Origin of the sequence: Streptomyces sp. NPDC052496, from assembly GCF_040679095.1 — a bacterium.
Classification (GTDB): Bacteria; Actinomycetota; Actinomycetes; order Streptomycetales; family Streptomycetaceae; genus Streptomyces.
Genome location: NZ_JBFAUH010000043.1, coordinates 1 through 47,023, shown reverse-complemented (window position 1 = coordinate 47,023; position 47,023 = coordinate 1). Strand labels below are relative to the sequence as shown.

The 47,023-nt window shown below is 74.0% G+C and carries 48 protein-coding genes and 1 riboswitch; of the genes, 19 read left to right on the top strand and 29 right to left on the bottom strand.

Going from position 1 to position 47,023, the window contains the following annotated elements:
* Positions 1-494 (bottom strand): aminotransferase class III-fold pyridoxal phosphate-dependent enzyme (locus AB0L45_RS36745; protein WP_365847998.1); only part of this gene is annotated, 494 nt, incomplete at its 3' end.
* Positions 495-559: 65 nt separating this feature from the next.
* Positions 560-1,126 (bottom strand): diaminobutyrate acetyltransferase, encoded by a 567-nt coding sequence (gene ectA / locus AB0L45_RS36740; protein WP_365847996.1) that lies wholly within the window; start codon positions 1,124-1,126, stop codon positions 560-562.
* A gap of 440 nt (positions 1,127-1,566) precedes the next feature.
* On the opposite strand from ectA, the gene AB0L45_RS36735 reads away from it, so the two are divergent.
* Positions 1,567-2,658, top strand: coding sequence for an amidohydrolase family protein (locus AB0L45_RS36735; protein WP_365847994.1), 1,092 nt, complete (start codon positions 1,567-1,569; stop codon positions 2,656-2,658).
* Positions 2,659-2,781: 123 nt separating this feature from the next.
* Here AB0L45_RS36735 and AB0L45_RS36730 read toward each other — a convergent pair whose 3' ends face one another.
* The 3 genes from AB0L45_RS36730 to AB0L45_RS36720 form a co-directional block, all read right to left on the bottom strand.
* On the bottom strand, positions 2,782-3,762 hold the full coding sequence (locus tag AB0L45_RS36730; protein ID WP_365847992.1) for a bile acid:sodium symporter family protein: 981 nt from the start codon (positions 3,760-3,762) through the stop codon (positions 2,782-2,784).
* Between the two features lie 82 nt (positions 3,763-3,844).
* On the bottom strand, positions 3,845-4,948 hold the full coding sequence (cobC, locus tag AB0L45_RS36725) for an Rv2231c family pyridoxal phosphate-dependent protein CobC (RefSeq protein WP_365847990.1): 1,104 nt from the start codon (positions 4,946-4,948) through the stop codon (positions 3,845-3,847).
* Entirely contained in the window at positions 4,945-5,418 is a 474-nt protein-coding gene (locus AB0L45_RS36720; protein WP_365847988.1) for a cobalamin biosynthesis protein, read from the bottom strand. The genes cobC and AB0L45_RS36720 overlap by 4 nt, the downstream gene beginning before the upstream one ends.
* Positions 5,419-5,510: 92 nt before the next feature.
* Between AB0L45_RS36720 and AB0L45_RS36715 the strand changes: the two genes are divergently transcribed.
* On the top strand, positions 5,511-6,236 hold the full coding sequence (locus AB0L45_RS36715) for a ZIP family metal transporter (protein WP_365847986.1): 726 nt from the start codon (positions 5,511-5,513) through the stop codon (positions 6,234-6,236).
* Between the two features lie 38 nt (positions 6,237-6,274).
* On the opposite strand, the gene AB0L45_RS36710 is transcribed toward AB0L45_RS36715, so the two are convergent.
* The 9 genes from AB0L45_RS36710 to AB0L45_RS36670 all read right to left on the bottom strand — a co-directional run bounded on the left by AB0L45_RS36710 (position 6,275) and on the right by AB0L45_RS36670 (position 16,860).
* Positions 6,275-6,919 carry a VOC family protein gene (locus AB0L45_RS36710; protein WP_365847984.1) on the bottom strand — a complete coding sequence of 215 codons (645 nt, stop codon included), beginning with the start codon at positions 6,917-6,919 and terminating at the stop codon, positions 6,275-6,277.
* On the bottom strand, positions 6,912-8,309 hold the full coding sequence (locus AB0L45_RS36705; protein ID WP_365847982.1) for a cobyrinate a,c-diamide synthase: 1,398 nt from the start codon (positions 8,307-8,309) through the stop codon (positions 6,912-6,914). Before AB0L45_RS36705 ends, AB0L45_RS36710 begins: the two co-directional genes overlap by 8 nt.
* Before the next feature lie 55 nt (positions 8,310-8,364).
* Positions 8,365-8,964: a cob(I)yrinic acid a,c-diamide adenosyltransferase gene (gene cobO / locus AB0L45_RS36700; RefSeq protein WP_365847980.1), complete on the bottom strand. Its 600-nt coding sequence runs from the start codon at positions 8,962-8,964 to the stop codon at positions 8,365-8,367.
* Positions 8,964-11,105 (bottom strand): putative cobaltochelatase, encoded by a 2,142-nt coding sequence (locus tag AB0L45_RS36695; RefSeq protein ID WP_365847978.1) that lies wholly within the window; start codon positions 11,103-11,105, stop codon positions 8,964-8,966. The genes cobO and AB0L45_RS36695 overlap by 1 nt, the downstream gene beginning before the upstream one ends.
* A complete protein-coding gene (locus AB0L45_RS36690) occupies positions 11,105-12,721 on the bottom strand; it encodes a cobyric acid synthase (RefSeq protein ID WP_365847976.1) in 1,617 nt (538 codons plus the stop codon). The genes AB0L45_RS36695 and AB0L45_RS36690 overlap by 1 nt, the downstream gene beginning before the upstream one ends.
* 31 nt (positions 12,722-12,752) lie before the next feature.
* A complete protein-coding gene (locus tag AB0L45_RS36685) occupies positions 12,753-13,733 on the bottom strand; it encodes a cobalamin biosynthesis protein (RefSeq protein WP_365847974.1) in 981 nt (326 codons plus the stop codon).
* Between the two features lie 130 nt (positions 13,734-13,863).
* A riboswitch (cobalamin riboswitch) is annotated at positions 13,864-14,014 on the bottom strand.
* A 219-nt stretch (positions 14,015-14,233) separates the two neighbouring features.
* Positions 14,234-14,470 (bottom strand): hypothetical protein, encoded by a 237-nt coding sequence (locus AB0L45_RS36680; RefSeq protein ID WP_365847972.1) that lies wholly within the window; start codon positions 14,468-14,470, stop codon positions 14,234-14,236.
* A 37-nt stretch (positions 14,471-14,507) separates the two neighbouring features.
* Positions 14,508-15,827 carry an inorganic phosphate transporter gene (locus tag AB0L45_RS36675; protein ID WP_365847970.1) on the bottom strand — a complete coding sequence of 440 codons (1,320 nt, stop codon included), beginning with the start codon at positions 15,825-15,827 and terminating at the stop codon, positions 14,508-14,510.
* 235 nt (positions 15,828-16,062) lie between these two features.
* On the bottom strand, positions 16,063-16,860 hold the full coding sequence (locus AB0L45_RS36670; protein WP_365847968.1) for a lysozyme: 798 nt from the start codon (positions 16,858-16,860) through the stop codon (positions 16,063-16,065).
* A gap of 252 nt (positions 16,861-17,112) precedes the next feature.
* Here AB0L45_RS36670 and AB0L45_RS36665 point away from each other — a divergent pair, with 252 nt between their 5' ends.
* From AB0L45_RS36665 to AB0L45_RS36655, 3 genes are all read left to right on the top strand, one after another.
* On the top strand, positions 17,113-17,766 hold the full coding sequence (locus AB0L45_RS36665) for a class II aldolase/adducin family protein (protein WP_365847966.1): 654 nt from the start codon (positions 17,113-17,115) through the stop codon (positions 17,764-17,766).
* A gap of 158 nt (positions 17,767-17,924) precedes the next feature.
* A complete protein-coding gene (locus AB0L45_RS36660) occupies positions 17,925-19,049 on the top strand; it encodes a prolyl oligopeptidase family serine peptidase (RefSeq protein ID WP_365847964.1) in 1,125 nt (374 codons plus the stop codon).
* Positions 19,050-19,369: 320 nt separating this feature from the next.
* Positions 19,370-20,848: a hypothetical protein gene (locus AB0L45_RS36655; protein WP_365847962.1), complete on the top strand. Its 1,479-nt coding sequence runs from the start codon at positions 19,370-19,372 to the stop codon at positions 20,846-20,848.
* Between the two features lie 62 nt (positions 20,849-20,910).
* On the opposite strand, the gene AB0L45_RS36650 is transcribed toward AB0L45_RS36655, so the two are convergent.
* Positions 20,911-21,327 carry a VOC family protein gene (locus AB0L45_RS36650; protein WP_365848002.1) on the bottom strand — a complete coding sequence of 139 codons (417 nt, stop codon included), beginning with the start codon at positions 21,325-21,327 and terminating at the stop codon, positions 20,911-20,913.
* Between the two features lie 357 nt (positions 21,328-21,684).
* Between AB0L45_RS36650 and AB0L45_RS36645 the strand changes: the two genes are divergently transcribed.
* From AB0L45_RS36645 to AB0L45_RS36635, 3 genes are all read left to right on the top strand, one after another.
* Complete coding sequence (locus AB0L45_RS36645; RefSeq protein WP_365847960.1) at positions 21,685-23,283, top strand: ABC-F family ATP-binding cassette domain-containing protein; 1,599 nt, start codon at positions 21,685-21,687, stop codon at positions 23,281-23,283.
* 368 nt (positions 23,284-23,651) lie between these two features.
* The gene (locus AB0L45_RS36640; protein WP_030021347.1) at positions 23,652-23,873 is read left to right on the top strand and encodes a helix-turn-helix domain-containing protein; all 222 of its coding nucleotides are present in this window, start codon (positions 23,652-23,654) and stop codon (positions 23,871-23,873) included.
* A 117-nt stretch (positions 23,874-23,990) separates the two neighbouring features.
* Positions 23,991-24,770, top strand: a complete 780-nt coding sequence (locus AB0L45_RS36635; RefSeq protein ID WP_365847958.1) for an enoyl-CoA hydratase/isomerase family protein — start codon at positions 23,991-23,993, stop codon at positions 24,768-24,770.
* Between the two features lie 21 nt (positions 24,771-24,791).
* Here the strand turns inward: AB0L45_RS36635 and AB0L45_RS36630 are convergent, their stop codons facing one another.
* The gene (locus AB0L45_RS36630; RefSeq protein WP_365847956.1) at positions 24,792-25,589 is read right to left on the bottom strand and encodes a hypothetical protein; all 798 of its coding nucleotides are present in this window, start codon (positions 25,587-25,589) and stop codon (positions 24,792-24,794) included.
* A 192-nt stretch (positions 25,590-25,781) separates the two neighbouring features.
* On the opposite strand from AB0L45_RS36630, the gene AB0L45_RS36625 reads away from it, so the two are divergent.
* The 5 genes from AB0L45_RS36625 (at position 25,782) to amaP (ending at position 28,314) form a co-directional block, all read left to right on the top strand.
* On the top strand, positions 25,782-26,264 hold the full coding sequence (locus AB0L45_RS36625) for an Asp23/Gls24 family envelope stress response protein (RefSeq protein ID WP_365847954.1): 483 nt from the start codon (positions 25,782-25,784) through the stop codon (positions 26,262-26,264).
* A gap of 93 nt (positions 26,265-26,357) precedes the next feature.
* The gene (locus AB0L45_RS36620; RefSeq protein ID WP_030021351.1) at positions 26,358-26,555 is read left to right on the top strand and encodes a hypothetical protein; all 198 of its coding nucleotides are present in this window, start codon (positions 26,358-26,360) and stop codon (positions 26,553-26,555) included.
* A gap of 6 nt (positions 26,556-26,561) precedes the next feature.
* Entirely contained in the window at positions 26,562-26,966 is a 405-nt protein-coding gene (locus tag AB0L45_RS36615) for a hypothetical protein (RefSeq protein ID WP_365847952.1), read from the top strand.
* A complete protein-coding gene (locus AB0L45_RS36610; protein WP_365847951.1) occupies positions 26,963-27,700 on the top strand; it encodes a DUF6286 domain-containing protein in 738 nt (245 codons plus the stop codon). The genes AB0L45_RS36615 and AB0L45_RS36610 overlap by 4 nt, the downstream gene beginning before the upstream one ends.
* Before the next feature lie 8 nt (positions 27,701-27,708).
* On the top strand, positions 27,709-28,314 hold the full coding sequence (amaP, locus tag AB0L45_RS36605; RefSeq protein ID WP_365847949.1) for an alkaline shock response membrane anchor protein AmaP: 606 nt from the start codon (positions 27,709-27,711) through the stop codon (positions 28,312-28,314).
* 75 nt (positions 28,315-28,389) lie between these two features.
* Here the strand turns inward: amaP and AB0L45_RS36600 are convergent, their stop codons facing one another.
* The 6 genes from AB0L45_RS36600 to AB0L45_RS36575 all read right to left on the bottom strand — a co-directional run bounded on the left by AB0L45_RS36600 (position 28,390) and on the right by AB0L45_RS36575 (position 33,609).
* Positions 28,390-28,602: a hypothetical protein gene (locus AB0L45_RS36600; protein WP_365847947.1), complete on the bottom strand. Its 213-nt coding sequence runs from the start codon at positions 28,600-28,602 to the stop codon at positions 28,390-28,392.
* 91 nt (positions 28,603-28,693) lie between these two features.
* Positions 28,694-29,449, bottom strand: coding sequence for an SDR family oxidoreductase (locus AB0L45_RS36595; protein ID WP_365847945.1), 756 nt, complete (start codon positions 29,447-29,449; stop codon positions 28,694-28,696).
* Positions 29,450-29,454: 5 nt separating this feature from the next.
* The gene (locus tag AB0L45_RS36590) at positions 29,455-31,239 is read right to left on the bottom strand and encodes a glycoside hydrolase family 15 protein (protein WP_365847943.1); all 1,785 of its coding nucleotides are present in this window, start codon (positions 31,237-31,239) and stop codon (positions 29,455-29,457) included.
* A 29-nt stretch (positions 31,240-31,268) separates the two neighbouring features.
* Positions 31,269-32,246, bottom strand: coding sequence for an SURF1 family protein (locus tag AB0L45_RS36585; RefSeq protein WP_365847941.1), 978 nt, complete (start codon positions 32,244-32,246; stop codon positions 31,269-31,271).
* Positions 32,247-32,295: 49 nt separating this feature from the next.
* The gene (locus AB0L45_RS36580; protein WP_365847939.1) at positions 32,296-32,529 is read right to left on the bottom strand and encodes a hypothetical protein; all 234 of its coding nucleotides are present in this window, start codon (positions 32,527-32,529) and stop codon (positions 32,296-32,298) included.
* Between the two features lie 63 nt (positions 32,530-32,592).
* Positions 32,593-33,609, bottom strand: a complete 1,017-nt coding sequence (locus AB0L45_RS36575; RefSeq protein WP_365848000.1) for a DEDDh family exonuclease — start codon at positions 33,607-33,609, stop codon at positions 32,593-32,595.
* A 360-nt stretch (positions 33,610-33,969) separates the two neighbouring features.
* Between AB0L45_RS36575 and AB0L45_RS36570 the strand changes: the two genes are divergently transcribed.
* From AB0L45_RS36570 to AB0L45_RS36555, 4 genes are all read left to right on the top strand, one after another.
* Positions 33,970-34,902 (top strand): sterol desaturase family protein, encoded by a 933-nt coding sequence (locus AB0L45_RS36570; protein WP_365847938.1) that lies wholly within the window; start codon positions 33,970-33,972, stop codon positions 34,900-34,902.
* Positions 34,899-35,606, top strand: coding sequence for a lysoplasmalogenase (locus tag AB0L45_RS36565; RefSeq protein WP_365847936.1), 708 nt, complete (start codon positions 34,899-34,901; stop codon positions 35,604-35,606). The genes AB0L45_RS36570 and AB0L45_RS36565 overlap by 4 nt, the downstream gene beginning before the upstream one ends.
* A gap of 46 nt (positions 35,607-35,652) precedes the next feature.
* Positions 35,653-37,221 (top strand): TIGR03086 family metal-binding protein, encoded by a 1,569-nt coding sequence (locus AB0L45_RS36560; RefSeq protein WP_365847934.1) that lies wholly within the window; start codon positions 35,653-35,655, stop codon positions 37,219-37,221.
* A gap of 142 nt (positions 37,222-37,363) precedes the next feature.
* Positions 37,364-38,314, top strand: coding sequence for a hypothetical protein (locus AB0L45_RS36555; protein ID WP_365847932.1), 951 nt, complete (start codon positions 37,364-37,366; stop codon positions 38,312-38,314).
* Here AB0L45_RS36555 and AB0L45_RS36550 read toward each other — a convergent pair.
* From AB0L45_RS36550 to AB0L45_RS36520, 7 genes are all read right to left on the bottom strand, one after another.
* Positions 38,298-39,020 (bottom strand): S26 family signal peptidase, encoded by a 723-nt coding sequence (locus tag AB0L45_RS36550; protein ID WP_365847930.1) that lies wholly within the window; start codon positions 39,018-39,020, stop codon positions 38,298-38,300. The genes AB0L45_RS36555 and AB0L45_RS36550 overlap by 17 nt on opposite strands.
* Positions 39,017-40,987: an ABC transporter ATP-binding protein gene (locus tag AB0L45_RS36545; protein ID WP_365847928.1), complete on the bottom strand. Its 1,971-nt coding sequence runs from the start codon at positions 40,985-40,987 to the stop codon at positions 39,017-39,019. Before AB0L45_RS36545 ends, AB0L45_RS36550 begins: the two co-directional genes overlap by 4 nt.
* On the bottom strand, positions 40,984-41,535 hold the full coding sequence (locus AB0L45_RS36540; protein ID WP_365847926.1) for a hypothetical protein: 552 nt from the start codon (positions 41,533-41,535) through the stop codon (positions 40,984-40,986). The genes AB0L45_RS36545 and AB0L45_RS36540 overlap by 4 nt, the downstream gene beginning before the upstream one ends.
* A gap of 80 nt (positions 41,536-41,615) precedes the next feature.
* Positions 41,616-42,152 carry a MauE/DoxX family redox-associated membrane protein gene (locus tag AB0L45_RS36535; protein WP_365847924.1) on the bottom strand — a complete coding sequence of 179 codons (537 nt, stop codon included), beginning with the start codon at positions 42,150-42,152 and terminating at the stop codon, positions 41,616-41,618.
* Between the two features lie 86 nt (positions 42,153-42,238).
* The gene (locus tag AB0L45_RS36530) at positions 42,239-42,424 is read right to left on the bottom strand and encodes a hypothetical protein (protein ID WP_365847922.1); all 186 of its coding nucleotides are present in this window, start codon (positions 42,422-42,424) and stop codon (positions 42,239-42,241) included.
* Between the two features lie 352 nt (positions 42,425-42,776).
* The gene (locus AB0L45_RS36525; RefSeq protein WP_365847920.1) at positions 42,777-44,297 is read right to left on the bottom strand and encodes a S8 family serine peptidase; all 1,521 of its coding nucleotides are present in this window, start codon (positions 44,295-44,297) and stop codon (positions 42,777-42,779) included.
* A gap of 280 nt (positions 44,298-44,577) precedes the next feature.
* Complete coding sequence (locus tag AB0L45_RS36520) at positions 44,578-44,763, bottom strand: hypothetical protein (RefSeq protein WP_365847918.1); 186 nt, start codon at positions 44,761-44,763, stop codon at positions 44,578-44,580.
* 181 nt (positions 44,764-44,944) lie between these two features.
* Between AB0L45_RS36520 and AB0L45_RS36515 the strand changes: the two genes are divergently transcribed.
* A complete protein-coding gene (locus tag AB0L45_RS36515) occupies positions 44,945-45,292 on the top strand; it encodes a DUF485 domain-containing protein (protein WP_365847916.1) in 348 nt (115 codons plus the stop codon).
* A partial coding sequence (locus AB0L45_RS36510) for a cation acetate symporter (protein ID WP_365847914.1) occupies positions 45,289-47,023 on the top strand: 1,735 nt, incomplete at its 3' end. The genes AB0L45_RS36515 and AB0L45_RS36510, both read left to right, overlap by 4 nt.

Here is a 47,023-nt window from a genome sequence, read left to right as displayed (position 1 = left end):
ATGCCGGCACCGGCGCGCTTGAAGGCGTTGCCGGTCACCGCCAGGGCGCCCAGCGACATGCCGTGGAAGGCGTTGGTGAAGGAGACGATCGACTCGCGGCCCTTGACCTTACGGGCCAGCTTGAGCGCGGCCTCCACGGCGTTGGCGCCCGTCGGGCCGGGGAACATGACCTTGTAGGGCAGGTCACGCGGGCGCAGGATGACGTTCTGGAAGGTCTCCAGGAACGCGCGCTTGGCCGTGGTGGACATGTCCAGGCCGTGGGTGACGCCGTCGCGCTCGATGTAGTCGATCAGGGCGCGTTTGAGTACGGGGTTGTTGTGCCCGTAGTTCAGCGACCCGGCACCGGCGAAGAAGTCGAGGTAGGTGTGCCCGTCCTCGTCGTACATGTGGCTGCCCTGCGCGCGGTCGAAGATCGTGGGCCAACCGCGGCAGTAGCTGCGTACCTCGGACTCCACGGTCTCGAAGACGCTCAGGTCGGGCTGGGTGATGGTCACAGCATGCTCCTGGGAGATGAGTGGCGTGAGCGGGGAGAAGTCTGCGGGGGCTGCGAAGGGGTCGGTCAGGGCCGGTGCCCGGCAGGGGGACCGAGCGGCCCGATGCGGTGGAGCACCTCCGGGGTGTGCCCCTGCTCGGGGAAGAGCCCGGCGTCGAGGAGGACCTCGCGCGTCAGGGGCGCGCCGTGGCGCTCGGCGAACGACGCGAACAGCCGGTTGGACGCCGCGTTGTCCGGGGTGATCGTGGTCTCGATGCGACGTACGCCCAGTTCCGTCGCGGCGCGGGCGACCAGGCCGTCCAGCAGGGCGGCGGCCAGTCCGCGGCCGCGGTGCGCCTCGTCGACGGCGACCTGCCAGACGAAGAGCGTGTCCGGGGACTCGGGGCGGAGGTAGCCGGTGATGAAGGCGGCCGGCTCGCCCGCGCCGTCGCGGGCGACGGCGGAGGTGGCGGCGAAGTCGCGACACCACAGCAGGTAGCTGTAGGAGGAGTTGAGGTCCAGCGTCCGGGAGTCGCGGGCGATGCGCCAGATCGCGGCTCCGTCCTCCACGCGCGGTGTGTCGAGCTTGAAACCCTCCGGCAATTCTCTGATATCGCTTCGGGCACCTGCATGGTCTGCTTGTGCGGCGGTCATGCGAATTCAATTTACCCAGGGAAAAAGGAAAATGCATCGGGGGGAGGGGTTACGTGGGGACGGGGTCTTGTGTTATCGCGCGGGGGCGCACGAGCGCGCGAAACGACTGCACGATGTACGGGTTTGCCCGGAAAATTCGGGGCGAAGTGGGCAGGGTGTGGGGTCGGTCACAGCTCCGTAACGTCCTGGTGACCCCACGGAATTACCTGCTCCGGCGCTAGCGAAATCTTGGCGTTTGAGCTGCGAAAAAGCGGGCAGAAGAATACGGGAAGCTGCGCACTGGAGAATTGGAAATTCGCCGGTAAAAGGTGTACCGCAAGAAAAGCCCGGGCGTCCACGGTGTTTCTGTGGAGCGGCTCGCCGTATGAGGCTGCGGTGCCCCGCGATCCGGCGCCCGGGCCCCGTGCCGCCCACCGCACCCCGCGTCATACAGTGCGGCCATGAGCGAGAGCGTGGTGCTGCACATCAAGGGCAGGGTCCTGGCCGGGCCGGACGACGTGCGCGACGAACTCTGGGTCGTCGACGGCCGGGTGACCTACGAGCGGCCGGCGTCCGCACGGGAGGTGACGACCGTTCAGGGCTGGGCGCTGCCGGGCCTGGTCGACGCCCACTGTCACGTCGGACTCGACGCCCACGGGCCGGTCGACGAGGCCACCAGCGAGAAGCAGGCGCTGACCGAGCGCGAGGCGGGCACCCTGCTGCTCAGGGACGCGGGCTCACCGTCCGACACCCGCTGGATCGACGACCGCGAGGACCTGCCGCGGATCATCCGGGCCGGCCGCCACATCGCCCGTACCCGCCGCTACATCCGCAACTACGCCCACGAGATCGAGCCGGAGGACCTGGTCGCGTACGTCGCGCGGGAGGCCCGGCGCGGTGACGGCTGGGTCAAACTGGTCGGCGACTGGATCGACCGCGAGACCGGCGACCTGGGCGCCTGCTGGCCGCGCGGCGCCGTCGAGGCGGCCATCGCCGAGGCGCACCGGCTGGGGGCGCGGGTGACCGCCCACTGCTTCGCCGAGGAGAGCCTCGCGCCACTGGTCGAGGCGGGCATCGACTGCGTCGAACACGCCACCGGTCTCACGGAGGAGACCATTCCGCTGTTCGCCGAGCGGGGCGTCGCGATCGTCCCCACCCTTGTCAACATCGCCACCTTCCCGACGCTGGCCGCCGGTGGTGAGAAGAAGTTCCCCGCCTGGGCGAGCCACATGCGCCGCCTGCACGAGCGCCGCTACGACACCGTACGCGCGGCGTACGACGCCGGGGTGCCCATCTTCGCCGGCACCGACGCGGGCGGCTCCCTCGCCCACGGCCTGATCGCGCAGGAGGTCGCCGAACTCACCAAGGCGGGCATCCCCGCGGTGGACGCGCTCGCGGCGACGACGTGGGGCGCGCGGAAGTGGCTGGGACGGCCGGGCCTGGAGGAGGGCGCCCCGGCGGACCTGGTCGTCTACGAGGCGGATCCGCGCGCGGACGTACGGGTGCTGGGGGCACCGCGGAGGGTGGTGCTGCGGGGGCGGGTGGTCGGTTAGGCGGGGCCCGGTTGCGGGCTGGTTTCCCGGTCTGCGGCGGCGCGGGCCCGGCCCTTACTTCGTCCTACGGTTCCGGACCCTCCCGTACGTGTCAGCCCGACACGTAAGCGGGTGGCGGCGTCGTCAGTGTCCGCGGCGTGCGTCGCGGGCCATCCAGGCGGCCACCACCGCGCCCGAGATGTTGTGCCATACGGAGAAGACGGCCGCGGGGAGCGCCGCTGCGGGGCTGAAGTGGGCGGTGGCCAGGGACGCGGCGAGGCCGGAGTTCTGCATGCCAACCTCGAAGGCCATGGCCCGGCCGGCCGGCTTGCCCAGGCGGGCCAGGCGGCCGGCTCCGTAGCCGAGGGCCAGGCCCAGGCCGTTGTGCAGGACGACGGCGAGGACGACCAGGGCCGCGGCGTCCTTGATGCGGGCGGCGCTGCCGGAGACGACGACCAGCACGATCGCCGCGATCGTCACGGCGGACAGCCACGGCAGCGCGCGCAGCGCCCGGTCCACCCAGCGGCCCGCGACGAGCCGGACCACCAGGCCGCCGAGTACCGGCAGCAGCACCGTCTTGAGGATGTCGGTCACCATCGCCCCGGCTTCCACGTCCAGGAACTGGCCGGCGAGCAGCAGGGTCAGTGGGGGAGTGATGAGGGGCGCGAGGACGGTGGAGACCGTCGCGACCGAGACGGACAGGGCGACGTCGCCGCGGGCCAGGTACGTCACGACGTTGGAGGCGGTGCCGCTGGGGGCGCAGCCGACCAGGATGACACCGGCCGCGAGCTGGGGCGGCAGGTGGAGGGCGGTGGCGATCAGCCAGCCCAGGCCGGGCATGATCACGTAATGGGCGGCCAGGCCCAGGCCCACCGCCCAGGGGCGCTTGGCGACCGCCGCGAAGTCCGGCGGTGTCAGGGTCAGGCCCATCGAGAACATCACGACGCCGAGCAGCCACGGGACGGCGGGCGCCCAGCCGGTGAACGGTGCGGGCCACAGCAGCCCGACGGCGCCCGCCGCGATCACCAGGAGGGGGAAGACGGTGACGGCCCGCCGCGCCGCCCGGTCGGAGGCGGGCAGGTCACCGGCGGGTGCGGGGCGCTGGCTCAGCTGTTCGGTCGGCACGGCGGCACCTTAACGCCGGGCTGCGTGTAGGTGGCAAGGGGTTTCGGATGGTGGACGGGGCGAGGCGGGGCCGGGACGGGCGTCAGCCGGTCAGGGCTTTGTCCAGGGCCTCCGCGAAGCGGTCCGTCGTGGACCGGTCCCGTACCGCCAGCCGCAGCCACTCCGGGCCCAGCCCCGGGAACGTGTCGCCGCGCCGCACCGCGAAGCCGAGTGCCCGCAGCCGGGTGCGGACGGCCGCCGCGTCCGGCAGCCGGACGAGGACGAACGGGCCCTCGGCGGGGGCCGTCGCGTGCACGCGCGTGCCGTCGGGGCCGCGTACCTCCGCCAGCCGGGCCAGCAGGTGGTCCCGGTCCGCCGCGATCTGCCGGGCCGCGTCCGCCGCCTCCGCCAGCGCCGCCGGCTCGCAGCACGCCTCGGCCGCGGCGAGGGCCGGTGCCGAGACCGGCCACAGGGGCTGGGCCTGCTCCAGGGCGGCGATGGTCTCCGGGGCGGCGAGTACGTAGCCGATGCGCAGGCCCGCCAGGCCCCAGGTCTTGGTCAGGCTGCGCAGCACGACGAGTCCGGGTACGTCCGTACGCGACGCCAGCGACGCATGCTCGCCGGGGACCGCGTCCATGAACGCCTCGTCCACGACCAGGGTGCGGCCGGGCCGCGCCAGCCGGGCGATCTCCTCGGCGGGGTGCAGGACGGAGGTGGGGTTGGTGGGGTTGCCGACGACGACGAGGTCCGCCTCGTCGGGGACCGCACCGGCGGTCAGACGGAAGCCGTCGCGTTCGGTGAGCAGCACGCGTTCCACGGCGTGCCCGGCGTCGCGCAGCGCCGCCTCGGGCTCGGTGAACTGCGGATGCACGACCAGCGGCCGGCGGGCCCGTAGCGCACGGGCGATCAGCACGAACGCCTCCGCCGCGCCCGCCGTCAGCAGCACCCGCTCCGGCGGGAGCCCGTGCCGCGCCGCCACCGCCCGGCGTGCCGGGCCGCCGTCGGGGTACGCGGCGAGGCCGTCCAGGGAGGCCGCGATGCGTGCCTTGAGCCAGACCGGTGGCGTACCGGCGCGCACGTTGACGGCGAGGTCGGTCAGCCCGGCGTCCGCGCCGCGCACTTCGGCGTCCCCGTGGTGGCGCAGGTCCGGCTCGTACGGGTGGGGGCCGGGTATGCCGCCGGGGGCGGCGGACGGCGGGGTGGTCACGACGTCTCCTTGGTGCAGAGGGGGGATGAGGCGCCGGCGCGGGCCACGGCGCAGGTGGCCCGGGCTCCGGGCGCGGACGTGTGTTTGCCGACGAGGAGCCGGGCCGCGACGGTACCGGGGCCCGCGTACGGGCCGGGCGCCCCGCCCGTGGCGAGGCCCGCCGCCCCCGCCAGCGCGGCGGCCTCCGCGACGCTCGGCGTGCCGGTGGCGGCCAGCGCCGCCGCCGACGGGTGCGGTACGGGCACGGTGGCCAGCACGGCGGCCGGGTACACCAGCAGCGGCACGCCGAGCCGCCCGGCCGCCTCGGCCAGCCCCGGCTCCGCCGCCTTCGTGTCCACGGTCGCCAGCGCGGTGACCGCGTCCGGTGCCAGGCCCGCGGCCGTGAGACAGTCCATGACCAGTGCCAGCACCTCCGCGGCGGGGACGCCCCGGCGGGCACCGACGCCGGCCACGACGGGTGCCGCGCTCACCGGGCCCGTCCCGCGTCCTGGACATGCGGGATGCCCGGGCGGTCAGTAAGCAGGAGTGAGGGGTGCCGGAACCCCGGGGAAGGGGTGAGACCGTGCCGGTGGTCATCGCGCTGGGCGCGTTCCTGATGACCCTGGCCGGCGGCTGGGTCGCCCATCGGGTCACCGACCGCCGGCACCTGGTCCTGGGGCTGGCCGGCGGCCTGATGCTGGGCGTGGTCGGACTGGACCTGCTGCCGGAGGCGCTGGAGGCGGCGGGCGCCGAGGTGTACGGCGTCCCGGCCGCGCTGCTCTGCTTCGTGCTGGGGTTCCTGACCGCGCACGCGGTGGAACGGCTGCTGGCGGTCCGCAAGGCGGCGCACGGCATGGACCCGGACGAACGCGTGCCGCAGGTCGGTCTGACGGCCGCCGCCGCGATGGTGGTGCACAGCTTCATGGACGGCTTCGCGATCGGCCTGGCCTACCAGGTGGGCCGGGAGATGGCGGTGGCCGTGGCGCTGGCCGTCATCGCCCACGACTTCGCGGACGGCTTCAACACGTACACGATCACCAGCCTGTACGGGAACGCCCGCAACCGGGCGCTGACCATGCTCGGCGCGGACGCGCTCGCCCCGCTGGCCGGCGCCGCCGCCACCCTGCTGTTCACCCTTCCGGAGCAATGGCTCGGGATTTACCTGGGCTTCTTCGGCGGCGTGCTGCTCTACCTGGCGACCTCCGACATCCTCCCGGAGGCACACCACGACCACCCCGCGCTGTCCACCCTGCTGTGCACGGTGGCGGGCGTGGCCTTCATCTGGCTGGTGGTCGGCCTGGCGGGCTGAACCGGTGCGCCGGACGGGCGCGGCACCGGGTACGGCGGTCACGGCGCGCCGGTCCCCACACCCACGGAGACCGGCCCGTTGCGTCCCTCCAGTACGGCGGTCAGCCCCGGCTCGTCGCCCGCCTCGACGGTGAGCGTGGCGCCCAGGGCGGCCAGTTCGGCGCGGATCGTCGACGGGTCGGGGTGGGTGCCGGCGAGCGAGCGCAGCCGGACGGCCGGCAGCCCCGGCACCGTGGCGGGGTGCGGCGTGTCGCCCCAGTCCAGCAGGAACGGCACCAGCCCGCCGCCGGTGCGCGGCGGCGTCAGCGTCCAGGAGAGCGTGCCGCCGTCGGGTGTGTGCCGGGACATCGCCACCGGCTCGCCCGGGTCGTAACCGAGCGCGCGGGCGCGGGCGACGTGCTGGGCGATGTCGTGCACCCGTACCGCCCAGTGGGCCAGCCGCGGGCCGCGCAGCGCGTCGATGCCGAACCAGCGCGGCGCCTCGGGCGCCGGCTGCCCGGGGTCCGGCCCGATGATCTCCAGGTAGGCGCCGTCGCCCAGGCCCAGCAGGGCGTTGCGGGTGCCGCGGCCCGGGTGACCGCCGCCCGGCACCGGCCGGACGCCGGTCAGCGCGGCGACCTCGGCGGCGGTGCCCTCCAGGTCGGGAGTGGCGAGGACCAGGTGGTCCAGTACGGCGTCAGCCACGGCGGGCCTCCAGTGGCGGGCGGTCGGCGGCGCGGGCGGCCAGGCGGCGGGCCAGCGACGGTTCGGCCGCCCAGTGGACGTGCAGGTACGAGGCGTGCACCCCGTCCTGCACATGGCCCTCCACCCGGCGCACGGGATGGGTCATGCCCCAGGCGGGGGACGCGCCCGCGCCCGGTTCCAGCACCGTACGGTGGAACTCGTGGCCGCGCACCCGCGTACCCGCCACGGCAAGGGCGTTGTCGGTCAGCGCCACCGCCTCCCGGTAGCCCAGCGTCAGCCGCTCCGACATCCGCGCGTCGGCGGGCAGCACCCCGCACATCGGCTGGCCGTCGAGGGACCGGGACAGGTACAGCAGCCCGGCGCACTCGGCGACGACCGGCGCGCCCGAGGCCGCCAGGTCCACCACGGCGCGGCGCAGCGGCTCGTTGGCCGACAGTTCGGCCGCGTACATCTCGGGGAAGCCGCCGCCGATCACCAGCGCCTGCGTCCCGGCGGGCAGCCGCTCGTCGCGCAGCGGGTCGAAGACGGCCACCTCGGCCCCGGCGGCCCGCAGGAGTTCGGGGTGCTCGGCGTACGAGAAGGTGAACGCGGCGCCGCCCGCGACGGCCACCACGGGCCGGCCGGCGACGGCGGCAGCACCCCCGGCCCCCTGCGCGACGGCGAGCGCCGGATCCCAGGCCGTGCCGGACAGCTCCGGCGCGCTGTGCGCCAGCGCCAGCAGCGCCTTGAGGTCGCAGCCCTCCCGTACCTGGGCGGCCTGCGCCCGTACGGACTCCACCGCCTCGGCCTGCCGTTCGGCGACCGGGACCAGACCCAGGTGCCGGGACGGCGTCCGCACCTGCGGCGCCCGGCGCAGCGCGCCCAGCACCGGCACGCCCGCCTCGTCCAGCGCCGCGCGCAGCAGCTCCTCGTGCCGGTCCGAGCCGACCTTGTTCAGGATCACCCCGGCCAGCCGTACCTCCGGATCCCAGGACGCGAAGCCGTGCACCAGCGCCGCCACCGACCTCGACTGCGCCGAGGCGTCCACGACCAGCACGACCGGCGCCCGCAGCAGCTTGGCGACCTGCGCGGTGGAGGCGAGCTCGCCGAGCCCGGAGGCACCGTCGTACAGCCCCATCACGCCCTCGACCACCGCCAGGTCGGCACCGGCCGACCCGTGCAGGAACAGCGGTGCCACCTGGTCCGGGCCGCACAGGTACGCGTCCAGGTTGCGGCCCGGCCGGCCCGTCGCCAGGGCGTGGTAGCCCGGGTCGATGTAGTCGGGGCCCACCTTGTGCGCGGAGACCGTGAGCCCGGCCTCGGTGAAGGCCGCCATCAGGCCGGTGGCGACGGTCGTCTTGCCGCTGCCCGAGGCGGGCGCGGCGATGACGAGCCGGGGGATCGTGCTCACGGTCGGGTTGCTCCTGGTCCTGCTGCTCTCGTTGCCGTCGTGCGCGGTGGCGGTGTCACCACTCGATGCCCCGCTGGCCCTTCTGGCCCGCGTCCATCGGGTGCTTGACCTTGGTCATCTCGGTGACCAGGTCCGCGAAGTCGCACAGCTCCCGCGGCGCGTTGCGGCCCGTGATGACGACGTGCTGGGTGCCGGGCCGGTCGCGCAGGACGGAGACGACCTCGGCGGGGTCCACCCAGCCCCAGTGCATGGGGTAGGCGAACTCGTCCAGTACGTACAGCTTGTACGTCTCGGCGGCCAGGTCCCGCTTGACCTGCTCCCAGCCCTCGCGGGCCGCTTCCTCGTTGCTGAACTGCGAGTCGCGCTGCACCCAGGACCAGCCCTCGCCCATCTTGTGCCAGGCGACCGTGCCGCCTTCGCCGGTGCCGCCGAGTACCCGCAGCGCGCGCTCCTCACCCACCTTCCACTTCGCCGACTTCACGAACTGGAACACCCCGACCGGCCAGCCCTGGTTCCAGGCCCGCAGCGCCAGCCCGAAGGCGGCGGTGGACTTGCCCTTGCCGGGGCCGGTGTGGACGAGGACCAGCGGGCGGTTGCGGCGCTGGCGTGTGGTCAGTCCGTCGTCGGGGACGACGGACGGCTGTCCCTGTGGCATTACGCGGCCCTCCGGGTGGTGTGGTGGTTGCCCTGTCCGCGGACGTCGCGGACGAGCGCGGAGACACTGTCCGCGCGCAGTTCGTCGAGGGTGACGACGGTGCCCTGGAGGTCCCGGGCCAGCTCGCCCGCCAGCCCCAGCCGTACCGGCCCGGCCTCGCAGTCCACGACCACCGAGGCGACGCCCTCGGCGCCCAGCAGCCGGGCGGCGCGGGACGTGCGCACCAGCGGCTCGGGGCCGCCGGTGGACCGGCCGTCGGTGACGACCACCAGCAGCGGCCGGCGCGAGGCGTCCCGCAGCCGCTCCACGCGCAGCACCTCGTGGGCCTTGAGCAGGCCCGCGGACAGCGGTGTGCGGCCGCCGGTGGGCAGCGACTCCAGCCGCGCGGCGCCCGCCTCGACCGACGAGGTGGGCGGCAGCGCCAGTTCGGCCGCCGAGCCGCGGAAGGTGATCATGCCGATCTTGTCGCGCCGCTGGTACGCGTCGAGCAGCAGCGACAGCACCGCGCCCTTGACCGCGCTCATCCGCTTGCGCGCCGCCATCGAACCGGACGCGTCCACGACGAAGAGCACCAGATTGCCCTCCCGGCCCTCACGCACCGCCTCGCGCAGGTCGTCCCGGCGGACGACGAGCCCCGGACCGCTGCGTCCGCGCGCCACCTGGTGCGGCGCGGCGGCCTGCACGGTCGCGGCCAGGTGCAGCTTGGTCAGGGTGCCCTGCGGGCGGCGGGCGCCGGTGGTGCGGCCGTGTGCCGTACGGGCCCGCGAGCGGCGGCCGTCCGCACCCTCGCCGAGCCCCGGGACGTCGAGGCGCCGGGTACGGAACGGGTCGCCGGCCGCGACGGCGGCCTTTTCGCCGCCTCCGCCCGGGGTGTCCTCCTGCGGGCCGTCGGACTCCGGGCCGGCGGCCCGCGCCTTCGGGTCGGCGGGGGCCGGTTCCGGATCCGGGGCCTGCGACTGCTCGGGCAGCTGCGGCTGGTCGTGCGGCGCCTGCGCGTCCTGGCCCTGCGGGCCGTCCGCGCCGCCGTCACCGTCGCCGTCCTGCGGCGGCTGTCCGCCGCCCGGCCCGTCGGGGCCGTCGTCGGGGCCGCCGTCCGGGTCCGGGTCGGGCTCCGAGTCGTCGTCGTCCGCGGCGAACTCCTCCAGCACCTGGTCGAGTTTGTCCTCGTCCAGGCCGGGCGCGTCGAAGGGATTGCGACGGCGCCGGTGGGGGAGCGCCAGGAGGGCGGCCTGCCGTACGTCCTCCTCGCGGACCTCCGTACGGCCCGCCCACGCGGCCAGCGCGCCGGCAGTACGCGCCATCACGATGTCCGCGCGCATCCCGTCGACCTCGAACGCGGCACACACCGCGGCGATCTGCCGCAGCACCGCGTCCCCGAGGACCACCTCAGGCAGCAGTGCCCGCGCGGCGGCGATCCGCTCCCGCAGCTCGCCCTCCTCGGCGGCCCAGCGCGCTGCGAAGCCCGCCGGGTCGGCGTCGTAGGCCAGACGGCGCCGGACGACCTCGACCCGCTGGTCCGGCTCGCGGGACGCGGCGACCTCGACGGTCAGTCCGAAGCGGTCCAGCAACTGCGGCCGCAGCTCGCCCTCTTCAGGGTTCATGGTGCCGACGAGCAGGAAGCGCGCGGCGTGCCGTACGGAGACGCCTTCGCGCTCGACGTACGAGGCGCCCATGGCGGCGGCGTCCAGCAGCAGGTCCACGAGGTGGTCGTGGAGCAGGTTGACCTCGTCCACGTACAGGATGCCGCGGTGCGCGTCCGCCAGCAGGCCGGGCTCGAAAGCCTTCACGCCTTCCGACAGCGCGCGCTCGATGTCCAGCGCGCCGACCAGGCGGTCCTCGGAGGCGCCGACGGGCAGCTCGACCATGCGGGCCGGGCGCTCCTCCGCGCCGGCCGCCTCGTGCGGGCCGTCCGGGCACGCCGGGTCCGGCGCGGCGGGGTCGCAGGAGAAGCGGCAGCCGGTCACGACCGGGACGTCCGGCATCAGCGCCGTCAGGCCCCGCACGATCGTCGACTTCGCGGTGCCCTTCTCGCCGCGGACGAGCACCCCGCCGATGGCCGGCGAGATGGCGTTGAGCAGCAGGCTCAGCCGCATGTCGGACATGCCGACGACCGCGGTGAACGGGTAAGGGACCGATGCCATTAAGGAGTACCCCCTTCGAGGGACGTGCGGTGTGCGGGCGCGGCGGAGGCCGCGCCGGGTGCGGCCGGGGTGCGGGGCGGCGGTATCGGTGGCGCCCCCGGCGGTACGAACGGCAGCCCGGCCGGCACCCCGTCCTCGATCAGCCGCAGCAGCGCCTCCGTGTCCGCGTGCTCCTCGATCAGGTCGCCGAGCCTGTCGAGCTGCTCCTCGCGCAGCGCGGCGAAACTGGTGTCCGGCGCGGGGACGAACGCCCGGCCCGCGTCGGCGGCCACCCGCCGCAGGAACGCCCGCCGGAAGCCGTCGCTCTCCAGGGAGCCGTGCCAGTGGGTGCCCCAGACCGATCCGGACCGGCAGCCGTCCAGGAAGGGCTGCCCGCCGAGGACCTCGGCCACGCCGTGGTGGATCTCGTACCCCTCGACCGGCTGACCCAGCTCCTCGCCGGACGGCCGGGCCAGGGTCTTGTCCGCCGCGAACCGTACGCGTACGGGCAGCAGGCCCAGCCCGTCCACCGTCCCGGCCTTCGACTCGACCTCGTCCTCGATCCGCTCGCCCAGCATCTGGAAACCGCCGCAGATGCCGAGCACCGGGCGGCCCTCCGCCGCCCGCCGCCGGACCGCGTCCGCGATGCCGCGCTCGCGCAGCCACTGGAGCGCGCGGACGGTGCCGCGGGTGCCGGGCAGGACGACGAGGTCGGCGTCGGCCAGTTCCTCGGGGCGGTCCACGAACCGGACCACGACGCCCGGTTCGGCGGCCAGCGCGTCCACGTCCGTGAAGTTCGACATCAGCGGTACGGCGGCCACCGCGACCCGCAGCACGTCGGCACCGTGCGGCGGCGCCACGACGCTCTCGCGCACCGCGCCGCGCAGCGACACCCGCAGGCCGTCCTCCTCGTCGATGCCCAGACCGTGCGCGAACGGCAGCACCCCGAGGGTGGGCCGCCCGGTCAGCTCCTTCAGCATCTCCAGGCCCGGTTCCAGCAGCGTCACATCGCCCCGGAACTTGTTGACCAGATAGCCCGCGACCAGCGCCTGGTCCTCCGGGGACAGCAGCGCCGTGGTGCCGAAGAACGAGGCGAACACCCCGCCCCGGTCGATGTCGCCGACCACCACGGCCGGGATACGGGCGGCGCGCGCGATGCCCATGTTCACGATGTCGGTACGCCGCAGGTTGATCTCCGCCGGGCTGCCGGCACCCTCGCAGATCACCGCGTCGTGCGTACGGCGCAGCTCCTGGAGGCAGTCCGTGACCGTACCGAGCAGCTGCTCCTGGCGCCCCGCGTGGTAGCCGCGCGCGCTCAGCTCGCCCACCGGCTTGCCCATCAGCACGACCTGGCTGCTGCGGTCACTGCCCGGCTTCAGCAGCACCGGGTTCATCAGCGCGCTCGGCTCGACGCGCGCCGCCGCTGCCTGCATGGCCTGTGCCCGCCCGATCTCCGCGCCCTCGCGCGTCACGAACGAGTTCAGCGACATGTTCTGTGCCTTGAAGGGCGCCACCTTGACGCCCTTGCGGGCCAGCCAGCGGCAGATGCCCGCCGTCACCACGCTCTTGCCCGCGTCGGACGTGGTGCCCGCCACCAGCAGCCCGCCGCCGAGCGGAGCCCCACCCGAACCGTTCACCTGGCACTCCTCGCCGTGCGTGCGTTGCCGCTCACTTGGTCCTCCTGGCCGTACGGGAGCGCCGCAGCGCCCCGGCCGCCAGCCTGCCCGTCACCGTGGCCGCCAGCGCCAGCGCGCTCACCCGGCGCGACAGCCGCACGGCCCGCTCGACGTCCGCCACCGCGACGGGCCGCCCGGCGTCACCGTTGAGCACCGGCCGGTGCTCGACCCGGCCGCCGTACGCCAGCGTGCCGCCCAGCCGCACGCCCAGCGCCCCGGCGAACGCCGCCTCCACCGGGCCCGCGTTCGGGCTCGGGTGGGACGGGCCGTCCTGCCGCCAGGCGCGCCACGCGCCCCGCCGGTCCGGACCGGCCAGCACCGCCAGCGCGGCGGTCAGCCGGGAGCCGGGGAAGCCGGCCACGTCGTCGAGGCGGGCCGAAGCCCAGCCGAAGCGGCGGTAGCGCGGGGACTTGTGGCCCACCATCGCGTCCAGCGTGTTGACGGCACGGAACGCCAGCAGCCCCGGCACGCCCGCGACCGCGCCCCACACCAGGGCGCCGACCACCGCGTCCGAGGTGTTCTCGGCGACGGACTCGACCACCGCGCGCGCCAGCTGCTGCCCGTCCAGGGCCTGCGGGTCGCGCCCGCACAGGTGCGGCAGGCGCTCGCGCGCCACGTCGAGGTCGCCCACGGCGAGCGCGCCGCCGACGGCCCGCGCCTCGCGGCCCAGCGAGGTGCCGCCCAGGACGGCCCAGGTGGCGGCGGCGGTCAGCGCGACGGAGGCGGGAAAGGCGGCGGGGGAGCGGCGCACGGCGCGGTCCAGCAGCGCGGCACCGGCGGCGGTGCCGCCCGCGAGCAGCGCGGTGTGCAGGGCGCCGCGCCCGCGGTCGTCGCGCCACAGGCGGCGTTCCACGGCGGCCGCGGCCCGCCCGAAGGCGGCCACGGGGTGACCGCGCCGGGGATCGCCCACGGCCAGGTCGCCGAGGAAGCCGAGGGCCGCGCCGCACGCGTAGCCGGCGTGTTCGGCACGCATCGGATCAGACCGCCGTCACGCCTCGGAGGGGCGGCGTGGGGGTACGTCCAGCAGATCTCGAACTGCGGCCGGGCATGGCGGTAGGTCCTCACTCAGGGTCCGCGCCCTGGTTCGACGGATACGGCGACGAGAGTCTCCTGGCTCCCCGGATCGGCGCTTCCCCCGGCCTTCCAGTCCGTACGGGAACCTGCGTCGCGGGACGCGGACCGTGGCCCTTGGTGGAGGGGCGCTCCCCGGTGACAGTGGCGGGACCGCGCCGGATTCTCACCGGACTTCCTCATCTGTCGCCGATTGGCTCCGGCAGTCCACCACGCTCCGCGAAGCCCGTCAACTCGCGCTTGACCTGCGGCGCGGGGCCGTGCCGGTGCCTGTGTCCAAGGACACAGCGGCCGGTGCCCGGCACGCCGCGGAAGGACGTCCGGCGAACGACGACGGGGCGCCCGGCGGACGCGGCGGGTGCCGCGGCCACCGGACGCCCCGGGGCGCCGTGCCGGTGCCGGTCAGGCGGCGACGATCAGATAGATCCCGTACGCCACGGCCGCCGCGCACAGCGCGAAGCAGGCGTACGCCCCGGCCCGCGCCGCGCCGCCGGGCGCGCCGGCGGTCACCGGCGCGCCCTCCTGCCGCGGCGTGCGGGACGTGCCGACGATGCCGAGGGTGAACAGGCCCACGATCCCGACCGTCACGACCAGCGTGACACCGAAGACCTGGCCGAGCGCTGCCCAGTCGATGCTCATTGCGTTCTCGTTCCTCCGTGGGAGCCGTGCGGCCGGGTCAGCCGGCGGCCGAGCCGGCCTTGGCGCGGCGCCGGTCGTGCGTCTCGTGCGGGTGGGCGGCCACCGGGTCGGCGATCACCGGGGCGGCGCCGACCGGGTCCGCGAGCGGCGCTCCGGCCACCGCGGGCGCCGGGACGGCGGCCACGACCGGGCCGGCGGGCGGCGGCGCGACGGCCTGCAGCGCGGTGGTGACGACGCCGGCGGGCTCCGCCGCCGGGCCCTCGTTGACGTTGGTGTGGTCCACCGGCTTGCGCCGGGAGGCCATCCAGATCGCGCCGCAGACGGCGAGGGCCAGGACGGCGACGGCCGCGATGCCCCAGTCGCCCTGGTCGGCCAGGAGCGCGGCACCGGCCGCGACCAGCCCGGCGGCCGGCAGCGTCAGGCACCAGGCGGCGGCCATCCGGCCCGCCGTGGACCAGCGCACCACGCCGCCCTTGCGGCCCAGGCCGGAGCCCATCACCGCGCCGGAGCACACCTGGGTGGTGGAGAGCGCGAAGCCGAGGTGGGAGGAGGCCAGGATGGTGGCCGCGGCGCCGGTCTGGGCGGCGAAGCCCTGCGGCGGCTGGATGTCGGTGATGCCCTTGCCCATCGTGCGGATGATCCGCCAGCCGCCCAGGTACGTGCCGAGGGCGATGGCCAGGCCGGCCGAGGCGATGACCCACAGCGGCGGGTCGGCGTGCGGCGCGACGACGCCGCCGGTGATCAGCGCGAGGGTGATCACGCCCATCGTCTTCTGGGCGTCGTTGGTGCCGTGGGCGAGGGAGACCAGCGCGGCCGAGGCGATCTGCCCGGCGCGGTAGCCCTTGGCGGTGTCCTCCTCGGCGCGGTTGCGGGCCAGCCGGTAGGTCAGCCGGGTCGCGGCCGTCGAGGCCAGGCCGGCCACGATCGGGGCGGCGACGGCCGGGATGAGGACCTTCATGACCACGGCGCCGCCGTGCACGCCGCTCGCGCCGACGGACACCAGGGTCGCGCCGATCAGGCCGCCGAACAGGGCGTGCGAGGAGCTGGAGGGGAGTCCGGCCAGCCAGGTGACCAGGTTCCAGACGATGGCACCGACCAGCCCGGCGAAGATCACCTCTGGTCTGATGCCGGCGCTCTCGTCGATGATCCCGCCGGAGATGGTCTTGGCGACCTCCACGGACAGGAACGCGCCGAGCAGGTTGAGGGCCGCCGACATCGCCACTGCCGCCTTGGGCTTGAGCGCCCCGGTGGAAATGGTGGTGGCCATGGCGTTGGCCGTGTCGTGGAAGCCGTTCGTAAAGTCGAACACCAAGGCCGTGACGATCACGATCCCGATGAGAAGCGTGATGTGTTCCATTCACCCAGGCAATCAGTTCGATGGGCAGTGACGCTCGGGACCGTACGGACGATGGGTGAACGGAAGGTGAACTGGGGCGGGCGTCGCAGTGACGCCCCCGCAGGGGTGGCGCGGAGACGCCCGTACCGCCCCACGGGCCCCGGGCTCACCAGCACGGGCGCATCATGCGTCGCACGCGTACCGTGCCGGGCGTGCCGGTGCTCGGTGCGGCGGCTCCGGTGTCCCGGCCGCTGCCTCACCCCCGGGCGAAGCGCCGCAGCCCCGCGGCCGTGCCGTTCCACTTGTTCTGGTCGCCGGGCAGCGCACCGGCCCCGGCGTGCTGCCAGATGCTCGGGTACGCCCAGCCGGCGGGCAGCGGACCCGGGGTGCTGTGCCAGCGGGCCAGCCACAGGGGGTGGGTGGCGGCGAACGCCCGGCTGCCGCCGGTGCAGCCGTTCCACCACCGGGCCGTCGTGTAGATCACCGGCCGCCGTCCGGTCCGGCGCAGCACCTCGTCGCTGAACCCGCGGACCCACCGGATCAGCGCGGCGCCGCTCATCCCGTAACAGGCGTGCTGCCGGTCGTACGGGTTGTGCTCCAGGTCGAGCGCCGGGGGCAGTGTCCAGCCGTCCGCCTTCCAGTGGCCGCCGTGCCGCAGGAAGTACCGGGCCTGCGCGCGGCCGGAGGAGGCGTTCGGCACGCCGAAGTGGTACGCGCCGCGCAGCAGGCCCGCCTTGCGCGCGCCGCGGTACTGCCGGGAGAAGTGCGGGTTGCGGTACCAGGCCGACTCGGTGGCCTTCACGTACACGAAGCGGCCGCCCTTCGCCCGTACGGACTTCCAGTCGACGTTCCCCTGGTGCGAGGACACGTCGTGCCCGGCCGGTCTGCCGGCGGCCTCAGCCGCGGGGGCGGCGGGCAGGGCGGTGGCCAGGACGCCGGTCAGCGTGCCCACGGCGAGGACTCCGGCGGCCAGACGGCGACGGTGGCCGCGCGGGCGGCGGGGCAGGCGTGGCGGGTCCGGCGGGTCGGGCAGGTGATCGCGGTCATGGGCCATGGCTCCCCCAGGGATCCCCGGACGGCTACGTGCATGACAGATCTCCGGCAGCGTACCGAGTGATCCGCGCAAGACGGTCGATGCCCGGTCAATCCCTGCCCGTCTGCCCACAGTCCGACATGGCGGATACCGGAGGCCGGGGATCCGCCCCACGGCTCGGCACCCGGCCCGTACGGTGTCGGCAGCCCCGCGCGCACCACATCCGCGCGCCCCCGCCGGGCCTCGCCCGCACCGCACACCGGAGGCATACGCATGACGGACCCGGAAGCCATCGACCGCGCCTGGGACGAGCTGGTCGCCACCGCCCGCCGCACGGTCACCGACGGACTCGTCGTCGGCACCTCCGGCAACGTCTCCGTCCGCGTCGGCGACCTCGTACTGGTCACTCCCAGCGGCGTCCGCTACGACCGGCTCGGGCCCGGCGACCTGACCGCGGTCGACCTCGAAGGCCGCCAGGCCCGCGGCACGCTGCGCCCCACCAGCGAACTGCCCATGCACCTGGCCGTCTACCGCGCCACCGGCGCCGCCGCGGTCGTGCACACCCACGCCACCCACGCCACCGCCGTCTCCACCCTCGTCACCGAACTCCCGCCGGTGCACTACATGACCGCGGCCCTCGGCGGCCCCGTCCGCGTCGCGCCGTACGCCCTCTACGGCACCGAGGAGTTGGCCAGGAACATGCTCGCCGCGCTGCGCGACCGCACCGGCTGCCTCCTGCGGAACCACGGCACCATCGTGTACGGCGACACCCTTGACGAGGCGTTCGACCGCACCGCCCAGCTGGAGTGGATGTGCCGCGTCTGGCTCGCCGCCAACTCGCTGCCCGGCCGCGAACCCACCCTGCTCACACCGGAACAGCTCGACGCGGCCGGCGAGCAGTTGCGCGGTTACGGGCAGCGCCGCTGACGTACGGCGCGGACCCGGCCGACCCCGATTCCGTCCGGCCGTTCCCGTCTCCGTCCGGCCGTTCCCGCCTTCGCCCGGCCGGGTGCGGTCCCGCCCGGCGTCACCCGGCCGCTCCCGCCCACTGGCCGCGGCCGCGGCGTCCGCCCACACTGGGGAGGATGCGTCTGGGTACCGCGGCAGCAGCCGCCACCACGGTGATCGGTACCGGCGCGGCCGCGGTGGCGGCCGGCCGGTACGCCAGCGACATGGTCCTCAAGCCCGCGCCCGACCGGCCGCTGCCGGGCGACCCGCGGCTCACGGTGCACGCCACCGGCCCCGGGCGGATCACCCTCACCCGCAGCCTCGCCTCGCTGCGGCCCGGCACCTACGGGCTCACCGGCGCGGGCGGCCACGCCGTCGTCGGCCCCCTCCTGGACGGCGTGCCGCACCCGGCGGACACGGTCGTCCGCCGCCTGGAACGGGTCACCCACGGCACCCTCCAGCCGGGCGCCCGGATGCGCCTCACCCCCCAGGTGCACATCGGCAACCCGCGCGACGCGCTGGACCTCGACTGCGCCGACGTCGACATCCCCGGGGAGCTGGGCGCGCTGCCCGCGTGGTTCGTGCCGGGCGCCCGGGACACCTGGGTGATCACCGTGCACGGCCTGGGCACCACCCGGGAGCACCCCATGGTGGTCATGCCGTTCCTCAGCGACCACCAGCTGCCCGTCCTGGACCTCGCCTACCGCAACGACGTCGGCGCCCCGCACACCGCCGACGGCATCAGCCACCTCGGCGACTCCGAATGGCGCGACGTGGACGCCGCGATCCGCTACGCCGTCCAGTACGGCGCCGAACGCGTCGTCCTGCACGGTTGGTCCACCGGCGCGTCCATGGCCCTGCACGCCGCCGCCGGCTCCGCGCTGCGCGACCGCATCGCCGGCCTCGTCCTGGACTCACCCGTCCTGGACTGGCAGACCACCGTCCGCGCCCTGGCCGCCGCCCGCCGCGTCCCGCGCCCGCTGCTCCCGCTGGCCGTACGCGCCGCCGAGGGCAGCACCGGGCTGCACGCCGGGCGGCTGGCCGAAGCCTGGACCCCGGAACTGCTCTCCGTGCCGACCCTGCTGATCCACGGGCCGCACGACACCCTCGCCCCCTGGGCGGCCTCCCGCGAACTGGCCGCACGGCGCCCCGATCTGGTCACGCTGCACCCGGTGCCGCACGCCCCGCACGCGGCCATGTGGAACGCCGACCCGGCCACGTACGAGGAGACACTGCGCCGCTTCCTCACCCCCCTCATGTGAGCCGCACCGGGAGGCCGTACCGCACGGGCGCACGGCCTCCCGGCGACTTGCCCGAGTTGTGGTGACCTGTCCGCGCTCCGTCCGTGCGGCCGCTGCGCCCGGACGGCCCGTGCGGACCGGTCCGCACGGCCGGCCGCCACCTCGCGTACGCCCCGGGACGCCCCCCTCGTACGGCCTGCGGCCACGCCCCGTACAGCCCCCGGTGGCCCGCCCGTACGGCCCGCGCCGGCCGCCCCGTGCGCCCCTCGTGCGACGGGCCGCCGGAACGTACCGACCGTTCCGATTGGGCTTTCGGGCCGTCAGCGGGAAGACTGCACCCTGTGACGTCCCGTACTCCGCGCGACTCCCGGCTCCGACTCGTCCCCCGTCAACCGATTGCCGCCGCCCGCCGAGCGGTGAGCACCCGGGCCGCCCGGCCGGCGCCCCGGCCGCCCCAGGGCACCCCGCCGCCCGCGGAACTGGCGCGCCAGGCCCGCGCCGGCCTCGCCGGTGCCGTACGCCTCGCCCGCTGGGCCGACGGCGAGCACGGCGCGGGCGCCGGGCTGCGGGCCGGTACGGACGGCGCCCTCCCGGCGGACGTCGCCGAACAGGCGGCGCGCGACCTGCGGCTGACACCGGACCAGGTCCGGACGGACTGGGACCTGGCCCGGCTGGCCGGACTCGTCGAACTGCACGGCGGCGTGGCCCGCCCCGGCTGGCGGCTGCGCGCCTGGGAGCGCGACGACACCGCCGCGCTGCGCGGCTGGGTCGCGCTCTTCGACGCCTGGTCGCTGGCGCGCCCCGCGCCACCCGGCGCCGGGCCGACCGCCGTCGCCGAGGTCGTCGAGGCCGTGCCGCAGCTGCTGTCCCTGCTGCACCTGTCGGCCGGTCCGGTCCGGCTCCCGGTCCTGCTGGACATGCTGGAACAGCGGGTCGCCGAACTCCGCACCGAGCGCTGCGAGGTGCCGTACGGACCGGACCGCGGCCCGCACGCGGGCCCCGGGACGGGCCCGGGCACGACCGCGGGCCCCGCGCCGGACCGGGCCGGGGCGGCGGGTGACACCGCGGGGGTGTCACTCGCGGCGCTCCTGGACTGGGCGCTGGACGGTCTCGCCGCCGTAGGAGCGCTCGTCGTGCGCGACGGCGCGAAGACCGGTCTGCCCGCCGAACGCGAAGCCCTGCTCACCCCCCTCGGCAACTGGTCGGTCTGGGTCAAGCTGGAACAGATCTGCGTCGCCGCGCAGAGCCCGGCGGGCAACATCGAGCAGTCCGCCGAGGCGATGCTGCGCGGCTGCGCCCGGCTGACCCCGGGCCCGGCGCGCGCCGAATACCGCGCCTGGCTCGCCGCCCGGTCGGCGGGCAGCGCGGTCGAGGAGCTCCTCGACGTCGCCCGCGGCGAGGACGCCCTGCTGCGCGGCCTCGCCTTCGAGGCGCTGCGCGCCGTCGGCGCGCCCGCCGAGCCGGCCGTACGCGCCGCCGCCGACGAGCCGGGCCTGCGCCCGTACGCCCTGCTCTGGCTGGTCGAGCACGAGGGCGGCGACCCGGAGACCGCGCCGGACGTGCTCACCCGCGAGGAGTCCACCTGGCTGTGGGTGGACACCGCCGCGGCCGTCGCCGACCACGGCGAGAGCCAGCTGCTGGTCCGTCACCTCGACTCGGCCGTCCAGGGCTCGGTGCCGCGCCTGCTGGAGGAGGTACGGGCCGTCGGCCATCCGCGCACCGTGCAGGTGCTGGTCGCGCTGGCCGCCGCCCACCCGGACCCGGCCCTCGCCAAGGCCGTCCGCCGCGCGGCCTTCCAGGTCCACACCGGCGGCGCCTGACGCTGCCGGGGCGGGCGTCCGGCCTCCGTTTCGCGGCGTCCGACGCCCCGCCCCGGCCTCCCTCAGGCCTTCGGAACCGCCGGCGCGTACGTGCCGAAGGTCCAGAGGTTGCCCTCCAGATCGCGGGCCGTGTACTCGCGGGAGCCGTAGTCCTGGTCCGTGAGCGGCAGCACAGTCTCCACGCCGGCCTGCTCGGCCCGGCGGTGGTGCGCGTCCGGGTCGGCGACGGTCACGTACACCCCGACCGGGCCGCCCGCTCCGAGCGCTTTCTCGTACGGACTGCCGTTGCCCTTCGAACCCAGCATCACCACGCCGTTGCCGAAGGACAGCTCGGCGTGCAGCACCGTGCCGTCCTCGCTCTCGTACAGCGCGGTGCGCGTGAAGCCGAAGGCTTCCGTCAGCTGCTTGATCGCCGCCTTCGCGTCGCGGTACTGCAACGCCGGGCAGAACGTCGGTGCTCCTGCCGTCCCCGCCGTCATGTCGGCCATGACGCTCACCTTCCCTGTGTGCGGTCAGGTCGTGCGGACCCCGTTTCGAGACCCACATCACAGTCTGGCACCAGGGTCTGACAACGCCCCCGGAACACCCTCCGGCCTGGCCCGGCAGCCCCGCACCGCCGCTGTCGCCGCGCCACCGCCCCGGCCGGCGGCCCGCGAAAACTGGTTGCACGTCACCGCTAGACTGGTCCGTATGGCAATTCTCCTCGTGCATTAGACGGCGCCGCACGCCGCTCCCGCCGCCCGTACGCACCGGCTCGTGCCGTGTGCGGGGCGTGCCGCGCGGGTGTGATCCTCTCCGTCCCTTCCGCTGTCCTCACCTGCCCTGGAGTCTTTCCCGTGATCACCGCCTCCGGCCTGGAGCTGCGCGCCGGCGCCCGCGTCCTCATCGAGTCCGCCTCCTTCCGTATCGCCAAGGGCGACCGGATCGGACTGGTCGGCCGCAACGGCGCGGGCAAGACGACCCTCACCAAGGTCCTGGCGGGCGAAGGCATCCCGGCCGCCGGCACGGTCACCCGCTCCGGCGAGGTCGGCTACCTGCCGCAGGACCCGCGCACCGGCGACCTGGACGTGCTCGCCCGCGACCGCATCCTGTCCGCCCGCGGCCTGGACGCGGTGCTGCGCAAGATGCGCGAGAACGAGGACCGGATGTCCAACGGCAAGGGCGCCACCCGCGAGAAGGCGATGAAGAAGTACGAGCGCCTGGAGACGGAGTTCCTGACCAAGGGCGGCTACGCGGCCGAGGCGGAGGCCGCGACCATCGCCGCCAGCCTGGGCCTGCCCGACCGCATCCTCGGCCAGCCCCTGCACACCCTCTCCGGCGGTCAGCGGCGCCGCGTCGAGCTGGCCCGGATCCTCTTCTCGGACTCCGACACCCTGCTCCTGGACGAGCCGACCAACCACCTCGACGCCGACTCGATCGTCTGGCTCCGCGACTACCTCAAGACGTACCGCGGCGGCTTCATCGTGATCTCCCACGACGTCGACCTGGTCGAGACCGTGGTCAACAAGGTGTTCTACCTGGACGCCAACCGGTCCCAGATCGACATCTACAACATGGGCTGGAAGCTGTACCAGCAGCAGCGCGAGGCCGACGAGAAGCGCCGCAAGCGCGAGCGCGCCAACGCCGAGAAGAAGGCCGCCGCGCTGCACTCGCAGGCCGACAAGATGCGCGCCAAGGCGACCAAGACCGTCGCCGCCCAGAACATGGCCAAGCGCGCCGACAAGCTCCTCGCGGGCCTGGAGGAGGTACGCGCTTCCGACAAGGTCGCCAAGCTGCGCTTCCCGGACCCCGCGCCCTGCGGCAAGACCCCGCTGACCGCCGAGGGCCTGTCGAAGTCGTACGGCTCGCTGGAGATCTTCACCGACGTCGACCTGGCCATCGACAAGGGCTCCCGGGTCGTCATCCTCGGCCTGAACGGCGCGGGCAAGACCACGCTGCTGCGGCTGCTGGCGGGCGTGGAGAAGCCGGACACCGGCGAGGTGCGCCCCGGGCACGGCCTGAAGCTGGGCTACTACGCGCAGGAGCACGAGACGCTGGACCCGGACCGCACGGTCCTGGAGAACATGCGCTCGGCCGCGCCGGACATGGACCTGGTCGACATCCGCAAGACGCTCGGCTCGTTCCTGTTCTCCGGTGACGACGTCGACAAGCCCGCGGGCGTGCTCTCCGGTGGTGAGAAAACCCGGCTGGCGCTGGCCACCCTGGTGGTCTCCTCCGCCAACGTGCTCCTCCTGGACGAGCCGACCAACAACCTCGACCCGGCCAGCCGCGAGGAGATCCTCGGCGCGCTGCACACCTTCACCGGCGCCGTGGTGCTGGTCTCCCACGACGAGGGCGCGGTGGACGCCCTCCAGCCGGAGCGCATCATCCTGCTGCCCGACGGGGTCGAGGACCTGTGGGGCCAGGACTACGCGGACCTCGTCGCGCTGGCCTGAGGCTGCCTGCCCGCCGCACCCCGAGGCGCTCCCGGGGCCGGAGGGATCAAGGGCGTATGGATCATTCGGCCGACGGGTGATCCATCATCTGAGTGAGAGCGGCTCGTACATCGGCGAGCCTCCCTGTGACGGCCGGGCCCTGTGGGCCCGGTCGTCATCATTTCGTACCAGCCCCCTCTGACCTGCTGGTTCGCCGAGAATTCCATGGTCGGAGCGGTGGAATCAAGAGCGGAACCCCTAATTCCAAGAGTCAATCCGGCGCCTTCAGCGCCAAAGGATGTGCCACGGACCTTGCTGAATGGGTGGCCAGGAACGCCGGGAGGGGTGATCATGAGAGTCCAGAGCGCACTTCCCACGAGGAGGCACGGGTGGCCGAGACTCTGAAGAAGGGCAGCCGGGTGACCGGCGCCGCGCGCGAGAAGCTCGCGGCAGACCTGAAGAAGAAGTACGACTCCGGAGCGAGCATCCGGGCGCTGGCCGAAGAGACCGGCCGCTCCTACGGGTTCGTGCACCGGATGCTCAGCGAATCCGGTGTGACCCTGCGTGGTCGTGGCGGAGCCACCAGGGGCAAGAAGGCCGCCTCGGCCTGACCGAGGCGTTCCGCTCCGGGAGCTACGGTGCCACCCGGTCGGTCGAGCAGGCGACCGGGTGGTTACTGTTCAGTCACTTAAGCACGCAAGTGCGGTCGGCTGACTCGGAGGCGCCCCATGACTCTGCTCGACAAGGACGGTGTGCGGCTCACCGTGGACGACGTGATCGCCACGGTGACCCTCGCCGTACCGGCCAAACGCAACGCGCAGTCGCCTGCCATGTGGCGGGCGCTGACCGAGGCCGGTTCGCTGGTGCCGGGAGACGTCCGGATCGTGGTGCTGCGCGGTGAGGGCCAGTCCTTCTCCGCCGGCCTGGACCGGCAGGCGTTCACGCCCGAAGGCTTCGACGGCGAACCGTCGTTCCTCGACATGGCGCGTGGCCCGGACAGCGAACTGGACGCCACGATCGCCGAGTACCAGGAAGCGTTCACCTGGTGGCGGCGTCCCGACGTGGTGTCCATCGCCGCTGTCCAGGGGCATGCGATCGGCGCCGGCTTCCAGCTCGCGCTCGCCTGCGACCTGCGGGTGTGCGCCGACGACGCGCAGTTCGCCATGCGTGAGACCAGCCTCGGGCTGGTGCCGGACCTGACCGGCACCCACCCCCTGGTCTCCCTGGTGGGTTACGCCCGCGCGCTGGAGATCTGCGCCACGGGCCGCTTCGTGCACGCCGACGAGGCCGAGCGCATCGGCCTGGCCAACCTCGTCGTGCCCGCCGCCGACCTGGACGGTGCCGTCGCGGACCTGGCCGGGGCGCTCGTCGCCGCGCCGCGGGACGCCGTCATCGAGACCAAGGCCCTGCTGGCGGGCGCCGCTTCCCGTACGTACGAGGAGCAGCGGGCCGCCGAACGTGCCGCACAGGCCCGCCGCCTGCGCGACCTGGCGGGCCTGGGCGAGTAGGACGCGCGCGTCACGCGACGTTCAGGAGGCGGCAGGCGGTCCGAGGGCGGCGACGAGCACCGCGACGGTGGGCCGTTCGCCGCCCGCCGCCTGCCCGCTCCCCGGCACGGGCCCGCCGCCCGCCGCCTCCTCGACCGCGCCCCGTACCGCCCGCGCCACGTCCAGCGTCCGCCGGTCCGGCGCGGCGGCCAGCTGGACGAGTACGTGTCCGTCCTCCTGACGCACCGGCCGGGACAGCGCCCCCAGGGCCGGTACGAGCCCGACGACCCCCGGGACACGCAGGACGGCTGCCTCCAGAGGGCCGGCATCACCGGCGGTGGCTCCGCCCGCGCCGGGCGCGCCGCCGGGGGACGCGTCCCCTCCGCTGCCGCCCGCCGCCTCCTCGTCCCTCTCCTTCTCCCTCGCCCTCTCCTTCTCCTCGTCCTCGTCGAGCAGGTCGGTGACCCGCAGGTCGACGGCGGACACCTCCAGGCCGAGCCGTTCCGCCGCGCCCGCCAGCAGCGCTTCGCGCAGCAGGCCCGCGGAGGCGGGGACCGGCCGGCCGGCCGTGGCCGCGAAGTCCGCCTCGATCAGCAGCGGTCCCGGCGGCAGCGCGCTCGGCGGCGAGGGGACCGCCGGTTCCGGCGCGGTGTCCGCGTCCGCCAAGGACAGCCGGAGCGTGCCGACGCGCAGCCCCGGCACCGCGTCGCCCACCTCCCGCAGCACGCCGGCGGCCGCCCGTTCGGCGATCCACGCCCCGTCCGCCGGGCCGCCAAGCGGCAGCAGCCGGCCGAGTCCGAGCTGCCGCCGTACCGCCGTCACCAACTGGTCACCGGCCACCGGCCGTCACCCCTTTCCCGAACAGTCCTTCCACCTTGCCGCACACCCGCCCGGGCGGCAGGGGCACGGGCCTGAATGGCCGCAACCGGTCCACCCGGCTGCCGCATCCCCGGAGCGGGCCGGGGGAACCGGACCTACTGTGGGAAACGGAGCGGTTACGAGCTCCGCCCCTCCGGAAAGGGACGATCGGCGATGACCGAGAGCGCACAAGGTAACCGGCCCGAGCCGCGGACCGGAGACTCGCAGGGCAAGACGCTGGGGGCCAAGCGGGGCGGCGGTGACCCCGCGACCCGCGGGCGTACCACCATCGCCGACGGCGTCGTGGAGAAGATCGCCGGCATGGCCGCCCGGGACGTGATGGGCGTGCACGCGATGGGCAGCGGCTTCGCCCGTACGCTCGGCGCGGTGCGCGACCGGGTGCCCGGCGGCAGCAAGTCGGTGACCCGCGGCGTCAAGGCCGAGGTCGGCGAGGTGCAGACCGCGCTGGACCTGGAGATCGTCGTCGAGTACGGCGTGTCCATCGCGGACCTCGCCCGGGCCGTACGGGAGAACGTCATCTCCGCCGTGGAGCGGATGACGGGCCTGGAGGTCGTCGAGGTCAACATCGCGGTGAGCGATGTGAAGCTGCCCGACGACGAGGACGACGAGGACGACGAGGAGCCACGTCTCCAGTAGATCCGGGGGAGGTTCCCCACGGATTCCAGACAATCGCGCCGGGGCTTCGCTCCGCAGGACCCGGCCGGGGTGGTAGCGAAGGGAAGCGCGCAGATGAGCATGGCCGTGGTCGGTCTGTTGGCCGGAATGGCGCTGGGCTTCGCCGGATACTTCGGCGGTTTCGGAGCCTTCGTGCTGGTGGCGGCGCTGGGCGCCATCGGCTTCATCGTCGGGAAGTTCGTGGACGGCGATCTGGAGGCCGGCGAGTTCTTCCGGACGCGTACGGGCGACCGCGACGACCGGCGGAGGTGACGCCCGGTGGCGACCGTGTCCCCCGCGGCCGCGGCACCCGGCGCCGCCCAGCCGGCCGTACCGGCCGGTGAACGCGGCGCCACCAGGATCGCGGACCGGGTCGTGGCCAAGATCGCCGCGCAGGCCGCACGCGAGGCGCTGCGCGACGCGTCCACCGCGCACCCCGAGGCCCATGCGTCGGTGACGGTGCGCCGGCGCGACGGACGCGAGGACTTCGGCGAGGCCCGGGTCCGGATCGCCGTCGCACTGGGCTACCCCGCCGACATCGGCGCCCAGTGCGGCGCCGTACGCCGGCAGGTCACCCAGCGGGTGCGCGAACTGGCCGGCATGTCGGTGCCCGAGGTGACGGTCCAGGTCGAGCGGCTGCACGCGCCCCAGACGGAGCGGTCCGGCCGGGGGAGGGTGCGATGAGCGACGACGATCCCGATCTGCGGCAGACCCGGCGGCTGCCCACCCTCGACAAGTCGGCGGGCGCCACGGCGGCCCCGCCCGGCACCCGCGACGACTCCGGACCCCACCAGGGCTCCGGCGTCCCGGAAGACCCCGGGCGCACCGGCCCGGCGGACACCGGACGTCCCCCGTGCGAGGAGACGGACGGCGGCGGGCGGGCCCGGCGCTTCTGGGCGGCGCGGCGCGTCCCCGCCACCCTGGTCGCGCTCGTCGTGCTCGGCGCCGCGGGACTGCTGCTGTACGACGTGGCCGCGGTGCGCGCCGACCGCCCCGCGATGGCCTGGCGCAAGCGCCTCGCCGCGGAGCTGGCGTCCCGTCACCTGGACGACGTGTGGGTCCTGGTGGGCGCCGCGGTGGCGGTGGTCCTCGGCCTGTGGCTGCTGATCCTCGCGATCACGCCCGGCCTGCGCGGCGTACTGCCGATGCGGCGCACGACTCCGGACGTACGCGGCGGCCTGGACCGCACGGCGGCCGCACTGGTGCTGCGCGACCGGGCCATGGAGGTGCCGGGCGTGCAGTCCGTACGGGTCGCCGTCGGCCGCCGCAAGGCCAAGGCGCGCGCGGTCTCGCACTTCCGCGAACTGGACGAGGTACGGAGCGACCTGGACGCGGCGCTCGGCGACGGACTGCGCCAGCTGGGCCTGGCCCGGCGGCCCGCGCTGTCCGTACGGGTGCGCCGGTCGGCGAAGAGGTGAGCACGGCGATGCGCAAGGTGCTGCGAACGGTCAACCGGGTGCTGCTGGGCCTGACGGGCCTGGTCCTGATCGGCGCCGGCGGCACGGCGCTGTTCGGCGGGCTCGACCTGCCGCGCAAGGGGAACCTCTCCATGCCGTCCGGCTGGCGCTGGTCCCGGCCCGACGACGTGGTGCTGACGGACGCGGACCGCACCCGCTGGACGGACAGCGGCTGGTGGTGGCCGGTGATCATCGCGGCGCTGGCCGTCCTCGTCCTCCTGGCCCTGTGGTGGCTGCTCTCCCAGCTCCGGCGCCACCGGCTGCGCGAGATCCTCGTGGACAGCGGCGACGGCGAGGGCGCCCAACTGCGCGGCCGGGCACTGGAGAACGTCCTGACGGCCGAGTCCGAGTCGCTGGACGGCGTCGACCGGGCCCGCGTCCAACTCACCGGCCGCCGCACCGCCCCCCGCCTGCGAGCCGGCCTGACCCTCGCCCCCCACGCCGACCCCTGCGCCGTCCTCACCCGCCTCTCCTCAGAGACCATCACCCACGCCCGCACCTCGACCGGCCTGAAGAAGCTGCCCGCCGAGGTACGGCTGCGGGCGGTGAAGCATCGGGCGGAGCGGGTGACTTAGCGGGACTGCCAGGTGGTCACCAACCGGTGAGGCCGACCACGCGTGCGCAGTGCGGGGCGTCGGTGCCGGCCGTGGTCAGCCGCTCCTCGTCGAGCGGTGACGGCAGGGCCGCCGGCAGCGCGGTGAAGGCGCCACCGGGGCGTACTCACCCTTGTCGCCGAGAACGACGCGTACGGCTTCCGCTGTGGGCGGCATCGGGAGCACACCCCGTACGTGCTGGTCGTCGACGAGGAGCGCGTAGACGTGATGGAGCAGCAGGGCCGTGATGCCGGCCTGTTGTTCCACCATCTCTTCATGGTCGGCGTTGCCGATGCGCGTCGGTATCTGACGGCCGTCAGGGGCGACCACGCTCGCCCGGGCTTCGCATTCCTCGCCGGACTCAGAACCCCCGCCGCTTCCCCCCGTCCACCGGAACCATCACCCCCGTCACATACGACGCCGCCGGTGACAGCAGGAATGCCGCGGTGCGGCCGAACTCCTGGGGTTCGCCGTAGCGGCGCAGGGGGATGGATGCGCTGTTGCGGGCGCGGGACTCCTCCGGGTCGCCGGACAGGGCGTCGAGTTGGGTCATCCGGTCCGTGGCGATACGGCCCGGCAGGATGCCGAAGACGCGGATGCCGCGCGGGCCCAGTTCGTCGGCGAGGGCCTTGGCGTAGCCCGCGAGGCCGGGGCGCAGGCCGTTGGAGATGGCCAGGCCGTCGATGGGTTCGTGGACGGAGCCGGAGAGGACGAAGCCGATCGCGCCGCCGTCGCCGAGTGCGGCGGACGCGGTGCGGGCGAGGCGTACCGCGCCGAGGAAGACCGAGTCGAAGGCCGTCTGCCACTGCTCGTCGGTGTTCTCGGTGGGTGCGCCCGGGGGCGGGCCGCCGACGCTGACGAGGATGCCGTCGAGGCGGCCGAAGCGTTCGCGGGCCGCGTCGACCAGGCGGGCGGCGGCGTCCGGGTCGGCGTTGTCGGCGGCGATGCCGTGCGCCCGCTCGCCGAGTGAAGCCGCGGCGGCCCGTGCGCTGTCCGCGTCGCGCCCGCTGAGGACGACGTTCGCACCGTCGGCGACGAGCTCGCGGGCGGTGGCGAAGCCCAGGCCGCGGGTGGCGCCGGTGACGATGTAGGTCCGGTCGGTGAGTCCTAGATCCATGGGGGTCAGTCTGCCCCGTCGCACCCGAACATGGTGAAGGCGGTACCGATGAGGCCGACGTGGCTGAACGCCTGCGGGAAGTTGCCCAGCTGGCGGCCGGCGACCGGGTCGTACTCCTCGGCCAGCAGCCCCACGTCGTTGGGCAGCCGCAGCAGCCGGTCGAACAGTTCCCTGGCCTCCTTCCGCCGTCCGGTCAGGTGCAGGGCCTCGGCCAGCCAGAACGAGCACACCAGGAAGGTGCCCTCGTCGCCCGGCAGCCCGTCCACGGTGGCGCTGTCGGTGCTGTAGCGCCGTATCAGGCCGCCGTGCGCCAGCTCCGTGCGGACCGCGTCGACCGTGCCGACGACCCGCGGGTCGTCGGCGGGCAGGAAGCCCAGGCGGGGGATGAGCAGCGTGGCGGCGTCCAGCAGGTCGGAGCCGTAGGACTGGGTGAAGGTGTTGCGCCCGGCGTCGTACCCCTTCTCGCACACCTCGCGGTGCACCGCGTCGCGCATCGCGCGCCAGCGGGTGACGTCGCCCTCCAGGTCGGGGCGCGCCTCGACGGCCTTGACGGCGCGGTCGGCGGCGACCCACGCCATGATCTTGGAGTGCACGAAGTGCCGGCGGGGCCCGCGCACCTCCCACAGCCCCTCGTCCGGCTCGCGCCAGTGGGACTCCAGGAAGTCCAGCAGCGCGCGCTGGATGTTCCAGGCGTGCGGCTTGGACGGCAGGCCCGCGACGCGCGCGATGTGGAAGGAGTCCAGCACCCCGCCGTACACGTCCAGCTGCCGCTGCTCGACGGCGGCGTTGCCGATGCGTACGGGCCGGGAGCCGCCGTAACCGCCGAGCCAGGGCAGCTCGGTCTCCGGCAGCCGCCGCTCGCCGCCCAGGCCGTACATGATCTGGAGGTCGGCCGGGTTGCCGGCCACCGCGCGCAGCAGCCAGTCCCGCCAGGCCGCCGCCTCCTCGGTGTATCCGGCGGTGACCAGCGAGTTGAGGGTCAAGGTGGCGTCGCGCAGCCAGCAGAAGCGGTAGTCCCAGTTGCGTACGCCGCCCAGCTCCTCGGGCAGCGAGGTGGTGGGCGCCGCGACGATGCCGCCGGTGGGCGCGAAGGTCAGGGCCTTGAGCGTGATCAGCGAGCGCAGCACCTCCGCCCGGTACGGACCGTCGTAGCGGCAGTGCGCCGACCACGCCTGCCAGTCCTCAAGGGTGTGCTCCAGCGCCTCGTACGGGTCGATCTCGGCGGGGCGCGGCTCGTGCGAGGGGTGCCAGGTCAGGATGAACGCCACCCGCTCACCGGCGGCGACGTTGAAGTCCGAGCGGGTGCTGAGCCCCTGCCCGTACGTCTTCACCTCGGGCTCGGTGCGCAGCCACGCGGAGTCGGGCCCGGCCACCGCGACGCGGCACCGGCCGACGTGCCGCACCCAGGGCACGACCAGGCCGTAGTCGAAGCGCAGCCGCAGCACCCCCTGCAGGGGGACGTCACCCTCCAGGCCCTCCACGATGCGCACGACGTCGGGCGCGCGGTCGCGCTGCGGCATGAAGTCGGTGACTTTCACCGAGCCGGTGGCGGTGTGCCAGACGGTGTCCAGGACGAGGGAGTCGCCGCGGTAGGAGCGTTCGGGACGGGCGTCGGGGTCGGCGGGGGCGAGCAGCCAGTGCCCGTTCTCCTGGTCGCCGAGGAGCGCCGCGAAGCAGGCGGCGGAGTCGAAGCGGGGCAGGCACAGCCAGTCGACCGAGCCGTTCCGGCCGACCAGGGCGGCGGTCTGCAGGTCGCCGATGAGCGCGTAGTCCTCGATGGGTGCGTGCACGCGGCGCCCCTTCCGTCAGCTGCCCGCCGCTAGTCGGTGCTGGCGACTGTACGTCTCAGGGGCTCGTCGGGGGCGGATTCCGCGGTGCCCGTCCCGGTCCCGGTCCCGGTGCCCGTCCCGGCCCCAGTGCCGCCGCTGCCTTCGCCGTCTCCGCCACCGCCGTCCCCCGCGGCTTCCGCGTCCCCCGTGGCTTCCGTGTCCCCCGCGTCCCCCGTGGCTTCCGCGGCTTCCGCTTCGCTCGCGGCGGCCGCGAGCCGGTCCTTGCGCTCCCGGCGGGCCAGGACGAACCAGCCGACGGGCACGGCCGCGGCGAACAGCCACCACTGGACCGCGTAGGCCATGTGCGGACCGATGCTGTCGTGGTCCGGCGGCGGCACCAGTTCGGGCTTGCCGCCGGCCGGGTCCGGCGCGGTCTGTTCGATGTAGCCGCCCAGGACCGGCCGGTGCAGCGCCTTCGCCTGCTGCTCGCTGTTGATCAGCATGACCTGGCGGTCGGGCAGGCCGCGCTTGTCCTTGATGCCGCTGCCCTCGGTGGTCTCGTCCGCCATCATCCGGCCGGTGACGGTGATCCTGCCCTTGGGGGCGGCGGGGACCTCGGGGAAGCGGGTGAGGTCGTTGCCGGCGGCGATCCAGCCGCGGTTGACCAGGACGGTGCTGCCCTTGCGCGGCCCCTGGTCCAGGACCAGCGGCGTCAGCACGTAGTACCCGATGGTCTTCTCGTCGGCGGCGGTGCGCTGGCGGACCACGACCTCGTGCCGCGTGTCGTACGTGCCGGTGGCGGTGACCCGGCGCCACATGTCGTCGCGGGGCAGCGTCCGGCCGGGGGCGGTCAGGTCGGTGACCGGTACCGGATCGGCGACGAGGTTGCCCGCGATGAGCTGGTTCTGCGCGACCCGGTGCTGGTGGCGGTGGTACTGCCAGAACCCCAGCTTGATCATCACGGGGATCAGGACGAGGCCCACGAGGGTGAGGATCACCCACTGCCGGGACAACAGGAAGCGGTACACCCCATGAAGGTACAACCGAGGCATCCGGCACCCGGGCGGCGGGGTCGGCTCAGACCCGGTCGACGATGCCCGCCGCGCCCTCCGCGCGGGCGCAGTGGGCGCCGCAGAACCACCGTCCGGCGGCCTCCACGCCCTGGCCGATGATCTGGCACCGGCAGTGCTCGCAGATCGGCGCCATCCGGTGGATGGCGCAGGAGAAGCAGTCGAAGACGTGCACCGCCCCTTGTGCGTGGACTTCGAACGTCATGCCGTATTCGTTTCCGCAGACCTCACAACGTGCCATGCGCCACAGGGTGCGCGTGCGGCGGGCGCCGGGGCGAGCCTGCGGGAGGCGTGTTGTGGGGCTTCACCCGGACGCAGGCGCCGGGGCCACGTCCTGGAGGAGCTGCATGAAGGCCGCCTCGTCGATCACCGGCGTGCCGAAGGAGGCGGCCTTGGCGGTCTTCGACGTCCGCGAGTCGGGGTCGTTGGTGACCAGCAGGCTGGTCAGCCGGGAGACGCTGGTGGCCACGTGCAGGCCGGCCTCGACGGCGCGGTCCTCCAGCAGCTCGCGGTCGACGGAGGTGTCACCGGAGAACGCCACCCGCATGCCCTGCACCAGCGGGCCGCCCGGCTCGTACCGGCCCGGGTTCGGGTACGGGCAGGCGGGCCGCTTGCGGGACGGGCGCCAGCTGGTGGGGCGGTAGGCGGACGCGGCCGCCCGCTGCCGGGGCGCCGCCGGGCCGTCCGCCCACTCCGTGAGCGGCTGGCAGGCCAGCAGCGGCAGGCGCAGGTTGGCCTGGGCGGCCAGCCGCAGGCTGGGCCGGAACGCCTCGGCCAGCACCCGGGCGTCGTCGAGCGCGTGGTGGGCGTGCTGCTGGGTGACGCCGTAGTGCGCGGCGAGGGATTCCAGCTTGTGGTTGGGCAGTGGCAGTCGCAGCTCCTTGGAGAGCGCGATCGTGCACAGCCGCTGCCGTACGGGGGCCTCGGCCTGGGCGCGGGCGTACTCGCGGGCGATCATCGACCAGTCGAACATCGCGTTGTGGGCGACCAGGACGCGCCCCTCCAGCCGCTTCGACAGCTCGGGGACGATCTCCGGGAAGAGCGGCGCCGTGGCGAGCATGTCGCTCGTCAGACCGTGGATCCACACCGGGCCCGGATCCCGCTCGGGGTTGACCAGGGTGTACCAGTGGTCCTCGACCTCGCCGTGGGTGTCGAGGCGGTACACGGCGGCCGAGACTATCCGGTCGTCGCGGGCCAGGCCGGTGGTCTCCACGTCGACGACCGCGTATCCCTTCGGGTACGCGGCCGGCCAGGAGGCGGCCGCCTCCGGAGGGGACGGCTGCTGCCCGATCGCCGGGGTGATCGGGCGGGCTGCTGCCATACGGTCTTCGAGCATGGTCACTGAGGATACGGGCCCCCACTGACAGCGCCACCGCCCTCCCCGTGCCGCGGGACGCCCCGGCGCCGCCCCTGACCGTACGGACCGGCGCGGACGTGCGTGAACGGCAAGCGGGCCGCCGCCGGTTGGGCCCCGAACGGGGGACGCGCCGACGCGGTGGCGCCCGGCCCCCCTCCGTGGCGCACCGGCGCCACGCCCTTCCTGTGGCGTTAAGCGGCAAAGGTCCGGTTCGAGAGGGTGCTGCGTACGGGCCGGAATCCGCCCGTCGCTGACACTCCTTCTTACATACTTCTCGGTAACAACCCCTAGCGAGGGCCCCGTCGGCGCCTTTATGGTGCCGACATGCCCCACCTGCCCGATGTCGTGCTGTGGTCCGTGCCCGCTTTCGTCGTCCTCACCGTGGTGGAGATGGTGAGCTACCGCCTCCATCCCGACGAGGACGCCGCCGGGTACGAGGCCAAGGACGCGGCGACGAGCGTCGGTATGGGACTGGGCAGCCTGGTCTTCGACGCGCTGTGGAAGATCCCGATCGTGGCGGTCTACTCGGCCGTCTACACACTGACGCCGCTGCGCGTGCCCGTCCTGTGGTGGACGCTGCCGCTGATGCTGCTCGTCCAGGACTTCTTCTACTACTGGTCGCACCGCGGGCACCACGTCGTCCGCGTCCTGTGGGCGTGCCACGTGGTGCACCACTCCAGCGAGAAGTTCAACTTCACCACCGCGCTGCGCCAGCCCTGGACGACCTGGACGGTCTGGCCGTTCTACCTGCCGATGATCGCGCTCGGTGTGCACCCGGCCGCGGTCGCGTTCTGCTCGGGAGCCAACCTCGTGTACCAGTTCTGGGTGCACACCGAGCGCGTCGGCAAGCTGCCCAGGCCCTTCGAGTACGTCCTGAACACGCCGTCCCACCACCGGGTGCACCACGCCTCGCAGGGCGGCTACCTGGACCGCAACTTCGGCGGCATCCTCATCATCTGGGACCGGATGTTCGGCTCGTTCGTCCCGGAGACGGAACGCCCGGTCTACGGCCTCACCAAGAACATCCACACCTTCAACCCGCTGCGCGTCGCCACCCACGAGTACGCGGCCATCGCGCGCGACGTGCGGGCCGCGGGCAGTTGGAGCGAGCGCGCGGGGCGGGTGTTCCGGGGGCCGGGGTGGCAGCCGGCGAGGCTCGCCGGGACGCAGACGGCCGAGAAGTCCCGGGCGGCCGAGAAGCCCCGCCGGACCGGAAAGGCCAAGTCCTCCGGCCCCGCCAAGGAGCCCGTCGCGTGACGGCCGCCGCGCGCACCGCGCGGGTCCTGCTCGGCGCCTTCGCCGTACTGACCCTCGTCCACCTCGCCGCCCTGCTCTCCGGCACGGCCACCGTCGCACACCTGACCAAGCCCGCGCTGATGCCGGTGCTGGCCGCGTACGTGCTGGCCGCCGGCGCGCCCCGGCTGCTCGCCGTCGCCCTGCTCTTCGGCTGCGGCGGTGACACCCTCCTCCAGACCGGCGACGACACGCTGTTCCTGGCCGGCATGGGCTGCTTCGCCGCCGGACACGTCTGCTATCTGGTCCTCTTCGCCCGGCGCGGCGCCTTCCCGGGCGGCCTGCGGCTCTCCGGACCGCTCGCCGCCGCGTACGCCGCCGCCTGGCTCGGCTTCGTCGCGCTGCTGTGGCCGGACCTGACCGCGGACCTGCGGCTGCCGGTCGCCGCGTACAGCCTGCTGCTCACCACGACGGCTTTCTGCGCCCTGCGGCTCGGGCCGCGCGCCGCGCTCGGCGGGCTGCTCTTCCTGCTCTCCGACGCGCTGCTCGCCACCGGTCTGGCCCATTGGCAGCAGCCGCCCGCCGCCCAGTTCTGCGTGATGCTGACCTACACGGCGGCCCAGTACGCGCTGGCCGACGGCGTACGGCGGACGGACACGGGACATGAGCGCCCCGGAGCGCCCGGTGCCGGCCGGGCGTACGGTGAGGTGTCCAGCACCACCGTATGACCGCGGGCTTGAGTCTCCCGCCGGGGGAGACCCGACAGTGGACGGCATGAACGAGGACGACAGCGGTCTGCTGACGATCGGCGCACTGGCCCAGCTCACCGGAGTCACGGTGAAGACGGTCCGGCGCTGGTCCGACGAGGGCCTGCTGCCGCCCGCCGCCCGCACCCCCGCGGGCTACCGGCTGTACGGCCCCGACGCCCGCGCCCGCCTGGAGATCGTGCGCACCCTGCGCGAACTCGGCATCGGCACCGCGGAGATCCGCGCCGTACTGCGCAGCGAACGCACCGTCGCCGACACCGCCCGGCACTGGGCGGACGCCCTGGACGCGCAGATCCGCGCCCTGCGGCTGCGGCGCGCCGTGCTGCGGGCGGTGGCCGCGCGGGGGACCGCAGCCGAGGAGCTACCGGACGTGCACCGACTGGCCCGCCTGACCGCCACCGAACGGCGCCGCACCATCGAGGAGTTCGTCACCGACGCCCTCGACGGGGTGGCCGCCCCCGCCTACCGCGCCGGCCTGCCGGCCGCCGCCACCGGCCTGCCCGAGGACCCGGCGCCCGACCGGCTCGGCGCCTGGCTCGACCTGGCCGAACACGTCCAGCGCCCCGAAGTGCGGGCGGCCCTGCGACGGCTGGCCGAGTACAGCGCCCGCACCACCCCCGCCGTACCGTCCGCGACGGCCGCCGAGGACGCGGCGCGCGTCGCCCGCCTGATGCGCGAGCGCGGCGAGGCGGCCCTCACGGCAGGCATCGCCGCCGACTCCCCGGCGGCGGAACCCGTCGTCGCCGAACTGGTCGCCGCCTGGCTGCCGACCCAGGCCGGCACGGCCGACCCGCCCGAGCGGGACGACGCCCGCGCGCGCCGCGGACTGCTGGAGCAGCTGGAAGCCGCCGCCGAGCCGCACATCGAGCGGTACTGGCAGCTGATGTGCGCCGCCACCGGCCGTCCGCAGCCGCCGCGCTGGGGCGCGGCCGGCGCCTGGACCGCAGCCGCACTGCGTGCCCACCCGGAGCCCGGCCCCGGCCTCGTCCTGCCGCCCGCGCCGGACGCACAGCGGGCGCTGTACGTGTACGAGCGGGTGGCCGCGCACGTCACCGCGCTGGTCGACACCGTGCCGAAGGACGCGCTGGGCCGCCCCACGCCGTGCGACGGCTGGACCGTACGTCGGCTGATCGACCACATGACGTGGGAAAACCTCATGATCACCTCGATCGCCCGGGACGCACCGCGTACGGACGCGGACGCCGACCACCTGGGCACCGACCACGCCGCCGCCTTCCGGGAATCGGTGCACGGCCTGCTCGCGGCCTTCACCGGCACCGGCATGCTGGAGCGCGCCTACGGCCCGTACGACGCACCCGGCGCCCTCTTCGCCCAGCAGGCCACCGTCGAACTCCTCACCCACGGCTGGGACCTGGCCCGCGCGCTGGACAGGCCCACCGACCTCGCGCCGGAGGTCGCCGGCGAGGTGCTGGCAGCGGCCCGCGGCAGTTACGGGGCGGCACCGCGTACGCAGGGCGCCTCCTTCGCGCCGGAACGGCCCGCGCCCGACGGGGCGAGCGGGGCCGACCGGCTGGCCGCCTACCTGGGCCGGACGCCGGAGGCACCCGGGCCGTGAGACGGGCGCGGACGCGCACGACGGGACAGATCCGGACCCTCGTGGCGATTCCTGCCCCGGCAGTCCCCGGCGCACCAAGAAACCCCAGGCATGGCCAGTTTGCCCGTCGTCACCTTCCGGCCCCCCGATCACAATGCTGCCCATGGAGAGGCAGAGGCGTCCCGAACCCCGCGAAATCCACGACCTGCACGGCTTCATCGTGTCTCTGCGACAGCTCAAGAAGCACTCCGGGCTGTCGTTCCGCGCACTCGAACAGCGCGCGCTGGCCGCCGGAGACCCGCTGTCGCGCAGCGGCATGTCCAGCATGCTGGCGCACGACGTCCTCCCGCGTACCGAAGCACTGCTGGCTTTCGTACGCGCCTGCGGTGACGGCGGCCGGCAGGCGGAGTGGCTCTCGGCGCGGGAACGGATCACCGGCACGGTACGGGCCCCCGCGCCCGACAGGCCACCCGGTGACGCCCCGCAGGAACGGGGCGGCGCCGCCCCGGCCGCAGCGGGCCGGCTGCCGAGGAGGCTCAAGCTCCTGGCCGTGGCCCTCGCCATCATGGTGGCGTCCGTCACCGCCACGGCACTCGTCAGTCGCGAACGAGGGGCCGGGGACTTCTCCTCCGTTTCCGGCGTCCCCTCGGCCGCCGCCCCTTCGGTGCCCACCGGTTGGGTGCGGATCCGCGTCGCCGACGACCCCCGCCTGTGCCTGTCGGACGGGCGCGTGGCGGACCGGCGCCACACGCCTCTCGTGGCGGTGCAGCGGCCGTGCGACCGGGCCGCTCCGCCGAACACCCTCCTCGAACGGGCCGGAAAGGACCTGTACCGCATCCAGTGGCACCACCCCGACTACGGGAAGGGCTGCCTGCAGGTTCTCACCGGCGGACGCGGCGCCGGCCTGCTGGAGCCGCGGGACGACTGCGCGGAAGGCAGCCTGTTCCGCATCGAGCCGTCGGGCGACCTCGACAAGGGCCGGTACGTGCTGCATGTGGACGGGCAGGGCTGCGTCGGCATCAAGGACGCGAGCACCGCCGCCGGCACCGAAGCCGTGATGGGGCGCTGCGTCGGCAAGGGCCGGCAGATCTTCCTGATCAGCCCGGCGAACTGAGGGGGTGCGGCCCGTCCGGCTCCGCCGGGCCGCCGCGCGACACGACGACGCCGAGCACCCGCGCCGACGGGAAGTACCCGACCTGCCGGGAGTCGTAACTCTGCGCCGCGTTGTCACCCAGCAGGACGAGCCGGCCGTCCGGGACCAGCGGTTCCGGAACGCCGGCCAGGGACGGCACGGAGTCGCGCGGCACCGCGTCGCCGGGGCCGGCCGCCACCCTCTTGATCACCCATTGCCGTCCGTAGATCCGGTGCGGCGGGGCGGCCGCGGGCACCGGCGGTTCGGGCCACGGCGCCTGGAAGGGCGGACGTTCCACGACGACGACGGACCCCGGTACGGGGACCGCCCGGCGGCGTACCAGCACCCGGTCCCCGTCGTGGTAGGCCGGTGTCATGCTCTGTCCCTGGACCGTCACCGTGACGATCCGGCGCTCCAGGACCAGCGCCCCGGACAGCCCCAGGCCGAGGAGCAGCGCGGGAACACCGCAGAGCACCGCCCAGCCGGGCCCGGAAGTGACGGCCAGGTACCCGGTCGACGCCCCCAGCAGAACGGTGGCGGCGACCGCGAGGAGGCGCAGCAGCAGGGCACGGCGTGCGCGGCCGCGGGCCCGGCCGGGCGCCGCCTCCGCTCCCGTACCGCTGCCCCGGCGGGGCACGGTGCCGCCCGGCGACCGGACGGGCACCGGCGGGCGGGGGTCCACACTCATGAGAAGTCCTCCTGCGGGACGTTCACCGGTCGGAACGAGGTGGCGGAGCTCTGGGGTACGTGGGCGACCGGCGCCGTGTCGGGCCGGTAACCGGACGCCTGGAGGGCGTACAGCCGGGCGTACTCCCCGCCGGACGCGACGAGTTCCGTATGGCTGCCCCGCTCCACCGCCCGCCCCTCCGAGAGGACGACGATCACGTCCGCGTCCCGTACGGCGCCCAGCCGGTGCGAGACGAGCAGGCTGGTGCAGCCTGCGCGATGGGTGCGCAGCGAGGTGTGGATCTCGTGTTCGGCGGCCGCGTCCAGGCCGGCGGAGGGCTCGTCGAGGATCATCAGGTCCCGCTTGTCGCGGACGAACGCGCGGGCGAGCGCGAGCCGCTGGCTCTGGCCGCCGGACAGCATCACCCCGGTCACCGGGTCCGTCTTGTCCGCCTCGGTGAAGAACATACGGGACAGCAAGGTGTCGTAGCCGTGCGGCAGCCGCTCCACCAGGTCGTGGGCGCCGGCCCGTTCCGCCGCCTCGCGGAGGCGCCGCGGCGCGCCGAGGGCGGTGAGGTCGCCTTGCGCGATGCTCTCGCCCGCCGTCATGTCGTACTCCATGTAGTCCTGGAAGACCGCGCTGATCCGGTCCCGCAGCACGGCCACGTCGACGTCCCGGATGTCCACGCCGTCCCACAGGACCGCGCCCCGCGTGGGGTCGTAGAACCGGCAGAGCAGTTTGACGAAGGTGGACTTCCCCGAACCGTTGAGGCCGACGAGGGCCAGCGTGGAACCGGCCGGGATCCACAGGTCGACACCGCGCAGCACCCACGGGTGCCGGGGCGTGTAGCGGAACCAGACGTCGCGCAGTTCGATGCCGCGGCGCAGCGCCGGCAGCGGGCGCGGCCGTACGGCCATCGGCAGTTCCGGTCCCGCGGCGAGCACCGCTTCGTAGTGTCCGAAGAGCAGCAGGGCGTGATGCGCGCCGGCGATGTCACCGGCCAGCGTGGTGAGCGCCGCCTGCACGCCGGCCACCGATGCCAGGAAGACGGTGACGTCACCGGGGGTGAGCCCGCCGCCTCCTGCGGTACCGACCATCCAGAGGAGGCCCGCACCGGACGCCACGGCGGCCAGCAGTCCGAGCCCGGCGCGCAGACGGACCTCCCTGCGGTCCACCGCCTTGCGCGCCGAGTCCGCGGTGCGCCGGTCGGCGAGCATCCGCCGGCGCAGGAAGTCGCCGGTGCCGAAGAGCCGTATCTCCTTCGCGGCTTCCACATTGGCCAGCAGGCCCATGTAGAAGAACTGACGCCGTTCCGCGGGCCCGACCTTCCAGTCCGTGTCGGCCCGCTGGCGGGACAGCAGCAGCTCCGCCAGCAGGACCGGCAGCGCGGCCAGCGCCAGCAGCCCCACCGTGGGAGGGCTGATCGCGAGCAGCGATCCGGTGAATCCGGCGACGGTGACCGAGGCCCGGACGATGCCGAGCACCCCGTCGACCGCCTGGTTGGCGACCGGTGACGCGACGACCGTCTGCTGGGCCAGCCGCAGCCGGTCCAGGAACGCGGGGTTCTCGAACCGGCCGAGCCCGGCGAACCGCCCCACGGCCTTGAACAGCTCCCCCTGCGCGTGGACGCCGACCCGGCGGTCCAGCTCCGTACGCAGGTACCGGGTGAGACAAGGCGTGGTGCCGGTCGCCACCAGCGTGGCGACGAGGACGAGGACCGGCAGCAGCAGTTCGCCCGTCGTCGCCCGCCGGGCGAGGCTGTCGACGATCAGCTTGACGGACCAGGCGGTGACGACGGGGAAGAACCCGGCGGCCAGCACGGGCACCGCGTACAGCGTCAGGATGCCGGGAGCCGCCCGTACGACGAGCCGGCCCGCGCCCAGGACCCGGGCCGGCCGGAGACGGAGCCGGTCGTGCTCCGCCCGGTCGGGTCCATCGGCTCCGCCGTGCTCCCCGGATGCGGCTCCGGGGGCCGCGCGGCCCTTCATACGGAGGCGACGGCCGGCCGGTCCACGTCGACCTGGTCGGCCATCACGAGGAGCCGCCCGTCCGTGCTCCGGTTGACCTTCAGGATCACCGGGAAGCCCTGCACCCGGCAGGCCTCGGCCACCGCCTCGGCCTCCTCCCCGGCCAGCACCCTGGCCACCGGGGCCAGGGCCGTCAGCAGGGGAGCCGCGGCCGCCGCGTCCTCGCGGTCGGCGGTCACCGCGGCCAGCACCCGGCCGCGCCCGCCGGGCACCGTACGGGCGTACTCGACGAACCGGGGCAGCTTCTCCTTGCACGGTCCGCAGGCCGGCGAGAAGAACGCGACGACCGTCTCGGTGTCGATCATGTCGTGGGCCAGCCGTTCACCGTCCACGGTGGTCACCGCGAACTCCCCGACCTGCTCGCCCGGACCGAGTGACAGCCGGCCGCGGCCCCCGTTGGACAGCAGGTCGGTGTGTTCCCGCAGACGTTTGATGACCCCGACGGTCAGGAGCAGGTCGAGCACGCAGAGCACCCCGATGAGCGCGACGGTGGCGATGACGAAGGGCACGGACGGTCTCCATTCACTTCGGATGGTCGGGACGGGCACACCGGGGCTGACCGGCCGCGTGACGCCGGCCCGGTGCGCTGTCAGGTCCGGGCGCGGACCGGCTGGAACAGATCGGCGAGGGTGTCGAGCGCGGCCACGAGCCCGCCGCTGAGCAGCCCGCCGGCGGCCGCCACCGCCAGGCCCGCCGGGTGCACGGACCCGGTGGCGTACGCCGAGACCGCGCCCACCATCGCGAGCCCGGCGAGCGTGAGGTTCCTGACGAGGTGGCGCACGCCGAGCGGAGTGTCCGAGGCGCCGAAGCACCGGCAGGCGGTGCGCGTGCCGCTGACGACGCCCCGCCCGATGGCCGCGGCGAAGACGACGAGCAGTACTGCTGCCCAGGTGAAACCCAGCGCGGCCGCGTCCGGGGACGGCAGCAACAGCAGCAGGCAGACGAGGCACTCACCGAGGACGACGGCGACCGCCGCGAAGCGGGTCATCGCCGCCGGGAGCACGGTGAGCACCGCTGTCGACGCGGCGAACGCGGCGAAGGCCTGCCGGCTCCGCCCTTTGCCGACGACAGCGAGCAGGAAAACGGTACCGATGAGAAAACGCATGGCGAGGTGTACGTACGGCACTGGGCCCTCCCGCGGGGCACACCGGCATGCGTACGCCGCAACGGCGCGCGCTGGTGCCACGCACACCGGTGTCCCCGTTCACGTCACTAGCAGGACGGGCACGACCGCCAGCAGTTGATGCTGCCGCACTGCGTGTTGACGCAGCAGGCGCTGCGCGCGCACTGCCAGCACTCGTTGAAGCACTGGCAGCCCTTCACCGAGGCCGCCGCCTCCACCTTGGGGACGAACAGGCCGAGAAGCCTGCTGCTCATGGATTCCATGATCTTCGACATGAAATCCCTCCTCTCCGGGTCGTGTTGTCGCTCCAGCCGATTCCCTTTCACCCCGGCGGAAGAGCGGGACGTGCCGGCACCGAGCCTTCGCCGGCCACCCACGTGCTGCCCGAGCAGTGAACGCAGGGGAGCCGTCCGCATCGAGGTGCTTCCGGAACCTAGACGCTCCGGCGCCGGTCTCCCAGGCACCCGGCCGTCCTGGACACGTCCTGGACGTGTCCGGGTGTCCTGGACGCGTCCAGGACACCCGGAAGACGGCCCCGCTGCCGCCACGCCACGGTCTTGAGCAGCACAAAGGGCCGGGCGGCACGCCGCCCGGCCCCACCGGACCGTCACCGGTCCTTCCTGCGCGTCAGTCCTGGACCGCGTCCAGCGCGTCCACGATGCCGTAGCCGTAGTGGCCGTTGACGTGCTGCGTACCGGTGCACGTCTTGTCGGCGGCCGGGCAGCCCGGGTTGTCCGCCTGCATCTTCAGGAGCCACTGGATCTCCTGCGGGCTGGACTTCGGGTGGGTGCTCTTCAGCAGCGCCACGACACCGGCCACGTGCGGGCTGGCCATCGAAGTGCCCTGGAGGTAGCCGTAGTCACCGCCGGGCATGGTGGAGAGGATGCCGCCGTTCTTGGCGGGCAGCTCCGGGACCTGACGGGAGTCGCCGCCCGGCGCCGCCACGTCGATCACGCCGTTGCCGTAGTTCGAGAAGTACGACTTCAGGCCCTTCACACCGGTCGAGGCCACCGTGACGGTGCCCGGCAGCTGGGTCGGCACGTCCCAGCACTTCTTCGGGTCGATGGTGCGCGTCACCGGCGTGGAGTCGTTCGGGCTGGAGGTGTCGGTCAGCTGCGCCGCCGCCAGGTCCATGTTGGAGTTGCCGGCCGCGGCGACGTTCACCACGCCCTTGTTCTCGGCGTGCTTGGCGGCCCGGCCGACGGCGTCCACGATGGCGCCCTGGTCCAGGTCGTCCTTGCAGTTGAACATCCACGGGTCGACGTAGTAGCTGTTGTTCGTCACCTTGGCGCCGTGGTCGGCCGCGAAGACGAACGCGCACACCACGCTCTCGGCGTAGAACAGGCTCGTCGTGGGCTCGCTGACCTTGATGGCGGAGAGCTTGACGCCCGGCGCCACACCGGCCACGCCGACACCGTTGCGCGCGGCGGCGATGCTGCCCGCGACGTGCGTGCCGTGGTAGTCCTCGGCCGGGTCGTACGGACGCCAGGCGCCGGGGGAGGTGTCCGGCACGCCGCCCACGCAGTTCGCGGACTGCTTCGGGGCGAAGTTGGCCTTCAGGTCGGGGTGGGTGTCGTCCACACCGGTGTCGATGACGGCGACGGTGACCTTCTTGCTGCCCTCGTCGATCTTCGCGGCCTGGTCGGCCTTGATCGCGGGGATGTCCCACTGGAGCGGCTCCAGCGGCTCCTTGTCGTCGCCCGCGGCGTTGGCCGCGCGGGCCGCCTTGGCCGCCTTGTCGGCGGACAGCCGCTCGACCTTCTGGGGCTTGCCGACGTCCGTGGTGCCGGACGCCTTCAGCGGGGTCGTACGGGTGGCGCCGGCGGACTGCACGCCGGGCGCCTTGCGTATGGTGGCCGCGAAGAGCGGGTTCGCCGAGTGGACGACGATCACGCCTATCTTCTCGTGGGCGACGACCACCTTGCCGCCGGCCGCCTTGATCGCCTTCGTGACCTTGCCGACCGAGGCGTGGCCCGGCGTGGCGTTCACGACGTACGAGAGCTCCGGTCCGTCAGCGGTGGCGGCGGCCGGGGCCGCGTCCTGGGTCGCGGCGGTGGCCGCGGCCGGCAGGAAGCCGAGGGATGCCGTCAGAGCCAGACCGAGCGGCACGGCAAGCGCCCGCACCCGTCTGGATCGGGGATGCGCCATGGGTACTCCACATCATCCGTGAGACCGCCCGTACGCGGATTGCGCACGGGCGGGTGCATACCGCCGTCCGGGGGAATGGCCCCCACGCGCGGCAAGTCCCCGTGAAGTTATCCGTGTCGACCACGGAACATCAATGGATCAGGGAGAAAACCTGCCACAAGCCGCGGATTGACGTCCCGTCAGGCACGGAGGTCACGGCCGGGTCACGGACGCCGCCCGCCCCGGTCCGTACGGCCGGCGCGAGCCGCCGGAGCCGGGCCCGGCGGGCGCGGTTGCCGCCTCAGGGCTCGCGCCGCAGCGCCGCCAGGCTCAGCGGCGGCAGCACCGGCCGGCGGCCGTACCAGCGGCCCGGCGCCGTCCGTACGGGCCGCCGCGGAGCCGGGGCCGCCGCGACGGGGGCGGCCAGCCGCACCGTTCCGTACGGGCGGCGGCCCGGCCCCGCGGGCTCGGTGTGCGGTGTGGACATCACACTCTGCCCAACGAACGGGCCCGGCCGCGGTGGCGGCCGGCACCCGTACTTCCTGCCGAATTCAACCAACCGACCTCTGTCCCTTCGGATGCCGCCCCTCTACGATGCGTGATCCGGATCACTTACGCACCCTTTACCGCCGGGCTCCGTCGTCCGCCCTACGCCACCAGGAGATTCCGTGAGCACCGCACCACCGCCCACCGAGCCGGGGCCGCGCCGGCCACCGGACTTCACCGAGGTCCAGGCGAGTCCGGAGTTCGGTGAACTGCGCCGTTCGTACCGTTCGTTCGCGTTTCCGCTCACCGTCGCCTTCATCCTCTGGTACCTGCTGTACGTGCTGCTCTCCAGCTACGCGGGCGGCCTCATGGGCACCAAGGTCTTCGGCAACGTCAACGTCGCCTTCGTCCTCGGCATCGCGCAGTTCGTGACCACCTTCCTCATCGCCTGGTGGTACGCCCGGCACGCCGCCGCCGAGCTGGACCCCAAGGCCGAAGCGATCAAGTCCCGCGTGGAGGGTGACGCATGAGCGCGGCCGAACGATTCACCACCGGCGCGGGGCGGCTCGCCGACGGCACGGCCCAGCTCGCCGCGGGCGGCGCGGGCGAGCACCGGGCGCTGATCATCACCCTGTTCGCGGTCTTCGTCGCCGCGACGCTGGGCATCACCGTCTGGGCCGGCCGGCAGACCAAGGGCGCCGAGGACTTCTACGCGGGCGGCCGCCAGTTCAGCGGCTTCCAGAACGGCCTGGCGATCTCCGGCGACTACATGTCCGCCGCGTCCTTCCTCGGCATCGCCGGCGCCATCGCCCTCTTCGGCTACGACGGCTTCCTGTACTCCATCGGCTTCCTCGTCGCCTGGCTCGTGGCGCTGCTGCTGGTGGCCGAACCGCTGCGCAACTCGGGCCGGTTCACCATGGGCGACGTGCTCGCGTACCGGATGCGCCAGCGCCCGGTGCGGACCGCCGCCGGCGTCTCCACCATCGTCGTCTCGATCTTCTACCTGCTGGCCCAGATGGCGGGCGCGGGCGCCCTGGTCACGCTGCTGCTCGGCATCACCAGCGAGACCGGCAAGATCCTGGTCGTCGTCCTGGTCGGCGTCGTGATGATCCTGTACGTGTCCATCGGCGGCATGAAGGGCACCACCTGGGTCCAGATGGTCAAGGCCGTCCTGCTGATCGCGGGCACCCTGCTGATCACGTTCCTGGTGATGCTCAAGTTCAACTTCAACATCTCCACGCTGCTGGGCAAGGCCGCCGAGGAGAGCGGCAAGGGTGCCGCCTTCCTGGAGCCGGGCCTGAAGTACGGCGTGACCGCCACCTCGAAGATCGACTTCATCTCGCTGGGCATCGCGCTGGTCCTGGGCACGGCCGGCCTGCCGCACATCCTGATCCGCTTCTACACCGTGCCCACCGCCAAGGCCGCCCGGAAGTCCGTGAACTGGGCGATCGGCATCATCGGCGTCTTCTACCTGATGACCATCGCCCTGGGCTTCGGCGCCGCCGCCCTGATCACGCCCGAGACGATCAAGGCGTCCAACAAGGCGGGCAACACCGCCGCCCCGCTGCTCGCCCAGGAGATCGGCGGCGGCGCCGACTCCACCGGCGGCGCGATCCTGCTCGCGGTGATCTCCGCGGTGGCCTTCGCGACCATCCTCGCCGTCGTCGCCGGGCTCACCCTCGCCTCGTCCTCGTCCTTCGCGCACGACCTGTACGTCAACGTCATCCGCAAGGGGCAGGCGACCGAGAAGGAGGAGGTACGGGCGGCCCGCTGGGCGACCGTGGGCATCGGCGCCGTCGCCATCGTCCTCGGCGTCTTCGCCCGCGGCCTGAACGTCGCGGGCCTGGTGGCCCTCGCCTTCGCCGTCGCCGCCTCCGCCAACCTGCCGACGATCCTCTACAGCCTGTTCTGGAAACGGTTCACCACCCGGGGCGCACTGTGGTCCATCTACGGCGGCCTGGCCTCCTCCGTCCTCCTGGTGCTCTTCTCACCGGTCGTCTCCGGCAAGGAGACCTCGATGTTCCCCGGCGCGGACTTCCACTTCTTCCCGCTGGAGAACCCGGGCCTGATCTCCATCCCGCTGGGCTTCCTGCTGGGCTGGCTGGGCTCGCTGCTGTCCAAGGAGGAGCCGGACGTGAAGAAGTACGCCGAACTGGAGGTCCGCTCGCTGACCGGCAGGAAGCCCAGCGGGATGGAGATCAGGCCCGGGTTCTCCAGCGGGAAGAAGTGGAAGTCCGCGCCGGGGAACATCGAGGTCTCCT

Excerpts from the sequence above, each read along its gene's own strand:
- ectA (WP_365847996.1), bottom strand. The coding sequence starts at position 1,126 with ATGACCGCCGCACAAGCAGACCATGCAGGTGCCCGAAGCGATATCAGA.
- AB0L45_RS36735 (WP_365847994.1), top strand. The coding sequence starts at position 1,567 with ATGAGCGAGAGCGTGGTGCTGCACATCAAGGGCAGGGTCCTGGCCGGG.
- cobO (WP_365847980.1), bottom strand. The coding sequence starts at position 8,964 with ATGCCACAGGGACAGCCGTCCGTCGTCCCCGACGACGGACTGACCACA.
- AB0L45_RS36695 (WP_365847978.1), bottom strand. The coding sequence starts at position 11,105 with ATGGCATCGGTCCCTTACCCGTTCACCGCGGTCGTCGGCATGTCCGAC.
- AB0L45_RS36685 (WP_365847974.1), bottom strand. The coding sequence starts at position 13,733 with ATGCGTGCCGAACACGCCGGCTACGCGTGCGGCGCGGCCCTCGGCTTC.
- AB0L45_RS36680 (WP_365847972.1), bottom strand. The coding sequence starts at position 14,470 with ATGAGCATCGACTGGGCAGCGCTCGGCCAGGTCTTCGGTGTCACGCTG.
- AB0L45_RS36675 (WP_365847970.1), bottom strand. The coding sequence starts at position 15,827 with ATGGAACACATCACGCTTCTCATCGGGATCGTGATCGTCACGGCCTTG.
- AB0L45_RS36670 (WP_365847968.1), bottom strand. The coding sequence starts at position 16,860 with ATGGCCCATGACCGCGATCACCTGCCCGACCCGCCGGACCCGCCACGC.
- AB0L45_RS36665 (WP_365847966.1), top strand. The coding sequence starts at position 17,113 with ATGACGGACCCGGAAGCCATCGACCGCGCCTGGGACGAGCTGGTCGCC.
- AB0L45_RS36660 (WP_365847964.1), top strand. The coding sequence starts at position 17,925 with ATGCGTCTGGGTACCGCGGCAGCAGCCGCCACCACGGTGATCGGTACC.
- AB0L45_RS36650 (WP_365848002.1), bottom strand. The coding sequence starts at position 21,327 with ATGACGGCGGGGACGGCAGGAGCACCGACGTTCTGCCCGGCGTTGCAG.
- AB0L45_RS36635 (WP_365847958.1), top strand. The coding sequence starts at position 23,991 with ATGACTCTGCTCGACAAGGACGGTGTGCGGCTCACCGTGGACGACGTG.
- AB0L45_RS36625 (WP_365847954.1), top strand. The coding sequence starts at position 25,782 with ATGACCGAGAGCGCACAAGGTAACCGGCCCGAGCCGCGGACCGGAGAC.
- AB0L45_RS36620 (WP_030021351.1), top strand. The coding sequence starts at position 26,358 with ATGAGCATGGCCGTGGTCGGTCTGTTGGCCGGAATGGCGCTGGGCTTC.
- AB0L45_RS36610 (WP_365847951.1), top strand. The coding sequence starts at position 26,963 with ATGAGCGACGACGATCCCGATCTGCGGCAGACCCGGCGGCTGCCCACC.
- amaP (WP_365847949.1), top strand. The coding sequence starts at position 27,709 with ATGCGCAAGGTGCTGCGAACGGTCAACCGGGTGCTGCTGGGCCTGACG.
- AB0L45_RS36600 (WP_365847947.1), bottom strand. The coding sequence starts at position 28,602 with ATGGTGGAACAACAGGCCGGCATCACGGCCCTGCTGCTCCATCACGTC.
- AB0L45_RS36595 (WP_365847945.1), bottom strand. The coding sequence starts at position 29,449 with ATGGATCTAGGACTCACCGACCGGACCTACATCGTCACCGGCGCCACC.
- AB0L45_RS36580 (WP_365847939.1), bottom strand. The coding sequence starts at position 32,529 with ATGGCACGTTGTGAGGTCTGCGGAAACGAATACGGCATGACGTTCGAA.
- AB0L45_RS36575 (WP_365848000.1), bottom strand. The coding sequence starts at position 33,609 with ATGGCAGCAGCCCGCCCGATCACCCCGGCGATCGGGCAGCAGCCGTCC.
- AB0L45_RS36570 (WP_365847938.1), top strand. The coding sequence starts at position 33,970 with ATGCCCCACCTGCCCGATGTCGTGCTGTGGTCCGTGCCCGCTTTCGTC.
- AB0L45_RS36560 (WP_365847934.1), top strand. The coding sequence starts at position 35,653 with ATGAACGAGGACGACAGCGGTCTGCTGACGATCGGCGCACTGGCCCAG.
- AB0L45_RS36555 (WP_365847932.1), top strand. The coding sequence starts at position 37,364 with ATGGAGAGGCAGAGGCGTCCCGAACCCCGCGAAATCCACGACCTGCAC.
- AB0L45_RS36550 (WP_365847930.1), bottom strand. The coding sequence starts at position 39,020 with ATGAGTGTGGACCCCCGCCCGCCGGTGCCCGTCCGGTCGCCGGGCGGC.
- AB0L45_RS36545 (WP_365847928.1), bottom strand. The coding sequence starts at position 40,987 with ATGAAGGGCCGCGCGGCCCCCGGAGCCGCATCCGGGGAGCACGGCGGA.
- AB0L45_RS36530 (WP_365847922.1), bottom strand. The coding sequence starts at position 42,424 with ATGTCGAAGATCATGGAATCCATGAGCAGCAGGCTTCTCGGCCTGTTC.
- AB0L45_RS36525 (WP_365847920.1), bottom strand. The coding sequence starts at position 44,297 with ATGGCGCATCCCCGATCCAGACGGGTGCGGGCGCTTGCCGTGCCGCTC.
- AB0L45_RS36520 (WP_365847918.1), bottom strand. The coding sequence starts at position 44,763 with ATGTCCACACCGCACACCGAGCCCGCGGGGCCGGGCCGCCGCCCGTAC.